The 56790-nt window shown below is 60.2% G+C and carries 56 protein-coding genes and 1 tRNA gene (1 of these 57 only partly in view); 8 read left to right on the forward strand and 49 right to left on the reverse strand.

The features are described from left to right. Nucleotides 1-59: 59 nt before the first annotated feature. The gene (locus AB5Z14_RS06395; protein ID WP_368130779.1) at nt 60-572 is read right to left on the reverse strand and encodes a PTS sugar transporter subunit IIB; all 513 of its coding nucleotides are present in this window, start codon (nt 570-572) and stop codon (nt 60-62) included. A 157-nt stretch (nt 573-729) separates the two neighbouring features. On the opposite strand from AB5Z14_RS06395, the gene AB5Z14_RS06400 reads away from it, so the two are divergent. Both AB5Z14_RS06400 and AB5Z14_RS06405 read left to right on the forward strand, forming a co-directional pair. After that, a tRNA-Thr gene (locus AB5Z14_RS06400) sits at nt 730-805 on the forward strand. 428 nt (nt 806-1233) lie between these two features. Continuing rightward, entirely contained in the window at nt 1234-1599 is a 366-nt protein-coding gene (locus AB5Z14_RS06405; protein ID WP_138374234.1) for a hypothetical protein, read from the forward strand. A gap of 132 nt (nt 1600-1731) precedes the next feature. On the opposite strand, the gene AB5Z14_RS06410 is transcribed toward AB5Z14_RS06405, so the two are convergent. The 3 genes from AB5Z14_RS06410 to AB5Z14_RS06420 form a co-directional block, all read right to left on the reverse strand. Continuing rightward, the gene (locus AB5Z14_RS06410) at nt 1732-2205 is read right to left on the reverse strand and encodes a NanQ anomerase/TabA/YiaL family protein (RefSeq protein ID WP_117778978.1); all 474 of its coding nucleotides are present in this window, start codon (nt 2203-2205) and stop codon (nt 1732-1734) included. A 197-nt stretch (nt 2206-2402) separates the two neighbouring features. Next, nucleotides 2403-3338: a hexose kinase gene (locus AB5Z14_RS06415; protein WP_117756831.1), complete on the reverse strand. Its 936-nt coding sequence runs from the start codon at nt 3336-3338 to the stop codon at nt 2403-2405. A gap of 59 nt (nt 3339-3397) precedes the next feature. Further along, nucleotides 3398-4279 (reverse strand): aldose 1-epimerase family protein, encoded by an 882-nt coding sequence (locus AB5Z14_RS06420; protein ID WP_368130780.1) that lies wholly within the window; start codon nt 4277-4279, stop codon nt 3398-3400. Nucleotides 4280-4435: 156 nt separating this feature from the next. Between AB5Z14_RS06420 and AB5Z14_RS06425 the strand changes: the two genes are divergently transcribed. Then, a complete protein-coding gene (locus AB5Z14_RS06425) occupies nt 4436-5020 on the forward strand; it encodes a flavodoxin domain-containing protein (RefSeq protein WP_229089801.1) in 585 nt (194 codons plus the stop codon). 75 nt (nt 5021-5095) lie between these two features. Here the strand turns inward: AB5Z14_RS06425 and nagA are convergent, their stop codons facing one another. The 23 genes from nagA to tmk form a co-directional block, all read right to left on the reverse strand. Continuing rightward, nucleotides 5096-6265 (reverse strand): N-acetylglucosamine-6-phosphate deacetylase, encoded by a 1170-nt coding sequence (gene nagA, locus AB5Z14_RS06430; RefSeq protein WP_368130781.1) that lies wholly within the window; start codon nt 6263-6265, stop codon nt 5096-5098. A gap of 118 nt (nt 6266-6383) precedes the next feature. Continuing rightward, nucleotides 6384-7550, reverse strand: a complete 1167-nt coding sequence (locus AB5Z14_RS06435; protein ID WP_368130783.1) for an AgaS family sugar isomerase — start codon at nt 7548-7550, stop codon at nt 6384-6386. 114 nt (nt 7551-7664) lie between these two features. After that, on the reverse strand, nt 7665-8396 hold the full coding sequence (locus tag AB5Z14_RS06440; RefSeq protein ID WP_117806791.1) for a GntR family transcriptional regulator: 732 nt from the start codon (nt 8394-8396) through the stop codon (nt 7665-7667). A gap of 185 nt (nt 8397-8581) precedes the next feature. Continuing rightward, nucleotides 8582-9664: a PTS system mannose/fructose/sorbose family transporter subunit IID gene (locus AB5Z14_RS06445; protein WP_118388351.1), complete on the reverse strand. Its 1083-nt coding sequence runs from the start codon at nt 9662-9664 to the stop codon at nt 8582-8584. Then, nucleotides 9654-10454 (reverse strand): PTS mannose/fructose/sorbose/N-acetylgalactosamine transporter subunit IIC, encoded by an 801-nt coding sequence (locus AB5Z14_RS06450; RefSeq protein WP_022094610.1) that lies wholly within the window; start codon nt 10452-10454, stop codon nt 9654-9656. Before AB5Z14_RS06450 ends, AB5Z14_RS06445 begins: the two co-directional genes overlap by 11 nt. Nucleotides 10455-10544: 90 nt before the next feature. Beyond that, the gene (gene agaV / locus AB5Z14_RS06455) at nt 10545-11027 is read right to left on the reverse strand and encodes a PTS N-acetylgalactosamine transporter subunit IIB (RefSeq protein WP_022094611.1); all 483 of its coding nucleotides are present in this window, start codon (nt 11025-11027) and stop codon (nt 10545-10547) included. 36 nt (nt 11028-11063) lie between these two features. Beyond that, nucleotides 11064-11345 (reverse strand): preprotein translocase subunit YajC, encoded by a 282-nt coding sequence (gene yajC, locus AB5Z14_RS06460; RefSeq protein WP_022094612.1) that lies wholly within the window; start codon nt 11343-11345, stop codon nt 11064-11066. Beyond that, complete coding sequence (locus tag AB5Z14_RS06465) at nt 11345-11788, reverse strand: PTS sugar transporter subunit IIA domain-containing protein (RefSeq protein WP_117743271.1); 444 nt, start codon at nt 11786-11788, stop codon at nt 11345-11347. Before AB5Z14_RS06465 ends, yajC begins: the two co-directional genes overlap by 1 nt. Before the next feature lie 652 nt (nt 11789-12440). Continuing rightward, a complete protein-coding gene (locus tag AB5Z14_RS06470) occupies nt 12441-12806 on the reverse strand; it encodes a hypothetical protein (protein ID WP_368130784.1) in 366 nt (121 codons plus the stop codon). A gap of 14 nt (nt 12807-12820) precedes the next feature. Continuing rightward, nucleotides 12821-13330, reverse strand: a complete 510-nt coding sequence (locus AB5Z14_RS06475; protein WP_368130786.1) for a hypothetical protein — start codon at nt 13328-13330, stop codon at nt 12821-12823. 411 nt (nt 13331-13741) lie between these two features. After that, nucleotides 13742-14833, reverse strand: a complete 1092-nt coding sequence (locus AB5Z14_RS06480; protein ID WP_368130787.1) for a hypothetical protein — start codon at nt 14831-14833, stop codon at nt 13742-13744. Nucleotides 14834-14959: 126 nt separating this feature from the next. Then, the gene (locus AB5Z14_RS06485; protein ID WP_368130789.1) at nt 14960-16045 is read right to left on the reverse strand and encodes an isocitrate/isopropylmalate dehydrogenase family protein; all 1086 of its coding nucleotides are present in this window, start codon (nt 16043-16045) and stop codon (nt 14960-14962) included. A 6-nt stretch (nt 16046-16051) separates the two neighbouring features. Then, nucleotides 16052-16750 (reverse strand): HEAT repeat domain-containing protein, encoded by a 699-nt coding sequence (locus tag AB5Z14_RS06490; RefSeq protein WP_368130790.1) that lies wholly within the window; start codon nt 16748-16750, stop codon nt 16052-16054. Nucleotides 16751-16765: 15 nt separating this feature from the next. Then, nucleotides 16766-17194, reverse strand: a complete 429-nt coding sequence (locus tag AB5Z14_RS06495; RefSeq protein WP_368130791.1) for a hypothetical protein — start codon at nt 17192-17194, stop codon at nt 16766-16768. 5 nt (nt 17195-17199) lie between these two features. Then, the gene (locus AB5Z14_RS06500) at nt 17200-18279 is read right to left on the reverse strand and encodes an NAD(P)-dependent oxidoreductase (protein WP_368130792.1); all 1080 of its coding nucleotides are present in this window, start codon (nt 18277-18279) and stop codon (nt 17200-17202) included. A gap of 92 nt (nt 18280-18371) precedes the next feature. Beyond that, on the reverse strand, nt 18372-19325 hold the full coding sequence (locus tag AB5Z14_RS06505) for a DegV family protein (protein ID WP_368130793.1): 954 nt from the start codon (nt 19323-19325) through the stop codon (nt 18372-18374). Between the two features lie 79 nt (nt 19326-19404). Then, nucleotides 19405-19989, reverse strand: coding sequence for a ribosome hibernation-promoting factor, HPF/YfiA family (hpf, locus tag AB5Z14_RS06510; protein ID WP_035137685.1), 585 nt, complete (start codon nt 19987-19989; stop codon nt 19405-19407). 317 nt (nt 19990-20306) lie between these two features. Then, entirely contained in the window at nt 20307-21332 is a 1026-nt protein-coding gene (locus AB5Z14_RS06515) for a substrate-binding periplasmic protein (protein ID WP_368130832.1), read from the reverse strand. A 732-nt stretch (nt 21333-22064) separates the two neighbouring features. Continuing rightward, entirely contained in the window at nt 22065-23087 is a 1023-nt protein-coding gene (locus AB5Z14_RS06520; protein WP_368130795.1) for a hypothetical protein, read from the reverse strand. 98 nt (nt 23088-23185) lie between these two features. Further along, nucleotides 23186-23992 (reverse strand): ComF family protein, encoded by an 807-nt coding sequence (locus AB5Z14_RS06525; protein WP_368130797.1) that lies wholly within the window; start codon nt 23990-23992, stop codon nt 23186-23188. A gap of 102 nt (nt 23993-24094) precedes the next feature. Beyond that, nucleotides 24095-25795, reverse strand: coding sequence for a PSP1 domain-containing protein (locus AB5Z14_RS06530; RefSeq protein ID WP_368130798.1), 1701 nt, complete (start codon nt 25793-25795; stop codon nt 24095-24097). Beyond that, nucleotides 25786-26913: a DNA polymerase III subunit gene (locus tag AB5Z14_RS06535; protein WP_368130800.1), complete on the reverse strand. Its 1128-nt coding sequence runs from the start codon at nt 26911-26913 to the stop codon at nt 25786-25788. The genes AB5Z14_RS06530 and AB5Z14_RS06535 overlap by 10 nt, the downstream gene beginning before the upstream one ends. 1 nt (nt 26914) lies before the next feature. Continuing rightward, nucleotides 26915-27598 carry a dTMP kinase gene (gene tmk / locus AB5Z14_RS06540; RefSeq protein ID WP_368130801.1) on the reverse strand — a complete coding sequence of 228 codons (684 nt, stop codon included), beginning with the start codon at nt 27596-27598 and terminating at the stop codon, nt 26915-26917. 239 nt (nt 27599-27837) lie between these two features. Between tmk and AB5Z14_RS06545 the strand changes: the two genes are divergently transcribed. Continuing rightward, nucleotides 27838-28821, forward strand: coding sequence for a zinc-ribbon domain-containing protein (locus AB5Z14_RS06545; protein ID WP_368130803.1), 984 nt, complete (start codon nt 27838-27840; stop codon nt 28819-28821). Nucleotides 28822-28962: 141 nt separating this feature from the next. Here AB5Z14_RS06545 and AB5Z14_RS06550 read toward each other — a convergent pair whose 3' ends face one another. The 7 genes from AB5Z14_RS06550 to AB5Z14_RS06580 form a co-directional block, all read right to left on the reverse strand. After that, on the reverse strand, nt 28963-31557 hold the full coding sequence (locus AB5Z14_RS06550; RefSeq protein WP_368130805.1) for a DNA topoisomerase I: 2595 nt from the start codon (nt 31555-31557) through the stop codon (nt 28963-28965). Between the two features lie 54 nt (nt 31558-31611). Next, on the reverse strand, nt 31612-32295 hold the full coding sequence (hypB, locus tag AB5Z14_RS06555) for a hydrogenase nickel incorporation protein HypB (RefSeq protein WP_006235936.1): 684 nt from the start codon (nt 32293-32295) through the stop codon (nt 31612-31614). Between the two features lie 54 nt (nt 32296-32349). Then, a complete protein-coding gene (gene hypA / locus AB5Z14_RS06560) occupies nt 32350-32706 on the reverse strand; it encodes a hydrogenase maturation nickel metallochaperone HypA (protein ID WP_117769919.1) in 357 nt (118 codons plus the stop codon). A gap of 6 nt (nt 32707-32712) precedes the next feature. Further along, nucleotides 32713-33504 (reverse strand): twin-arginine translocase subunit TatC, encoded by a 792-nt coding sequence (gene tatC / locus AB5Z14_RS06565; RefSeq protein ID WP_368130806.1) that lies wholly within the window; start codon nt 33502-33504, stop codon nt 32713-32715. Beyond that, nucleotides 33504-34097, reverse strand: a complete 594-nt coding sequence (locus AB5Z14_RS06570) for a twin-arginine translocase TatA/TatE family subunit (RefSeq protein WP_368130808.1) — start codon at nt 34095-34097, stop codon at nt 33504-33506. The genes tatC and AB5Z14_RS06570 overlap by 1 nt, the downstream gene beginning before the upstream one ends. A gap of 153 nt (nt 34098-34250) precedes the next feature. Then, on the reverse strand, nt 34251-34565 hold the full coding sequence (locus AB5Z14_RS06575) for an STAS domain-containing protein (RefSeq protein WP_035137695.1): 315 nt from the start codon (nt 34563-34565) through the stop codon (nt 34251-34253). A gap of 51 nt (nt 34566-34616) precedes the next feature. After that, complete coding sequence (locus tag AB5Z14_RS06580; protein WP_022093863.1) at nt 34617-35921, reverse strand: aspartate aminotransferase type Ic; 1305 nt, start codon at nt 35919-35921, stop codon at nt 34617-34619. 150 nt (nt 35922-36071) lie between these two features. Between AB5Z14_RS06580 and AB5Z14_RS06585 the strand changes: the two genes are divergently transcribed. Continuing rightward, a complete protein-coding gene (locus AB5Z14_RS06585; protein WP_022093864.1) occupies nt 36072-36326 on the forward strand; it encodes a hypothetical protein in 255 nt (84 codons plus the stop codon). 86 nt (nt 36327-36412) lie between these two features. Here the strand turns inward: AB5Z14_RS06585 and nhaA are convergent, their stop codons facing one another. From nhaA to AB5Z14_RS06620, 7 genes are all read right to left on the reverse strand, one after another. Next, a complete protein-coding gene (gene nhaA, locus AB5Z14_RS06590) occupies nt 36413-37771 on the reverse strand; it encodes a Na+/H+ antiporter NhaA (RefSeq protein ID WP_368130810.1) in 1359 nt (452 codons plus the stop codon). Nucleotides 37772-38038: 267 nt separating this feature from the next. After that, a complete protein-coding gene (locus AB5Z14_RS06595; protein WP_118226883.1) occupies nt 38039-38962 on the reverse strand; it encodes a manganese-dependent inorganic pyrophosphatase in 924 nt (307 codons plus the stop codon). A gap of 166 nt (nt 38963-39128) precedes the next feature. Next, on the reverse strand, nt 39129-40082 hold the full coding sequence (locus AB5Z14_RS06600) for an ROK family protein (RefSeq protein WP_368130811.1): 954 nt from the start codon (nt 40080-40082) through the stop codon (nt 39129-39131). 241 nt (nt 40083-40323) lie between these two features. Further along, nucleotides 40324-40656: a PTS sugar transporter subunit IIA gene (locus tag AB5Z14_RS06605; RefSeq protein ID WP_197736861.1), complete on the reverse strand. Its 333-nt coding sequence runs from the start codon at nt 40654-40656 to the stop codon at nt 40324-40326. 9 nt (nt 40657-40665) lie between these two features. Then, nucleotides 40666-40968 (reverse strand): PTS sugar transporter subunit IIB, encoded by a 303-nt coding sequence (locus AB5Z14_RS06610; protein ID WP_035137700.1) that lies wholly within the window; start codon nt 40966-40968, stop codon nt 40666-40668. A gap of 161 nt (nt 40969-41129) precedes the next feature. Then, a complete protein-coding gene (locus tag AB5Z14_RS06615) occupies nt 41130-42473 on the reverse strand; it encodes a PTS sugar transporter subunit IIC (protein ID WP_270224979.1) in 1344 nt (447 codons plus the stop codon). 120 nt (nt 42474-42593) lie between these two features. Further along, entirely contained in the window at nt 42594-43994 is a 1401-nt protein-coding gene (locus AB5Z14_RS06620; protein ID WP_368130813.1) for a glycoside hydrolase family 1 protein, read from the reverse strand. A gap of 303 nt (nt 43995-44297) precedes the next feature. Here AB5Z14_RS06620 and AB5Z14_RS06625 point away from each other — a divergent pair, with 303 nt between their 5' ends. Continuing rightward, on the forward strand, nt 44298-45017 hold the full coding sequence (locus tag AB5Z14_RS06625; protein WP_368130814.1) for a GntR family transcriptional regulator: 720 nt from the start codon (nt 44298-44300) through the stop codon (nt 45015-45017). Between the two features lie 68 nt (nt 45018-45085). Beyond that, nucleotides 45086-46024, forward strand: coding sequence for a mannose-6-phosphate isomerase, class I (manA, locus tag AB5Z14_RS06630; RefSeq protein ID WP_368130815.1), 939 nt, complete (start codon nt 45086-45088; stop codon nt 46022-46024). Nucleotides 46025-46302: 278 nt separating this feature from the next. Here manA and AB5Z14_RS06635 read toward each other — a convergent pair whose 3' ends face one another. After that, nucleotides 46303-49203: an ATP-dependent helicase gene (locus AB5Z14_RS06635; RefSeq protein ID WP_368130816.1), complete on the reverse strand. Its 2901-nt coding sequence runs from the start codon at nt 49201-49203 to the stop codon at nt 46303-46305. A 294-nt stretch (nt 49204-49497) separates the two neighbouring features. Further along, nucleotides 49498-50478 carry an undecaprenyl-diphosphate phosphatase gene (locus AB5Z14_RS06640; protein ID WP_368130817.1) on the reverse strand — a complete coding sequence of 327 codons (981 nt, stop codon included), beginning with the start codon at nt 50476-50478 and terminating at the stop codon, nt 49498-49500. Between the two features lie 249 nt (nt 50479-50727). On the opposite strand from AB5Z14_RS06640, the gene AB5Z14_RS06645 reads away from it, so the two are divergent. Further along, complete coding sequence (locus AB5Z14_RS06645) at nt 50728-51165, forward strand: universal stress protein (protein ID WP_055285548.1); 438 nt, start codon at nt 50728-50730, stop codon at nt 51163-51165. Between the two features lie 179 nt (nt 51166-51344). Here AB5Z14_RS06645 and AB5Z14_RS06650 read toward each other — a convergent pair whose 3' ends face one another. The 6 genes from AB5Z14_RS06650 to purH all read right to left on the reverse strand — a co-directional run. Then, complete coding sequence (locus AB5Z14_RS06650; protein WP_368130818.1) at nt 51345-52634, reverse strand: HipA domain-containing protein; 1290 nt, start codon at nt 52632-52634, stop codon at nt 51345-51347. Nucleotides 52635-52637: 3 nt separating this feature from the next. Continuing rightward, nucleotides 52638-52874, reverse strand: a complete 237-nt coding sequence (locus AB5Z14_RS06655; protein WP_368130819.1) for a helix-turn-helix domain-containing protein — start codon at nt 52872-52874, stop codon at nt 52638-52640. Nucleotides 52875-53012: 138 nt separating this feature from the next. Continuing rightward, nucleotides 53013-54056, reverse strand: coding sequence for a sensor histidine kinase (locus tag AB5Z14_RS06660; RefSeq protein WP_368130820.1), 1044 nt, complete (start codon nt 54054-54056; stop codon nt 53013-53015). A gap of 9 nt (nt 54057-54065) precedes the next feature. Continuing rightward, on the reverse strand, nt 54066-54737 hold the full coding sequence (locus AB5Z14_RS06665) for a response regulator transcription factor (protein WP_368130821.1): 672 nt from the start codon (nt 54735-54737) through the stop codon (nt 54066-54068). A 179-nt stretch (nt 54738-54916) separates the two neighbouring features. After that, nucleotides 54917-55624, reverse strand: coding sequence for a hypothetical protein (locus AB5Z14_RS06670; RefSeq protein ID WP_368130822.1), 708 nt, complete (start codon nt 55622-55624; stop codon nt 54917-54919). Between the two features lie 105 nt (nt 55625-55729). Further along, a protein-coding gene (gene purH, locus AB5Z14_RS06675) for a bifunctional phosphoribosylaminoimidazolecarboxamide formyltransferase/IMP cyclohydrolase (RefSeq protein ID WP_368130823.1) crosses the window boundary here: on the reverse strand, nt 55730-56790 show its 3' portion. 547 nt of this gene lie beyond the right edge of the window; 1061 of the gene's 1608 nt are visible here — the last part of the coding sequence; its start codon lies beyond the right edge, outside the window — the gene reads right to left on this strand; it ends in the stop codon at nt 55730-55732.

Here is a 56790-nt window from a genome sequence, read left to right on the forward strand (position 1 = left end):
CTGACCCCATATCGTTGGGGCCAGGCCCGATTTTGCCTCTTGACAATGTCCTGCTCATATTAAAAGGAACGTCCCCAAGTGCCAAGGGTGTCCCCAACGACTAGTTGAATGGGGTCGGGATTGGAGCTGGGGAGGGAGCGGATTTCTAGCTCTATGCCGAGTTCTTGCAGCTCTTTGAAGGCGGCGACGTCTGTGTCGTCTACGGCAACTGTGGGCGTCGCGGGACGCTTGCCCTCCCCTGCTTGCATGTGACCGATACTGATCTTGGTAATGGGCACACCGCCCTTGACCAGCGCGAGCGCATCCGCGGGCGACGCCACCATGATGAGAATCCATTGGCGCGGCGTTGCGGTATGAATGATGTCGATGGTCCTTTGCACCGAGAAAAACCGCGTCCACACGCCCTCGGGCGCCGCGACCCTCATAGGCGCCCACTTGCGCGAATCCGCCGCAATCTCGTCGTTGACGATTAGGACGAGGTTGGAACCCATAGCCTCGTTCCACAGCTCGACGTCTTGCCCGTAAATAAACCGGTCATCGATACGCGTGAGAAGGATCTTGGGTTGAGCCATGGCAGTCCCATTCTGTTTGAGACTCGTAAGAGCGAGACATCACGTCTCCAATATTAGTGCATTTAAAGTGAGAAAAGCCGTCAGAACACTTGCACGGATGTGCGATGTCCCGTATCATAGACAGCCGTTGACGTCTCAGTTGCGTCACCACATGGCCGCCAGCGTAGCTCAGTTGGTAGAGCACCGCTCTCGTAAAGCGGGGGTCACCGGTTCGAGCCCGGTCGCTGGCTCCATTGCACAAGATAGCCGCCTTCGGGCGGCTTTTTTGTTGCCGATTCGCCCACTCGGTGGACTTCGGATTTAATGCTTAGGGGGCGGGGATTTACCAAAGTGAAATTTTAATGAAAAGAAACCCAGCTGCAACAATTGCCATGGTGAGGGCTCGAATTGGCCATATAGATTTAAAATAGCCACGATACCTTCTCTTTTGCTGAAACGATATATCTATACAAGGTTGTGAGCGGAAAACAAAATACGTCGATTGCTATCCGACAAACGGGTCTGGAATTGCATTCACCGGCATTTCGGGGCAGATTGATACACATGTACGAAAGGGAACCTATGTGGTGCGTTGGGTTGGAGCTGCTGCAGGCCCGATATGGATTGCGGTCTTGCGCCCCGATGTCCAAATAGGTTTCTCTCTCTAGACGGGAAGTTGCTCATGGACGCCATATATGACGGAGATGACTGGGTCGATCATTATACTTGGCGCCTGGTCGGCTCGGATGACAATGGGGATGTGGTGTTTGATGGACTATGTCCAAAGCATCTCCATCCTTTTGTCTCGTCGTTAATTGAGAGTTCCGCTCGTGTTGCCCCCTACAGCTCGGCATCGCTTCATGATACGGACGTTTTGAAGACCATAAGGGAATCAATTGACGAGGGCACGATGAGCGGCCCGCTGTTCTCTCGGCTTGTGGGGCTAGATGAGATTGGCTCGAAACGACTGCTTGCGGGCGAAAAGGTGGAACTCACTTATCGGTCGATGATTTCAATCCTGCGGCTAGCCGATGTTCTTCGCAAATAAACAGCTTCCCTATTCAAAAACAGAAAACCCCGCCAAACGTGATCCCCTAGGGAAAACGCATTTGGCGGGGTTCTAGCGTGATTTCTATAGGGGAATCACGCCATCAGACGAACAGCTCAGCCGAGCAGTTCGCTACTCCTCCCAGTAAGCATCTGCAAGCAGCTTAAAGCAAATCTTCTTGACCGGCTGCGCGCCATCGCCCGGGAACTCGAGCGTGGGCATATGAGGCTCGCCGGCAACGAACAGTGCAAACTTGTCATCGGCAAGATCGCCGGCGATCGAAGCGTCGGAATCGACCAGATCGTAGTCATCCTTCTCGTCAAACTCCTGGACCAGCGTCAGGCTGCCCGTAGCGACCTTAAAGGCCTCGCGACCCTCAACATCAATCTGCAGGTCGTGATAGCGCTGATGCGTCTCATAGTGAGCCTCGGCCTCGGGACGCGTCGTGGGAGCCATGACGTTCGCAAAGACCTTGTCGCCCAGAATCGGATGGCTGCCGACCTCGAGCTCCGCCGGATCGTTCTCCTCGAGCCAATCAATCAGCACGTCGAGGCCCTTGAGCATTCCGCGGTATTCCTCGATATCGCCCAATGCACCGTAAATCATCTAAATCCCCTCTCGGATCGTTTCTTTGGCGGCTACTCGGCAAACGCATTGCCGACGCTGTTGCCGCCCACACACGTCTCGACCAGGGTAAGGTCGGGACTGAACACGACAAAGCCGGCGTCGCGCCCCGGCATAATGCTACTGCACTTATCGTCGACATGAGCTAGCAAGCGATGCCGGGGCCGCAACCCAAACTCCTACAGCTCGGTCACGACAACGCCGTTGTAGACCTCGTCCCAACGATCCATGACCAGATGGCCGGTCATGGGATCCATGGCGTTGAGCTTGCCGCAGGTGTTGGCGGTACGCAGCACCGTCTCATCGTCGGCGCCGGCAGCAATCGCATGTGCGAAGCCGGCAATGGTCGAATCGCCAGAGCCCGTGGCGTTAACGGCAGGGATATCGGGCGTCTTTGCGCGGAACGCGCGGCCATTGTGGAAGCCAACGGAGCCGGCAGCGCCCATGGACACGACGACCCAGGGAATATCGGAGAAGCGAGCATCAGAGGCGAGCGCGGCGCGGAGCTCATCCACATCGTCAGTGGTAAAGCTCGTGCCCAGAAGGCCGTTGATCTCGGTCAAATTAGGCTTGACCAGCTCGGGCTTAATTTCGGACTTGAGCGCCGCCTCGAGCGAAGCACCCGAGGTATCGAGCAGCACCTTGGCGCCGGCGTTCTCGGCAATGCCCGTGATCTTGGCATAGTAGTCCGCCTCGACGCCGCGGGGCAGCGAACCCGAGATGGTGACGACGTCGGCCTTGCCCGCAAGCTCGGTAAACTTGGCGGTAAAGGCATCGAGCTCCTCGGGGGCAATTGTCGGGCCGCTCTCGAGCAGCTCGGTCTGGTTGCCGGCGTGGAGGATGTTCAGGCAAATGCGAGTCTCGCCCTTGATGGGCACAAAGTCGTTGTTAATACCGTTGGCGTCCATGAGCTCAGCCATGTAGGCGCCCATGTGACCGCCGAGCAGACCGGTTGCCACAACGTCGTCGCCCAGCTGACCCAGCACACGGGCCACGTTGAGGCCCTTGCCGCCGGCGGTCTTTTCGGGCGTCACACGGTTGACGTCGTCGATAACGAGCTCATCGAGCTGATAGCGCGTATCGACAGACGGGTTCATCGTAACGGTGAGGATCATTTTTAGCTCCTTATCTCGCAGGCTCCTTGTGCCTCGCGATACGAGTCGACAAAACGGAATTACAGAATCTCGATCGTGAACGAGCGCACGATGGTTTCTTTGGGCTTGGCGATAAGACAGCCGCGCTTGTGCTCAAGCACGTCGTCCTCATCGGAGCAGGTCGAAAGGCCGCCCCAGGGTTCAACTGCCACAAAATCGCCCTCGGGCTTGCTCCACACAATGAGATATGGGAAGCCCTCAAAGCTCAGGCGGACGCCCTTGTCCTCGCCCTTCTTGGAAAGCGTGACCTGACGGCTCTCGAGCACGTCAAAGATGGTCTCCGCAAAATCGAAGAGCTCATGCGACAGAGGCAGCGTCTTTCCCACCATGGGGTTCTTGGAGCGCCTGTCCACATCAATCAAGCCAGTCGAAGGGACAGCGGTGCAAAGCTCCGCAGCCTCGTCCTTCTCAAAGCGCAGCTCGTAGTCCGTATAGGCCTCGCCCTCATCGAGCGGGCACCTAAAGCCGGGATGACCGCCAATAAAGAACGGCATGTCCTCGGTGCCCTCGTTGGTCACCTCATAGGTGACACGCACGGCGGCGTCCTCGAGCGTATAGCGGGCGACAAGCTTAAACGGATACGGATAATCGCTCAGCAGCGCGGCGTTATCCTCCGATGCCAGGCACATAGCCAGCTCGTTTGCGCTTTGGCTCAACAGCTTCCACTCCTGCTTGCGCGCAAAGCCGTGGCGGGCGAGCTTCACACGATGCCCGGCAAACGTCATGGCGCTACCATCGCGCAGGCCTCCGCAAATCGGAAAGCAGACCGGCGCCTGGCCGGACCACACCGCGGGATCACCCTGCCACAAATACTCGCGTCCGTCAGCCTCAATCGAGGTAAACGAGCCGCCAGCCGTAGAAACCTTGATAGAAATCGAATCGTTGGAAAGAGCGTATTCCATTATCCATCCTTTCGGACAACTGCTTTTTTCATGCAAGCGCCCGTCTCAATCCTAGTCAGAGGACAAACCCGCGCGCTCGTCGATGTGTCCGGTATCCCAGCCATACAACGGGGTACCATACAGACATTGATGCAATTACAGCTGAAAGGCCTTCTTATGCGAACCATCATCCTTTATGCCTCACGCCACCACGGCAATACGAAAAAGCTCGTGGACGCCATTGTCGAGGCGCACCCCGAAATCGATACCCTCGACGTGAAGTCACTCGGTAAAAACGAGTACCCCAACCTGCACGAATATCATCTGATCGGCGTCGCCACGGGCATCTATTACTCCGAGATCGACAAGGACATGGCACGTGTGCTCACCAATGTGCTGCAGCCGCAGGACAAGGTGTTTGGCCTTATGACCTACGGTGGCAAAAACAAGTGGTACGGCAAGGATATCGATGGCATCTGCCGCATGAGGCAGGCCATCTTTATGGGTGTTTACGGCTGCCCCGGCTTTGATACGTGGGGGCCGTTCAAACTCACTGGCGGTGTCCAAAAGGGACACCCGACCGCTGAAGAAATTAAGGGCGCCGTCGACTTCTTCGACAAGATCGAAGACGAGTACGGCGACATCATCGTCGAAGAGTATGCCAAGCGCGAGAAGCGTCTAGCCTACGAGAAGGAGCATCCTGCAGGAGGCCTGGTGGCCGGCGTCAAGCGCACGGCAAAGAAGATCGCTAACAAGCTGTAACTGTAAAGGTGCTTTTGAGCGTTTAACCCATACGGCGGGTCCGAGCAGATTCGGGCCCGCCGTCTTTTTCTATCGTTACTCGGTAAAGGCGTTGCCGACGCTCTGGCCGCCAACATACGTCTCGACGAGGGTGAGCTCATGGTCGAACACGACAAAGTCGGCGTCGCGACCTGGCATGATGCTGCCGCACTTATCCTCGATGTGCGCAGAGCGAGCCGGCACCTCGGTTGCCATGCGAATGGCGATATCGGCGCTGGCGATGCCCCAATCGACAACGTTCTTGACGCCCTGGGCAAGCGTGAGCACCGAGCCGGCAATGCTCTTGCCGTCGGCGAGCCAGCACAGGTTGTCCTTCATGATGACGTCCATGCCGCCGCTGGTGTAGCTGCCCTCGGGCATGCCGCCGCAGCCAAGGCAGTCGGTGATGAGCACCGTGTGCTGCCAGCCCTTTGCCTGCAGCAGCGCCTTGATGGCGGCAGGGTTCACGTGCTTGCCGTCACAGATGATCTCGGCGTAGGTCTCGGGCGTGGACATGGCGGCACCCACGACACCGGGCTCACGGTGATGCAGCCCGCGCTGGCCGTTATAGGTATGCGTAAAACAGCTGGCACCGGCGTTGATGGCGGCGATGCACTCATCGTAGGTGGCGTCGGAGTGACCGATGCTGGTCACCACACCCTTGGCGTTCAGAGCAGCCGCATAAGCAGCGGCACCGTCGCGCTCGGCCGCCATGGCGCTCTTAACGATGCGACCACCCGCAGCCTCCTGCCACTGATCGAAGACCTCTTCGGAGGGATCGATCAGGTAAGCGGGGTTCTGCGCGCCCACGTGCTTCATGGTAAAGAAGGGGCCCTCCAGGTAGATGCCCTGAATGCGAGCACCGCAGAAGTCGGGGCCGCGACCCTCGTCCGCCTGAGCGATGGCGGCGCAGGCATCCTTGATCTGCTCGACGCCATCGGTGAACGTCGTGGGCAGCCAGCTGGTGGTGCCGCGACGGGCGAGCTCGGTCGAGCTGATATCGATGCCCTCGGGATCGTTATCGGTAGTTGAGTGGTTGTAGAAGCCATGGATGTGAGTATCGACCATACCCGGTGCGATCCACGATCCCGTGTAGTCCTTAATCTCGCAAGAGGGCTCGTCGGCCTGCCAGGCGCCAAAGACGCCATCCTCGACCATAAGATAGCCGCCCAGTTGCGGGCCTGCCGGCAAGAAGAACTTGTCAGCCTTAATTGCGTACGTGCTCATATGCACTCCTTGCTTCTAAAGCAGTTGACTGTGGTAATGCTTATACCCGGTCCATGTAAAAACAAAAAGCGCCCGCCCGCCGTTATGAGCGGACGGGCGCCCTTACAGGGGGACGCGATTAAGCGGTGAAGGGGTGAATCGTCACGCCCTTAACCACGCGGTTGACCGTGCCGGTGGGGCTCGGCGTATCGGGCGTGTTGCCCACGCGCACGGAGTTGAGCAGGCTGATAGCCTGGGCAAACATCACGAACGGCAGGGCAAGGTAGCCCTCGGGAAGCGCCTCGTAGCCCTTAAAGGTGAAGGACTCGCCCTCGTAGACGGTAGCACCTTCCTGCTGAACGGCAATGGTGTGCTGAGCGATCTTGTCGCCACCGATCTCGTTGAGAATGTCGATGTCGTACTGACGGGTGTAGGCGTCGTTGTTGACGAACACGAAGACGAGCGTCTTATCGTCGACGAAGGACTTAGGTCCGTGACGATAGCCCATGGAGGTGTCGTAGGAAGTAGCGACCAGACCGTGAGCGAGCTCGAGGATCTTGAGCTGGCTCTCCTGGGCAAGGCCACCGAAGGAGCCAGAACCCAAGTAGGTCACGCGGTTGAAGTCGCCAGCGAGGTAATCGGCGACCTCGGACTCGCGAGCGATAACCTCCTCGCCCATCTTGGCGATGGTCTCGACCCACTCGGCCTTCTGCTCGTCGGAGGCAGTGTCGAAAATTAGGGTGGAGAGCAGGGTCATGCAGGAATAAGAACCGGTCATGGCGAAGCCCTTGTCGTTGGCGCGCGGAATGAGCAGCGTCAGCGCGTTGGGATCATCGGCAGACTCGACGGCAAGCTTGCCCTCGGGAGCGCAGGTGATGTTGAGGAACTTGACGTTGTGGACGAGCTCCTTGGCAACGGCAACGGCGGCAAGGCTCTCGGGGCTGTTGCCAGAGCGGGCAAAGGAAACCACGAGGGTGGGATCCTCGGCGCGCAGGAAGTCACGCGGAGCGCTCACGATGTCGGTCGTGGCGATGGGCTTAAAGTCGTAGAGATCAGTGTTGCCAGCGTGACGCAGGTACGGGGCGCAGGTATCGCCAACGTAGTCGGACGTACCGGCACCGGTGAAGACAACGGACAGACGGCCCTCGCCCATAGCGCGAGCCTCGGCCAGAAAGGCCTCGATGGCCTCCTTGTTCTCGCGGTAGATGTTGAGCGTATCACGCCAAAGCTCGGGCTGCTGAGCAATCTCGGCCGTGGTGATCTGGGCGCCGAGCTCGGTGAGCTCCTCGACACTCTTCTCGAACATTTCTAATACCTCTCTCTAGAAGTAATCCTCTGACGTGCAATTATACACTTCGGTTGGTTATCTGGTAGTAACCAGTTAAATGCAAAGAATCATCATATGGAAACGATGCGAACACTAGTTGCTACGCTGGTGGTAGACCTTGTATTTAAACTGATCGGCACGAGCAACCGAGAGCGTATACTCCACAACCTCGTTTGACTCGTTATACGTAGTCCTGACCAAATCGAGCACAGGCGAGCCCTCGACAATTCCCAAAAGGTGAGCATCGGTGGGACGGGCTATGCTCGCATAGAACTCCTCTTCGGCCACGCGAATCTTTTGCTGAAAGTCCTGCTCAATCACATCGTAAAGCGGCTTACGCTCCAGCAGCGGTCGCTTTAGGGACAGAAATTGACGAACCGGTAGATAGCTGCGTTCGACCATCATGGGCATGTTGTCGGCAGAACGAAGGCGCTTGAGCTTAAAAATGCGATCACCGATACGCAATCCCATATGCTCGGCCAGATTCTTATCGGCCTCCATCTCGCAAAACTCGAGAATCGTGGTCTCGGGGTCGCGACCCATCGCGCGCATCTGCTCGGTAAAGCTGTAGGACTGCATAAGATTGGTTGCCTTTGCCGAACGGTCGGTCACAAAGGTACCGCGACCGTGCTGCCGAACCACCAGTCCTAAACGCTCCAGTTCCTGCAGAGCCAGGCGTACCGTAGTGCGCGAGAGACCATAGCGCTCCGAAAGTTCGCGCTCGGAAGGAATCATGTCACCGGCGCGATATTCATGGTCAATCTTTTCAGTCAGAATATCGACCAGCTGATCGTACAGCGGTTGCTTACGCGCTCCGATCGCCATCCTATCCTCCCTTTTGCTCGAATTCGGCTAACTACCTAGGGTGTTAAGCATTATCTGTCTGCCACACCCGAATCATCAAGAAAACAAAAGCCGCGCGCTCTTTAGAGCACGCGGCTTTTAACATACACATGGCTTAAGGGGTCGGGGTGTGAGCCGCGTAGGGACACACCCCTCAAGCTAGAGCCTTACCAGATGCTCGGCCAGAGACCAAGCGGGCCAGCGCCCAGGATGCCCAGGACGAAGAGCAGCAGAATGCCCTTGGTCGGGGTCCAGCTGTGCTTAGCGAACATGTAGTAAAGCAGCAGCGTAAGCATAAGCGGGACGAGCTTCGGGACGATGGTGTTGAGGGTGTCGGCAACAGAGAAGTTGACCGGATCCTCGGTGACGGTGCCGTAGGTAACGGACTCCATGCCGTTGCCCAGATCGGTGACGCCGCACGTGACAGCGTTGCCGTCGGCATCGGAAGCGGTGAGGGCGTTGCCGTCCTCATCGGTCATGGCGATGGTACCGGCCTCAGCGGTCTCGGTATCGATGCCCTCCATACCGGTGAAGTTCTCGGCCTCCTTCTCGGAGACGATCACGGTAGTAGCGGAGAGGCCACGGGTGGTGCCGTTGGGGATCTGGAGGTTGATCTGGGTGCCACCCATGGTGACGACCAGGCAACCGACGACGAAGACGCCCATGATGGAAGCGGCGCGCGTGAAGGCCTGCATGTTGGCGGTCAGAGCGTCAATAGCGCTGGTGCCAAGCTTGTAGGACCAGTTCATGAGCCAGAAGCGCAGAGCGAACTGGACGACGTTGAAGATCACCAGGAAGATGATCGGCGCAGCGGCGTTGCCGTTGATGGCCATGTTGGAGGTGATGCCGGCCGTGATAGGCACGAGCGTCAGCCAGAACAGGGCGTCACCGATACCACCGAGCGGGCCCATTGCGGCGACGCGGACGGCGCGGATCGTGGGGATGTCAACCTTGTTCTGCTCGAGCGAAAGCACGATGCCCATAACAAAGGTGACGAGGAACGGGTGAGTGTTGAAGAACTCCAGGTTGTGGCTCATGGAAGCCGCGAGGTCGTTCTTGTTGGTGTGGATCTTCTCCAGACCGGGGATGATGGAGTAGAGCCAGCCAGCGGCCTGCATGCGCTCGTAGTTGAACGATGCCTGCAGGAAGCAGGAGCGCCAAGCCATCTTGTTGAGGGTCTTCTGGTCGAGCTGCGGAGCAGGAGTGAGATCCTCGTAGTGCTCCGGGATCACATACTCATTAGATGCCATCTTCGAAGTCACCTCCGTCAGAAACAGCTGCACCCTTCAGCTCGGTCTGCTGCTGGAAGTCCCAGAAAGCGATGCCGAAGCCGATGAGAGCGAGGATGAGCAGAGCAGGGGTTGCCAGCGAATCGTTGGCAACGGTGATGAGCGCGAGGCCAAAGCCCATGAGGAAGAAGCCCCACATATCGCGGTTCATCATAACCTTGAGCAGGACGGCGAAGCCGACGAAGCGCATCATGCCGCCTGCAGCGGAGAGACCGGTCTGCAGCCAAGTCGGGATGGCAGAAGCGATGGTCTGACCGATGGTAGCGCCAGCGATGAAGAACAGGGTGACGACGACAGCGAAGATCAGGCCGAGCAGAGCCATGGCGAAGTAGTTCAGGCGCTCGATGCCCTTGGTGTCCGCGTTGTGAGCCATGTTATCGGCCGTGGACATAAGCGGGGACATAAGCGTGAAGACCAGGGTAACGCCAAGCTGGCCAAGCAGAGCGAACGGAATGGCGAGGCCGACTGCCGCGTTGGGCTCGAGGCCCGTGGCGATAGCGAGAATGGCTGCCATGATGCCGCCGATGACGGCGTTAGGCGGCTGAGCGCCTCCGATCGGCATGTTGCCGATCGTCATGAGCTGATAGGTACCACCCACGAGAAGACCGGTGTTGAGGTCGCCAAGGATAAGACCGATGACGGCGCCGGTGACGATGGGCTGATAGAGAGACTCGAGGAAGTCAAACTGGTCGATTGCCGCGATGAACGTGACGACGAAGACCAGAGCGATCTGGATGATCGAGTATTCCATCTTGCTCCTCCTTTCAAAATGTATGTACGCACTTTGGATTTCACGTACAGAACGTCAGGGTTTCACTCCTGACAACGTGGATCACGAGGATTACGAGAAGAGCTTGCTCGTGTCCTCAACAGGCGTGCTCGGAACGCGCCTGATCTCCAACTCCACCCCCAATTCCTGCAGCTCTTTAAACGCAGCGACATCCTCGTCGTTAACTGCGACGGAGGTGGCGACTTGGCGCTTTCCTTCCGACATGTGCATGTTGCCGATGTTTACCTTCTTTATAGGCACACCGCCCTTGACGAGCGTAAGCACGTCTTCCGGTGTTTCGGCCACGATGAAGATCTTCTGGCGCGGGCTCGCCTTGCCAATGACGTCGATGGTCTTCTGCAGAGAGAAGAAACGCGTAGCGACGCCGGCGGGAGCGGCCATCTTCATGAGGTTCTGGCGCATGGTGTTGGACGCCACGTCGTCGTTGGCGACGAGGATGAGGTTGGAGCCCAGGGTGGAGTTCCACTGGGTGGCAACCTGACCATGAACCAGTCGGTTATCGATGCGGGTAAGAAGAATGTTGGGTTCTGCCATGTTGATCAGCTTCCTTTCGTTATTTGCTGACGACAGTTACTTGATCTCCTGAATCGCGTAACGCGAAACATCTACGACGGCTCCGGATCGGACTTTGATCTGGACCTTCTCGCCTTCGATGCCTTTGACGGTTCCGTAGATACCGCCGGCGAAAAGAACCTCCTGACCCGGCTTGAGCTCGGTGTGCAGCTCCTTGAAGTACTTCTGCTTCTTCTTCATGTTGATTTGCGACCAGATGGTGTAAATCAAGCCCATGATGACAAGCAGGCCTAAAAGAGCGACCGAGGAGCTCAGGACGTTGGCTCCGAAATCGGCCATTAGATGCCGTCCTCGTCGCCGAAGATATCCTCTTCGTCGGAGCCGGCAACGGATGCGACCGTCTGGGCGGTGATGCCCGTCTGGCCAACGGTCACGGCCTGCTCGCCAAGCTCGGCGAGCGTGGCATTGCCGCGGAGGAACAGAAGCTCAATAACCATGGGAAGGTTGGTGCCAGTCAGAACCTCGACGTTGTCGACATCCTGGGCAATCATCATCGACTGGTTGAACGGGGTGCCGCCAAGCAGGTCGGTAAAGACGAGCACGCCATCGCACTCCTCGCGCATGGCGGTAATAGCGGCGCGGAGATCCTCACCGTAAGAAGCAGCCTGGTCGCCCTCAAAAGGAACGACGGTAAAAGCGGGCTGGTCGCCGGCAACCATAGCGATAGCGCTAGCTAGGCCGGGTGCGAACTGTCCATGACCGGTAAGAATAAAGCCAACCATTCAAATTTCCCTTCCGAAGGTGTGTACAATCTGAGTCCGATGATTTTCGGAAGCCAGCGGGCGCTCGCCCTTAAAGCTTCTTAGAAAGCGTTCTTTGAAGACCAGTGGTTTCTAAACTGGTAGTAACCACGTGACGTGTTGTTGTCACTATATCACCCCAGAAGAGGTCGCTTTCGTTGATTCATACGGTAAAACGTTTTTGCACCGCTCACGGTGATATTTCGACCGTTTACCGGTCGTTAACACTTCTACCTGCGGTTTTGAAACCGTTTCGAAATGCTTTGGCAAAAGATCGGAACTTTTCCTGTCCCTAAACAACGCAGGGCGGCTAAAAATAGCGTGTAGAAAAATTGCAGGTCATTATGAAGATTTGTGAATTGGTCTTTTTGACTTAATACCAGTTAGAACCAGTTTTGCAATTATCGGTGAACGGTAGTTTTTGACCGTTCACCGGTCATTTGCAATCGTTTTCAGCCGTTTTCCCACATGAATTGAGGAAAGTTACCAGGTCCTCGGCGTTCGTGCTGCCCCGTCCATCGCGGTCTACGGGGCTAACGATATGGCACCATGGGGGCACTCGTATGTCAATTCCGGTCTAACAGAGCCAATTAAAAACGGGACAAGTGATGTAGCTCACTTGTCCCGTTTTTATTTATTTTCGAAGAGCATCGGCCAGCCGCAGGATTGAAACCATCGAATGATAGGCGAGCTCCACCTTTTCACCCGCAAGCAGTCGTTTTGAGCTAGCCTCATCTAGCCCCACAAGCCGAGAAAACAGCAAGCTGCTCATCATGCCCTCGTCAATAGAGTCATTTATGATTTTAAGAACGTCCGCATCATTAAGCGATGCCGAGCTGTAAGGGGCAACACGAGCGGAACTCTCAATTAACGATGAGACAAAAGGATGGAGATGCTTTGGGCATAGCCCATCAAACACCACATCCCCATTGTCATTCGAGCCGACCAGGCGCCAAGTATAATGTTCGACCCAATCATCCCCGTCATATATGGTGTCCACAAGTGACCTCCCGACTAAAGGGAGAAACCTATTTGGACATCGGGGCGCAAGACGGCAATCCATATCGGGCCTGCGGCAGCTCCAACCCAACGCACCACATAGGTTCCTTTCCGTACATGCGTATCAATCTGCCCCGAAATGCCAGTGAAGGCAATTCCTGAACCGTTTGTCGGATAGCAATCGACGTATTTTTGTTTTCCGCTCACAACCTTGTATAGATATATCGTTCCAGCGAAAGAAAAGGGGTCGTTGGCAATTTTGTCCGGAAGAACTTGCCACCTCAAAATCCCGCTTCCGATATGGTCGAGCTTGACCGTTCCGCCGTCCCCCTCAAAAGTGGCAAGGGGATTTACCCCAGACTGAGAGTCGGCATCGCCCTCCTTAGCGGTTATCAGCAGGCTGCCCGTATAAGACTGCTGAGGCTCACCTTCAGGACAGGCAGCCTCGGCCCAAGAAGGGCTGCTCAGACAGAACAGTCCGAGCAGCATCATTACTAACAAAAGAAAACTCTTAGATCTTTTCATCTATATCCCCAACATCTCTCAATATTTGTATATTGTGACTATTTTAGATTTATATAACCAACTCGAGCCCTTAGCAAGTCAATTGCTGCAGCAGGTTATATTTCTTTTGGCTCTGTTAGACCAGAATTGACATACGAGTGTTCCCATGGTGCCATATCGTTAGCCCCGTAGACCGCGACGGACGGGGCAGCATGAACGCCGAGGACCTGGTAACCACCTTCAAACGGGACATGGCGAAGCTGAGCGGGGCCGAGCGCCGCCGCGCGATCGATAGCCTCTTTGGGCTTAAAGGGTAATTATCAATTAGCAAGCCACCGTTACCCTCAACGCAAAAAGCCCGCCAGAACGATGTCCGTTCTGGCGGGCTCAATCAGTTGTATCGGCTACGTGCTCGGCAGCTTAAGGCATCCCTTACGCAAACAGGCCATAGATGCTGATGTTGGCCTTGGCGTACAGGCCGTTGGCATATTCGGTCCACTTGGAGCTGGCGCTCGAAGCCTGCGAGGAATACTGCTGATAGGCGGTGTAATAGGCGGTCATGGCCTGCTTGTAGGTAGCGCTATCGGCCGTAAAGGCATCGTCAGCGAAGGCCTTAGCGTAGGTGCTATCGGCGTCCTTCCAGGTGCCCTTTTCGCTATCCCACTCGTCGCCGGCAAGTTTGATGATGTAGTCGGCGTAGTCCTTGCTCGCAGTCTCCTCGTTGCCGTCAGCAGGCTCGGTCGGGGCGGTCGGCATGCTTGCGGAGCTGTCGCCCACCTTCTTCTTGTAGAGCTTCTGCAGCGTCGCGGACTGACGGACGATCTGCTTGGCCTGGTCCTTGGACACGCCGTACTGCTTGGCCATGGTCTTGTAGTCGGAGGTGCCGATGGAATCCTCGGCGTACTGCTTCATCTCCTTAGAAGAAACGGTAATGCCCTCGTCCTCGGCAGCGTCCAGCAGAATCTTGTTGCGCACGTAGGACAGGATGACGTCGGCAGAGGGAGCGGTGTAGTTGCCATCGCTATCCTTGACGGTGTCGAGGCTGTACTGGCTCTCAATGGCCTCGCGCGCGGTGATGTCGCTCTTCTTGCCGTTGTAGCTGTAGCTCGCCACGGTCGAATCGAGCTGGTCCTCGGTCAGGGTCGCCGAGCCGACGCCCTTGCCGCCAAAACCACCGTTGCCGATAAAGAAGCCGACCACGGCAGCGATCACGACGGCGACCACGAAGGCAGCAATCATCGTCTTCTTATGCTTGGAGGCGTGGTCGTTCTCGTCGGTATCGGCGTCGTCGCCCTCGTCCTGTTCCTCGGGCATCAGATTCTCGTCGGCAGCATCCGCAGCGATCTGAGCCTCCAGACGGGCATCCTCTTCCTCGGCGGTCGTACCGGCGGCAATATGCTCGGCAGACGTACCGGCGACCAGATCGATCTTCTCTTCCTCGTCACCGTCGGGACCCTCGCCGCGCTCGATGATCTGGATGCCGTCGATCTCGTCCTTCTCGTCCTTCTTTTGAATCAGACCCATATCGGTTACTCCTTGTTAGGAAACATAGTCCCCAATAGAATACGCCCGGCAGAGCGCCGGGCGTATTGATTCTTAGGTTATACGCAAACACTTAAGTACTATTTAGGCGTTTGCAGCGTGCATACCTTAGGCCAGGTGCGCGATAACGGCATCGGCGAAGGCCTGCGTGCCCACAGCACCCTCGACGGAGCCAGTCTGGGCACGACGCACGTCACCGGTAACCTGCTCGCCCTCGTCGAGCGTGGCAGAGACGGCGGCGCGAATGCGATTGGCAGCGTCGTTCTCGCCCAGGTGATCGAGCATCATCGCAGCAGAGAGGATCTCGGCTGTGGGGTTGGCGATATCCTTGTCCGCGATATCGGGTGCGGAGCCATGCGTGGCCTCAAAGATGGCGCAGTCGGCACCGATGTTGGAGCCGGGGGCCATACCCAAGCCGCCCACCAGGCCGGCGCACAGGTCGCTCACGATGTCGCCGTACAGGTTGGGCAGCACCAGGACATCGAAGTCGTTGGGGTTCTGGACCAGGCCCATGCAGGTGGCGTCGACGATCTTGTCGTTGAACTCGATATCGGGATAGCTGGCGGCCACCTCGCGCGCCACGCGCAGGAACAGGCCGTCGGTCGCCTTCATGATGTTGGCCTTGTGCACGGCCGTCACCTTTTTGCGGCCGCAGCGGCGGGCATACTCAAAGGCATACTCCACAATGCGGCGGCTCTTGGCGATAGAGATCGGCTTGATCGAGATCGCGGAATCGGCGGCGAAGGTCTTTTGGCCCGAACGTTCGACGAGCTGCGAGAGCTCCTCGACCTCGGCAGCGCCCTCATCGAACTCGATGCCGGCGTAGAGGTCCTCGGTGTTCTCGCGCACGATAACCAGGTCGACGTCGCGGAAGCGCGAGCTGTCACCCGGCTGCGACAGGCAGGGGCGCACGCAGGCGTACAGGTCGAATTGCTTGCGCAGGGCCACGTTGACGCTGCGGAAACCCGTGCCGACCGGCGTGGTGATGGGGCCCTTGATGGCAACCTTGGTCTCGGCGACCGCATCGAGCACGTGCTGGGGCAGCGGCGTGCCAAACTCGTCCATGACGCCGGCACCGGCCTCCTGGACGTTCCAATTGATCTGGACACCGGCAGCCTCGACCACGCGGCGCATGGCCTGCGTAATCTCGGGACCGATACCGTCACCGGGAATCAGGACTACATCGTGCGCCATAATCTGTTACTCCTCGTCTTCGGCGTCGTCAGATTTTTTAACGCTAGCACGCTTCTTCTTTTTGGAGAGATCCAGGCCAAAACGTTTAACAAGCATTTCGCAAATCTCGCTCGAACGGGCCTTGAGATAGCTGCCCTTGCCGTTCTCGGCGTCGAACTTAAGGCGCAGCGCGAGCTTCTCGGCAACCTCGGCGTCGATCTCGCCCTGGCAAAACTCGTACAGGCAACCGAGCATGTCGCGATACTCAAGGTCGCCGTGGTAGCACTGGATGGCCTCGTCCAGGATGGGCCAAGCCTCGCGCGAACGCTCGACGCTCGTGGCACCCCACACGCACAGCAGGCGGAAGGCGGCATAGCGCAGCGTGGAGGAGATCTCGTCGAACAGCGCAGTCTCGGCGCCCTCAAAGGCATCGCCCAGCTGCTCGGGGCAGGTGGTAGCGAGCGCCGTCAGGGCATCGAGGGCCTCCCAGCGGGTCTGCGCCTCGGGGCGGTCGAGCGCCTCGATCAGCGCGGGCACGCAGGGCACGACGCGCTGCGAATCGCGCTCGGCAAGCAGGTGAAGCACGCGGGCGGCAAACTGGCGGATGCGGCGCGTGGGGCAGCCGAGCTCCTTGACCAGGCGGTCGACGGCGTTCTCGTTCTCCTCTGCCAGCTGAAGCTGTGCCAGTTCCTCGTCGGTGAGCTGTTCGTCTTTGTTTTCTGCCATAGTTACCTCTTCTTACTATTTCTTAGCGTGCTTGCCAGCACCCTTGCTGTCATCGGTGACCGAGATGAGCTGTCGGTCGGCCGCGCCATTGCGACGCGCACGGCGGCGTTCCTCAGCGTCGCCCGCGTCGGCGGCGGCGCGATGAGCCTTGTTGACGTTAAAGACCTCGTCGTGCTTGCGCCACGGACCGACGGACTCGCCAAAGCTCATCTTAAGACCGGCGATAAAGCCGCCGAGCCAGCCGATCGGCGCAAACTGCACCAACGGAAACAGCGAAAACACCCAGGTCAGCAGGACGACTGCCGCCGCTCCTGCAAAATTGGCGATCCAGTAGTCGTGCTTGGTGATCACGCGCTTTTCGCACGCCCACTGGCCGCACAAAAAGCCAATGTAGATCGCAAAGAGAAAGAGCACCAGCGCTAGCACCACGAACGTCCAGCTCATGGGCGCTACTCCCCGTGATGGTGGCCGCAGCAGCACTCATGGCCGTCGTCATGGCCGTGGCCGCCGCAGCACTCGTGGTCCTCGCCGTGATGGTGACCGCAACCGCACTCATGGTCGTCGCCGTGCTCGCCGCAACCGCAGCCGTCCTCGTGAGCGCCATGCTCCTCGGGACGATACTGCGACCAGTCCAGACCGGCGGCGATAGCGTCGGCCTCCTCCTTGTAGAGGACCGTGATGGCCTGGGTGCCCAGCTTGGCGCCACCGATGGCGTCGAGCATGTCGTAGAGCGTAAAGGCGACGTCGGCGCCGGGCAGCGCGAGCTCGCGGTCATCGGCGTAGGCGAGCGCCAGGCGCAGGTCCTTGATGAAGTGCTCGACCATAAAGCCGGGCTTGTAGTCGCCGTCGAGCGCCTTGGGCGCCAGGCTCTCCATGGCGCCGGACTTACCGGTGCCGCCCAGGATCATCTGGCGGGTCTTCTCCAGGTCAAGGCCGCTCAGCTCGGCAAACGCCATGGCGTCTGCCATGCCGACCATGCAGGCGCCCAGCGACACCTGGTTGGCGAGCTTGGCAGCCTGGCCCTTGCCGGCGCCATCGAAGCAGCAGATGTTGGCCGCAAAGGTGGCAAGGATGTCGCGGACCGGCGCGATGTCGTTCTCGGTGGCGCCCACGATAGCCGTAAGCGTGCCGGCGATAGCACCCGACTCGCCGCCGGTGACGGGGCAGTCAAACGCCATGCGACCGGAAACCTGGGCGGCCTCGGCAATGTCGCGCGCCAGCTCGGGCGAGCTCGTGGTGAGGTCGATCAAGACCGCGCCCGGCTTGGTGCACGCGAGCAGGCCGTCGCCCGCCAGGTAGAGCTCCTCGACCTCGGAGGGATAGCCCACCATGGTAAAGACGACGTCGGCGTTCGCCGCGGCATCGGCCGGCGTATCGGCCCAGGCGGCACCGCGCTCGATAAGCGCGGCGGCCTTGGACTTGGTGCGGTTGTTGACCGTGACGGGATAGCCGGCATCCAGGATGTGGCCGGCGATAGGAGCACCCATGATTCCGGTGCCGATAAATGCGACGGAGAGCTTATTTGCCATGAAACCTTTCCTTTTGGGTTGGGTGTTGTTACCAGGGTGAATACTCAGTGCCAGCGCTTGGGCTGCGGGACGCCTGTGATCGTGGCGCCTACCTACTCACCGCGCACACGGCGCGCGATGCGGTCGGAAAACGAGGCTTTCTCGGCACGATTCTTGCCCCAAAACGCGCAGGCCACCATGCCGGGGCCCACGTGCGAGCCGATGGTAGGACCCACGGAGCCGCGGATGATGGTGACGTCGGCGCAGCCTTCCTCCTTGCGGATGGCGGCCTCGAGCCAATCACCGTCCTTCTCGGCATCGGCCGTCATGATGGCGATGGGCATGGTGCGATCGGGCACGTAGTTCTCGCGGAACGACTTGAGGATGGACTTGAGCGCCTTCTTGCGGCCGCGGTTGACGCCGATCAGCGACAGCGAGCCGGCCAGGTCGTAGGACAGCTCGGGTTTGACGTCGAGCTTTGCCGTGAGCTGTGCCGCCGCGGGCGGAATGCGGCCGCCGGCAGCCAGCGCGTCAAAGCTCTCGAGCGTAAAGTAGCCGTGGACATAGGTCTTTGCCTCGTTTGCCCAATCGACCAGCTGCTTGGCGGTCAGTCCCGCCGAACGCTGGCGCACGGCCTCGAGCGCCAAGAGCGCGCCGGTCGCGCAGGGCAGAGCATTGTCGACCACGTAGAGCTCAAAGTTAGGATACTCGGCGCGCACGGCATCTGCCGCCTGGCACGCGGAGTTGTAGCTCGACGACAGCGCCGAGGTAAAGCACAGGTAGACCGTGGGCGTGCCCTCTTTGGCGCACTCGGTAAAGAACTCGATATAGCGACCGAGCGACACGGCCGAGGTAGACACGCGAGCGCCGGCGCGCATGCGGTCGTAGAACTCCTTGGGTGTGATGCTCGACCAGATGTCATCCGTGCGCTCCTCGCCATCGATAATGAAGGGGAAGCCCAAGATATCGACATCGAGGTTCGCGGCGACCTCGGGGCTAAAGTCGCAGCAGGTATCGACGACGATGCGGCAACGGTCCGAATGGCCGGTAGATGCAGCCTTGTCCATCAAAGCGACTCCTTACGTAAAAAGGCGGCCATCCGCATGGGATGGCCGCCGGCCGTTAACTCATGCAAGTTAACGTATTTTACTCGTCAAGTGTTTCGATGCGGGGCTTGATGATGCCATATCCACCATTCTTACGGTGATACACCACATTGATAAGGCCAGTCGTCGCGTTCTCGAACACGTAGAAGTCGTGGCCCAGCAGATCGGTCTGCACCAGCGCCTGCTCCTCAGTCATCGGGGTGACATCGATGACCTTCTCGCGGACGAGCAGGTCGTCCTCCTCCTCGGGCAGCAGCAGGTCGGCCAGATCCTCGACGCGCTCGACCGGTGCGACATCCGCCGCGCTGGCACCGCCCTGGCGGTTGTCCACGACCTTGGTCTTGAACTTGCGCAGCTGGCGGGTGACCTTATCGGCGGAGAGGTCGATGGCGGCGTACATATCTGCACCGTGCTCGGCAACGCGAATCACCGAACCGCGGGCACGAACCGTAACCTCGACGATTGCCGGGTTGGGGTTCGAGGGGTTCTTCTCATAGCGAAGTACAACGTCGACCGTCATGGGCTCGATATCGAAAACCTTGAGCGCCTCGCCGATCTTCTCATCCACATGCGCACGCAGAGCATCGGTTACCGTCGTCTTGCGTCCAGAAACCTTGATATCCATACGTGGCTCCAATCTGCCTCGGGGACTTACTGTACTGGCTATGTACCCATTGCCGTGCATTTAATCACGCGAATTCCCAAAGACCCGAATAACGATTGCTTGATACCGCATACCGAAGTCTCGCACTTTTCCGTGGCAAAGTGCGCTATGGGAGGACGTCGGCGGCTTTGTATTTGGTCCCGAAAATTAGCTTTGACCTGCTGGTTTTATAGGGATGAAAAAGCCGGGCTCCCCTATTGGGGAAGCCCGGCAGTGCGTGTTGAAACCGTGAAGAGGTGTCCTTTCCAACGTATAGGAGACACCACCCCTAGCAATAACTAGCTATTGAGTTTGTTAATGTCGTCGTCGGTGATGGCGCCTTCCTGGCTGGACGATTTGTCCTCGGAGGATGCGGTCTCATTGTTGGAATCGGAGGACTCGCTGCCGGAGGACGTGGTCTCACCGGACTCAGAGTCGCCCGGCTGCACGTTAGCGCCCGAAACCGTCTTAGTGGTGAGGTCGTAGGGCATCCTGCCATACCAGACGCAGTGGACTGCCTCGAGTGTACCGTCGACCGTGATGTCGTCGAGGGCATCGCTCACAGCACGACACAGTTCGTCATTGGATGAGAGGCCCGCAACACCAAGCGTCGAGGGCGCCTCGAGCGAACCGACATAGGAGACCTCGCTCATCAGGCGTGCAAGGTAGCCGCCGGCCGTGGAGTCGCAGATCACATAGTCGACCTCGCCGGACTCAAGCGCCTCAAAGCACTCGTTGATGTTGGAGTAGGTCTTTTGGTTGGCGGTGATGCTCTGCTTAGCAAGCGCCTCCTGCGAGGCCGAGGACGCCTGAACGCCCAGGGTGGACGTGTTAAGGGTATCGGTGGAAACGCTTAGCGACCCACCATCGCTAGTTTTACCGAACACGGAAGTGGCATCGTACAGGCAGGTGCCGAGCGAGCTAATGTCCCCGTCCGTGGAGTTAATCTCGCCGATAAAGATATCGGCCTTTTTGTCGCCGAGCGCGGAACCTGCCGAGGACGCATCGACGAAGGCGACCTTAAGGCCCATGCGGCTTGCGAGGGCGCGGGCGGCGTCAACCGCATACCCCGTGAGCTCGCCGTCGGCGCCCTGCATGGCCTGCGGCGCATCGGAAGTATCGAGGGCGACCGTCAGGGTTCCGGGAGTGACCAGGGCATCGTCCGACACCGCCGGCGTGACGGTCTCGTACTCGATCTGGTCGATCGTGGGAGTCGTGAACGTAGACAGCGGGTTGAACGCGCATCCGCTCAGGCCCAAAACGGCGATGACCGCTGCGGTCCCAGCACCTAACCGAGCCGCGTGCATCAAGCTGCCCCTCACCATGTCCACTACCCTGCCTTCTGTGTCGTATACGATCCGTGCGTTGCGCGGAATATCAGGTTGTTCCCACCAGCTGACCTGGTATTTGACCCCACACTTGCGCACCGGGGTGTTTGCTCGGGAGGCCGCAGCCACCTTCACGACTGGCCCGCTCGCCCGCGAGGCGGTATTGCCCCAAAGAAAGTAGAACGGACGGTGCGGCTTACATCTAGGACGCGCCATGATCGCGCCGCGCGCACGCGGTCGCTTACGTGGATCCCTTTGACCGCGTCTGTCTTGGACTAGGATGGACATTTCGTCCGTCCGCAACCACAGCCTGGCAGGAACGTAGCGCATTATAGCTAAGTTCAAGCTAAAGTTTAAGGTTAGGGGCGTCATTCGCACCGTGAGCACAGATTTTGCAGGTCGGAGCGGACCATTCGTGCCCCCATGAAGCTCGGAGCTCCCCTACGGGGAGCTCCGGGGCACCCGTCTCAGGGTGCCGTGGCCAAAAAATAGCAAATATGAGTACTGTTACCAATTTAGTAGCAGGAGTTTTTGGATCTGCAAGCAGTTTTCGCGCTCTATAACATCAGATTGATGCCAGGATATTCCACATTTGTTTAATATCTTTCTAATTTACGCCATCTTCCAGTCCCAAAATCTCTGATTTTGCTGTTACTGAATTTGTAGCAGTACTCATATTTGCTATATTTTGGCCAGAGCATATATCCAACCCCCTGTTTCAGAGCATTGTTAGGCGGGTTTAAGCCCAAAACACGCCCGCAGCGTGTTAAGCAACGCCTCTTGCTTCTTTCTGCGGACATCGACACGATTCCGGTACCGCTTTCGCATACGCTGGTGGATGCGCCATGCGAGCGCTTCCATCGCTTCCATGTCACAGAGCATTTCGTTGTTGACCGTCGCGACCTCGATTCCCATAGTAATCAAGCCCGTGTTGCGTTTTTCATCATGGATACGTCCCTTCCGGGAGGAATGGCCCAGCTCACCGTTGTATTCCAGGTCAAACCGCGCTGCCTCCTGATACGCATCGCAAACTGCATGCGGCATCCCCGAGATTGCCTGCGCGCGGTCATCGAACTCGATCTTGTAGTCGGTCTTAAAGGGACCGCAGGCAAATCCGCCATAGGAAAACGGAAGCGAAAACATGGCAAGCATGATGCACTCCATGGGTGAGCGCAGGTTTTCCGACAGATAGGGACACAGGCGTAGCAGTTGTTTGGCCGCACTCCCCTTGCATGCCGCAAGGTAATCTGCCAGGCGATCGGGCGTCAGCACCGGCTCGACTTCAAAGTAGCCCACGTCTGCCGGTTGGTCCTTATCCTTTGCAAGTCTATTCGCAACAGGCGAGGTGTAGGGAGGTAGATACTTCCCGCGATCGCTCAGTGAAATCTTGGAACACAGTTCCTGGGCCAGAGCAAACGCCTGGATACAGCCGACCTCGCGGGCGACGGCAACACAAAGGGCCTCGGGAGATAGGCTGTACACCCCCGATTCCACCTCTAGAATCGAGCCGGCAGGCAACCCGGAACACACGGACCAGCCCACGCCAGGCATGCGGCGGCGCTGCGCCGCAGATCCCACCAGCAAGCACAGATCTTCTTGCACCTCTCCGCTTTTGGCTCCAATTCGAACCAGGTCGGAAAGACAGATATCCTCAGCCGAAGGCGATGACGTACACAGCACGCGGCGCTCCTCCTCGGGCTCAAGGTCCTTCCAGCCGATGTAGCCCATCTGCCGGCGCTCGGCTCGAATCATACGCAACGCCGAGGCGCCCGTCAGGATAACGGAAGCCGCTAGCTGCTCTTTTGTCGGTTTGTCACACTGCCTGATTGTTACCGCCACACGAATCACCCCTACCAAACGCGCGCGATAGCAAGGCCATCAACGGCCGCGGCACCGGCGCGCTTGAGTTCCGCCGAAGCCGCTGCCATCGTCGCACCCGTGGTGATAACGTCGTCGATAAGCAGCAGGCGGCGGCCCCGCACGTCCTCAACGGTCTCGTACATGCCTCGGGCGCGTTCACGGCGTTCTTCACGACCGAGTTCACGCTGGTCGCCATGGCCGTACTTAACGAGGGCGTCGAGCAGCGGAACACCCGACAGCTCGCAAAATGGGCGCGCGATGGCTTCCATATGATCGAAGCCGCGTCGCCGAAACGCCGCCGCCGTCGCGGGCACAAACACCACGGCATCGGCGCCGGACAACACACCGCCTAAGCGATCGGGCGCCGCGGCCTGGGCATGCAAGGCGGTGTCGTATAGCAGCTCTGCCAGATACGGCGCCAGGCGTCGCTCGCCCGCGTCTTTGTACGCCTTAATGATCCGCGGCAGCGGATGCGTGTAAACGGCACATGCCAGGCACCGGTCGAATGCTTCGGCCATCGCCGAGGACGAGCCCTCGACCGAGCACTCGGTGCACAGCAAGTCTCCAAACGGGGCGCCGCATCGAGTGCAGCTATGCCGCGGGTCGATGAGCGCGAGCGCCGCCAAGCAGTCTTGGCAAATAAGCGCACCGGCGCGCTCGCAGCCGGCGCATCGCGTGGGCGACAACGCCTCAAGCGCCTCGTGCGCCGCCCGCTCGGCAAACGGTAGCAATTCGTCCGCAAACGGTAGGATGCCGGCACCTTGCAGGCATCCCAACACATTCAAATGTCTCTTCACGACACAACCCTCCCTACGCTCGGTCGCAGGGAGGGTCGTTGATTCAGCGCTATGGTACCCCGACGCGTTTGGGGTCAGGCAGGTTAAATCCGTTTGCGGGCGCTATTCGCCGGTGGGCGGTTGCGGTGCGGACGAGTTTTGGGTCGAGCCCTCGCCACCGTCCTGGCGCGGCTTGCGGGAACGGCGACGGCGACGGCGCTTCTGGCCCTGGTCGGCCGAACCCTCGCCACCACGATCTTCGCGCGACTCGCGTTCGTCACGAGCAGCACCGCGCACGGCCTTGGCAGCTGCCCCTCCGCCATCTCCGGGGCGACGACGTGTGACCTTGACCTCGCCATCCGAGACCTGATCGGCCACGGAGGGCACCGAGGGCTTTTGCTGCGTGCCCGAGGAATGGCGACGACGCGGACGCGGGGTGCGCTCGTCATCGTTGCGCTGCTTGCCACCCTTGTCGGCAGGCGCATCGGAACCCGAACCACCCTTGGGGCCGGCACCGGCTTCGCGAGCGGCTGCGGCGCGGAAGGCGTCCTCGCGCTCCTCGCTCGACAAATGGCGGCGGCGACGGCGCGTGGGGTTCATGCCACCGCCGCGGTTTTGCTGCTGAGGCTGCTGGGCCTCGCGCTCGCGGGAGGAATTCTTGCCTGCGGGAGCAGCCTCGCCGGCATCGCCCGAACCCGAGCGCTTGCGGCGGCGACGTCCACCGGCAGCTTCCTCGGCCTCGGGTGCCTCGGCCTTGCCGCGACCCTTACCGCGGCCGCGACCCTCGCCCTGGCTCTGACCCGCACGGGTATCGGCGTCCGCATCGCGACGGCGGCGCTTGGGCATCGTCGTCCCCGCCAGACGGTCGGCGCTCGACAGGCCATCGCCCACGTCGACGCCATTCTCGCGGTCGAGCTCCATAAGCGCCAGGCGCATCTCGGGCGACTCGATACGCTCGAGCACATCGCGCGTCACGCAGTCGGGGCGGCAGTTGCAGCCCTGCTCGGCGGCCTTCTTTTTGCAGCCCTCCGAGCACGTCATATCGGCCAGGTTGACCTTAAAGACTTTGCCGTTCTCCAGGCGCAGCACCAGCTGCTCACGCGGCGTGTCATACTCCTGGATACGCGCCTTGCCAAGCGGCGTATCGATGAGCGTCTTCTTTTTGGGCGCACGGCTCTTAAAGTCCTTGTACGCCTCGAACTCATAACGCAGGCAGCACATCAGGCGGCCGCACACGCCGCTGATCTTGGACGAGTTGAGCGGCAGGTCCTGCTCTTTTGCCATGCGAATCGAGACGGGCTCAAACTGTCCGCCAAAGCGCGTGCAGCAGAGTTCCTGTCCGCACTGGGCATAGCCGCCCACCAGGCGGGTCTCGTCGCGCACGCCGATCTGGCGCATGTCGACGCGAATGTGCAGCGTCGAGGACAGATCCTTGACGAGCTGGCGAAAATCGACGCGCTCCTCGGCCGCAAAGTAGAACACGGCCTTCTCGCCGCCAAACAGGTACTCGACGCCCACCGGCTTCATCTCGAGGTCGAGCTCCTTGACCAGGCGGCGGAAGTCGACCATGGCCTCGTCGCCCTGGATGGCCAGGTCGTCGGCAAGCTGCAGGTCGATGTCGCTCGCCACGCGCAGCACGGGCTTGAGCGGCTGACCGATCTCGTCTTGCGGCACCTCGAAGGGATCGGCCGTGACCAGGCCGATCTCGGTTCCGCGCTCAGTGGAGCAAATGGCGTAATCTGCCTCGAGGATATCCAGATCCTGCGGGTCGAACCACAGGTCGCGCGAGGCGTAGGTAAACTTAACGGGTACAACTAACGGCATTTCAGTGCCTTCCTGATATCGAACAGCATGACCTCGATGGCCAGCTGGGGAGTAACGTTTCTGGCGATGTTGCACTCGGCGGTTGCGACCGCCTCGAGCGCCCGCGTGGCACCCGCAACATTCGTCGCGGCGGCAAGCCGCCCGATCGTGTCGCGCACGTCTTCGTTCACCACGTCGGCCGCCTCGTCCTGAAGCGTCAGCAGCACGTCGCGCATGAGCGTCCGCGCGCTCGCCAGCGCTTCCATGATACCCGAACGCTCGCGCGCGTTGAGTTCGCGCTTGTTGCGGTCCTCAAGCTGCTTCAATGCTCCACGCGACAGGTAGTCAGCGTTTTGCTCGAGCACCTTTTCCTGCGTGGACTTGACCTCGGCGAGCGGCGCCTTAACGGCGACGATGAGCGACTTGGCGCGACTAAGTACATCGGCCTCATCGGCGGCAATGAGCGAATCGATGGCGCGAACCATCTGACGGCGAGCGTCCTGGCGCTCGGCGCTCTTGAGGAACTCGATGCCACGCGCGGGGCTTCCCGCTACTGCGACGGCCATGCGGCAACGCGCAGGGTCCTGACCGGTGGCGCGGCTCACGGCCTGCGCGGCGACGGCGGGCGACACCAGCCGAAACGGCACGCACTGGCAGCGGCTCACGATGGTGGGCAGCATCACGTCTGCCGAGGTGCCCAGCAGGATGAACATAACGCCCTCGGGCGGCTCCTCGAGTGTTTTGAGCAGTGCGTTGGCGGTGTTAGCGCGCAGCTGCTCGGCACGGTCGATGATGTAGACCTTGGCCTTGGCACGGATGGGCGCCAGAGGCACATCGTCGAGCAGCTCGCGGGTCTGGGCAATGAGGTAGCCCGTGGCGCTCTCGGGCGTGTAATAGTGCACGTCGGGATGCGTGTGCCGCGCAACGCGCACGCAGCTGTCGCATGCGCCGCAGCCGTCCTGCTCGCACAGGAAGGCCTGGGCGAGCGCCCATGCGGCATCGAGCTTGCCGGCGCCGGGAGCGCCCAAAAACAGGTAGGCGTGCGATGCGCGGCCGCTGGCGACGGCGTTGGTCAAAAAGTCGCGCACGCGCTCTTGGGTGTCGAGCTTGGCCAGCAGGCTTGCCTGAGCGGGGGCCACGTTACTCGGCCTCCTTGGCAAGTGCGGCGGCGACGGCGTCTTGCGGAATGTCGAGACCGTACGCGCGAACCTGCTCGACCGTCTTCGCAAAGACTTCCTCGATGGACGCGGTCGCGTCGATGAGCTTTACGCGGTTTGGCTCCTCGGCGGCAATTGCGCAAAAACCCTGGTAGACACGCTCTTGGAAGGCCATGCCCTTAGCCTCCATGCGATCTGCCGCACCGCGGTCGGCCATGCGCAGCGCCGCCTGCTCGGGCGTGATGTGATAGACGAGTGTGAGCGCCGGGTGCGTACCCGCGACGGCCAGGTTGTTGGCGTCGCGCACTATCTGGCGATCGAGGCCATCGGCAAACGCCTGGTAGCAGGTCGTGGAATCGTAGAAGCGGTCGCACAGGACAACCTTGCCGGCAGCAAGGGCGGGCGCGATGACCTCGTGCACCAACTGAGCGCGTGCCGCCTCGTAGAGCAGCAACTCGCAGGTGTCGCCCATCGCCGTATTGGCAGGGTCGAGCAGCAGAGCACGGATCTTTTCGCTGATGGCGGTACCGCCCGGCTCGCGCAGGCTCACAACCTGGTAGCCAGCGAGTTCGAGCGCACGGGCAAGCAGGCGCGCCTGCGTAGATTTACCGGCGCCATCGACACCCTCGAGCGTAATGAAGCTATGTTGAGCGGGCTCAAAAGCCATGGGCGCAGCCCCTTCCTACAAGGCGCGTAAATGCAGATATATCAACCAAGCCATGATACCCCAGTGCTCGGTGCGTCCCCAATGGCTAAAGGTGCCTTTCCAAAGTTGCGGTGAAATAGGGACTGATTGAAGCTCTGAGACCGCCAAACAGTCCCTATTTCACCGCAACTTATGATGGGGAATTTTGGACGCTGGGTATAATCGTCGTATTGCATTGAAATGTGGCGAAAGGAGTGGCAATGTCTCGGTATTGCGCCTCGTGCGGCAAGCTTCTTGCAGATAATGCCAAGTTCTGCACCTCGTGCGGTGCACCCGTTGAGCAAACAACCGCGAGCGATAGCCAGCCCGCTTTTGAGCAGACCGGCTCCCTTGATACGCCGCAAGCCAAGGCGGACGACCCCCTCGCCTATCGCCCCGACCCCGCCGCAGGCCCCGCGGCCGTCGAGACCACGCAGCGCATACCCGTCGCGAGCGGCTCGCCCCAACAGCAGCCGGCTCCCGCATACGCGCCCGCTTCGCCACAGACCCCCACTCCCAAAAAGAGCGGCACCGGGCCGCTTATCGCCGTTATCGTTGTGCTGGCGGCGATCATCATCGCCCTGGTCGTTTTCTTTGTGATCAAGCCTTTCGACAACGCCGCCACGCAGACGACTGCCGAGGTAGCTAAGCTGCACCATGACGTCGACGACGATGACCTAAAGCCTCTCGGCGATCCCAACAGCCTGTACGACGATGATGACGATGACGACGAGGATGGCAGCGAAGCAACGCTCTCCGAGCAGAACCTCTACCGCCGACTGAGCGAATACTACGACTTGCTCGAAGACCTCGACAACTACGTCCGTGGCTGCGCGCAGAACTTCAACGGCAGCTATCTGGAAGAGGATCGAACCACCCGTCAAAATCTCGCTGACGTCGCCGAGCGCACGGAGGACACCATCGAGCAGTATTACGACATCGTCGAGGACCTAGACGTCCCGACGAGCTCCAAGAACTACAGCTCCTGGAAGGACATCATCGCCCTGTACGATGACCTGGATCACCGCATTGACGCAATCTGTGATGCCTGGGAGATCAGCCTGAAATACGCCAAGCCTGCGGACCACAAGAATGAGATCGTGGCGCCGCTGTCGCGCGACAACGTGGCGGGCACCAATGACAATAAGTACCGCCTAGACTTTGAGGAGCGCTATCCCGGCGCCAAGCCTGTCGAGGTGAACTAGCGCTCTGTCGTTCCCGAGCCGGCAGTTAGGGACGTTCCTAAACTGCCGGCAGAAAAGAAACGTCCCTAACTGCCGGTCAAAAAAACGAGCGAGGATCGCGGGGTCCTCGCTCGTTTTTTGGGTAATGTTTCGACTGCGCCGTTACTTGTCGGCGGCTGCTTTCTTGGCAGTCGACTTCTTCGCGGTCGTCTTCTTGGCGACAGTGGCCTTCTTAGCCGTCGTCTTCTTTGTCGCCGTCGTCTTCTTTGCCGTGCTCGCCTTGGTCGTGGTCTTGCGGCCGCGGGCGGGCTTCTTCTCCTTGGTCGGGCAGTCCATGTTCACGCAGATGTGCCACGGGCCGCGCGCCGTGTTGACCACCACGATGGGGGCGCCGCACTCGGGGCAGGTCTCACCCGTCGCCTCGAGCTTGCCGCGCGCCGGCAGCGGATAGCTCACGCCGCAGTCATCGTAGTTGGTGCAGCGGATAAAGCGCTTGCCGCTCTTTTCGCTCTTGTGCGCGATCAGGTCGCCATGGCGTCCTGCCTCGGCGCACACCTTGCACTCGCCCACCTTAAGGTCGGGCTCGTAGTTGGTGGGGCACGTCGGGTTCACGCAGATCTCGAAAGCCTTCTGACGGAACGGCTGACACTTAATGCGCGGCGCGCCGCACTCGGGGCACACGGCTGCCTCGCCCTCGAGCGGGCTCACCTTGACGCCGCTCGGCACCGGATAGGTCACGTCGCAGTCGGGCCAGCCCATGCAGCCGATAAAGCTGCCGCGGGTCTTGGCGCTCGTCTTCATAACCAGGTCCTTGCCGCACTTGGGGCAGGCGCCCACGCGCGCATCGGCCGTGACGGCATCGCTAATGGCGTCACCCAGCTCCTGCGTATGCTTGAGCAGCTCGTCGAGCACACCGGCCAGCAGCGCGCGCGAGTGCGTCACGACATGCTCTTCGGTGTCCTCGCCGCGCTCCACGCGGGTCATGTCGCCGTCGAGTTCGCTGGTCATATCGGGACTCGTGATGCGCGGGGCAAACTGCGACAGTGCATCGATGATGGCGATACCCAGCTGACTCGGCTCCACGGGATCGTTTTTGAGGTAGCGCACGGCGTACAGGCGCTCGATGATGCTCGCACGCGTGGACTTGGTGCCCAGGCCGCGCTTTTCCATCTCCTGCACGAGCTTGCCCTGGCTGTAGCGCGCGGGCGGCTCGGTCTGTTTGGCCTCGAGCTTAATGTCGAATACGTCGACCGTATCGCCCTGCTCAAGCGGCGGCATCTGCTCGTCGCGCTTAAGGCCGTACGGGTATGCCTCGCGGAAACCCGGGGTCACGAGCACATCGCCCGAAGCCACGAACGGCTCACCGTTCACATCGAGCTCGAGCTTGGTGTTCTCGATGGTCGCGGGACCCATGAGCGTTGCCAGGAAGCGACGGGCGATGAGGTCGTAGAGTTTGCGCTGCCCGCCATCGAGCGTGGACGGATCGCCCTCGCCCGTAGGATAGATCGGCGGGTGGTCGGTGGTCTCGACCTTGCCGCGCGTGGGCTTCATGGGACCGGCGAGCACCTTTTTGCACACCGGCGCCAGCGCCGGGTTGATCTTTGCCAGATCGCTCACCACGGCGCCCAGATCGAGTGTCGCAGGGTACACGGTATTGTCGACACGCGGGTAGCTAATGAGGCCCGCCATGTAGAGGGACTCGGCGATGCGCATGGTGCGTGCGGGCGAGATGCCCTCGGCCGCGGCGGCAGCCTGCAGCGAGGTGGTCGCAAACGGTGTGGGCGGCTGCTGCTTGCGCGAGCGCTTGGTCACCGCGGCGACGGTTGCCGTCGCGACGCCGTCAACATGGCCGTACGCCGTCTCGGCAGCGTCCTTGTCGGTAAAGCGTGCCGTCTTGTGCGCGATCTTAAAGCGATCGTCCTCGGCAGCACCCTGCGCGGCACCCATACCGCGGATCTGCCAATAGTCCTCGGGCACAAACGCCATGCGCTCGCGCTCGCGCTCGACCACCAGGGCAAGCGTCGGCGTCTGCACGCGGCCGGCAGAGCGTACGTTACCAAAGCCGCCAAACTTGGCAAGCGTCAGGTAGCGCGTGAGCACCGCACCCCAGATGAGGTCGATGTGTTGACGGCTCTCGCCGGCGTCGGCCAGGTTCTGGTCGAGCGAGACGAGGTTATCGAAGGCCTGCGTGATCTCGGCCTTGGTAAACGAAGAATACTGGGCGCGGGCGACCGGCAGGTCGGGCGCAACCTCGCGCACCTTGTTGAGGGCGTCCGAACCGATCAGCTCGCCCTCGCGATCGAAGTCCGTAGCGATGATGACGCTGTCGGACTTCTTGGCAAGGTTCTTGAGCGAGCGAATGAGTTCTTTCTCGGCCGGCAACTTAATGACTGGCGCCCAGGTGAGATAGGGCAGGCTCTCGAGCTTCCAGCCCTTGATGGAGATGCCGTCGGCAAGAAACGGCTTGCGCTTGGTGTCGTAGGGCGGACGTGCCAGGCCATCGGGTATGTCGGCCGGCAGCATCTCGCCGTCCTCGGTGACCGAATACCAGCCCAGCTTTTTATTGAACAGCACGCTGTCACAAAAATCGGGCGCGAGGATGTGACCGGCAAGGCCGATCGTCACGCACTCCTCGCCCTTCCACTCAAAACGGTAGATGGCGGTGTTGTACACCTTGTCCTTTTTGGGCTTACCCGTGGACAGACGCTCGGCAATCTGACGCGCGGCGTCGTTTTTCTCGGCGATGATGAGCTTCAAAAGAGGCTCCTATCTCGTATCTCTTCGGCTACGCCCGCCCGTATGGCGGCCGACTTACGCCCTTGCTTGCTCAATCTGCCCGATGAGCCAATCGCACCAGGCATCCATGCCCTCGCCCTTGCGCGCGCTCACGGCGAACCGCGGCGCCTGCGGATTGAGGTCATCGAGTGTCTTAGTATACCTATCCATGTCAAAATCGAAAGCCGGGGCCACGTCGACCTTGTTGAGCAGCTGTGCGCCGGCGTGCTGGAAGATGCCCGGGTACTTGATGGGCTTGTCGTCGCCCTCGGGCACCGAGAGAATCATGATGGACAGGTTCTCGCCCAGGTCAAAGTCGACCGGGCAGACTAGGTTGCCCACATTTTCGATAAAGATGACGTCGATGTTCTCCAGACCGACGGCCTGGTCGAACGCGTCAACGGCCTCCATGATCATGTTGCCCTCGAGGTGGCACAGGCCGCCCGTGTTGATCTGGATGGCGGGCATGCCGGCTTCCTTCATGGTGATGGCATCGACATCCGAGGCGATATCGCCCTCGATGACGGCACAGCGCAGGCCAGCCTTGTCGCGCAGGCGCTCGTTAGTGCCCAGGATCGTGGTGGTCTTGCCCGAACCGGGGCTCGACAAGACGTTGATCACATAGGTGTTTGTCTCATTAAATCGCTGACGCAGCTGATCTGCCAGGCGCTCGTTGCGCGACAGAATCGGCGATGCGATATCAATCGTTTTCTCGGCCATACTCGGCGCTCCTTACTTCTACCATTTATACCCCGTCCCCAGGTTGCTGGCGGGCTAATCGTCGGGGGTCTCGATCTCGATACTTGCGATGTCGAGTTCGCGGCCGTGCAGCAGACGCACGTTGGAGCCGCCACACTGGGGACAGCGACAATGGAAACGGTCGTGATCAAAGACCTCGCCGCAGTCCAGGCACTCGCTTTGTGGATGGACCTCCTCCACGGCAAGCTCGCAGCCGCGCGTGAGCGGGTCCTCGTCGCGAAACGTCTCCCAGGCAAAGTCGAGCGCCTCGCGCACGACCTCGGTCATATCCCCGATACGCAGCGTTACCAAAACGGCGCGCGAGGCCCCCGCCCCACGCGCCGCGCGAATCACTGTATCGAGTATGCCGTTGACAATGCCAACCTCGTGCATACCGATTTACTCCTCGTCGTCCTCATCGTCCGAGAACAGGTCCAGACGGCTCACAAACAGGCCCTCCTTGCCCTCGCGCGCGGTAATGACCACACGGGCAATGGCAAGCGAAATCTCGTAGAGCGAGAGCAGGGCGCCGTACATAAGGCCCAGGGTGACGGGCGAGCCGTCGGGCGTGATCACAGCCGAACCCACGAGCAGGCCTACGTACACGTAGCGCCAGGCGCTGCGGAAGGCCGCGTAGGACACGATGTGGAAAACGGACAGGTAGAAGATGATGAGCGGCAGCTCAAACGCCACACCAAAGCCGATCATAAAGAGCAGCTCCATGTTGATGTAGTCCTCCAGATTGGGCAACGCCGTAGCGACAGCCGAGGTCTCGCCGATGAGCCACTCAAAGCCTGCCGGAATGATGATGAAGTAGCAGAAGATAGCGCCCAGGAAGAACAGCACCGTCGAGGCGAGCACCGTGGGCACGACCCATTTGCGCTCGTTGGGACGCAGTGCCGGCAGGAAAAATGCCAGAATCTGCCAGATGATCATGGGCGTGCACATGACCACGGCCATCTTGATGGCCAGCGAGAAGCGCAGGCCAAAGCCGCCGAGCGTGGTGGTGATGTAAAACTTACCGTCCGGCACAAAGGAGCGGATGGGGTCTTTCAAGATGTCGAGCACCACGGGCGTGGCGAAATACAGCACGATGGCTGCGGCAAACACCGACACAACCACGATGGTCAGGCGGCGACGAAGCTCTCCCAGGTGGTCGAAGAGCGGCATACGCGCAGGTCCGATAGGCATTACTCATCGCCTCCCTTCGGGGCGTCGGCGGCAGCGGCTTCGTCCTCGGCCTCGAGCTCGCGAGCGAGCTGGTCGACGACGGCCTTACGTTTGCGGGGACGACGGGCGTAGAGGTCAGCCGTCGTGGGCTCTGCCGGCTCGGGCTCCGGCTCCGGCTCTGCGGCGGGGGCGGGCTCGGCGGCGGCGTCAGCCTCGGGCTCGGCGGCGGGCTCGGCGCCCTCGGCTTCAGGCTCCTCGGCAGCAGGCTCGCCCTCGGCGGCACCCTCGCTTGCGGCCTTCTCGGCAGCAAGGCGGGCGCGACGCTCGGCAAAGGTCTCCTTCTTGGCGGGCGCTGCCGTCTCGGCGGCATCCTCGTCCGCATCGGAATCGTCGTCGACGGCAGCCTTCTTGGGCTTGACCGGAGCCGACGCGGCCTCGCTCACCGGATCGATAATCTCGGACTGAACAACGGCCGTCATCTTTTCCTGCGTCTCGCGGAACTGACGGATGGCACGGCCGATCGTGCGGCCCATCTGCGGGAGCTTATCCGGGCCAAACAGCAAAAAGCCGAAGACCACGATGATCGCGAGCTCACCCTCTCCAATACCAAACACACATACCTCCAAGGCTCGATGTGAGTCGAGCCCGCACCGCGCCATTCGGCCGGAACTCGTCTATTCATTCGGTCAAGTATAGCGCCCGGACGCCAAAACGTCCGAGCGCATCACAAACATATGCCAAACGGCACGCCCTTTTGGGAGCAAAGACTATGCCGCGGTGATCGAAATCTCCTGGTCGACACCCAACAGCTGAACCACGCGCATCACCGGGGGCTGCACATTGGTGCAGCTAAAGCGCTTGCCGTGGTCGACCGCGTGGTGTGCGGCGCCCACGAGCACGCCAATGCCCGTCGAATCAATGTAGCTCACCTGGGCAAAATCGAGCTCAACGGCCTCGGTGGGCTGCTCGAGCGCCAGGTCGATAGCATTACGCAGGCTATCGGCGTTAGAGATATCGATCTCGCCGGTTACCTTAATGGTGTAGAGCTCTGGCGTGGGGTTGGTGGAAATACCCAAATCCATGTATATGCTCCTTTACGTATCGAAAGTGCGGATAGTACGGGAAGCCGCGCGTTAGGCGCGCTCGGCACGCGCAAGCTCGGCAGCGACGAGCTTAACGGCCAGCACCAGCACATCGAGCGCGGCCTCCAGGTCCTCGACCGTGGGATAGCTCGGCGCGATGCGGATGTTGGTGTCGCGCGGGTCCTTGCCATAGGGCCAGGTGGCACCGGCCGGCGTGAGCTTGACGCCCAGGTCGGCACAAAGCGCGGCGACCTTCTGGGCCGAGCCCTCGGGACCATCGAAGCTTACAAAGTAGCCGCCGCGGGGGTGCGTCCAGGTAGCACAGCCCGTGTCGCCCAAGCCCTCGGTGAGCTTGCGCTCGACGGCCTCAAAGCGCGGACGCAGGAACTCGGCATGCTTTTTCATGTGCTCCTTGACCGCCTCGATGGTGGGAAGGAAGCGCACGTGACGCAGCTGGTTGAGCTTGTCGGCGCTGATGAGGCCGGCCTTCAGGCGCTTGGAGAACTCGGCGATGACCGCGGGGCTCGCACCGATAAAGCCGATGCCGGCGCCCGGGAAGGTGATCTTGGACGTCGAGGCAAAGGCCACCACGCGGTCCTCGGTGCCCGCCGCGCGAGCGAGGTCAAAGATGTTTGCGAGCTCGTCGGTCTCGTCGTACAGGTCGTGCACGCAGTAGGCGTTGTCCCAGAAGATGCGGAAATCGGGCGCGGCCGTGGGCATCTCGACCAGACGGCGCACAGTGTCCTCGCTAAAGGTGATGCCCGTGGGGTTGGAATACTTGGGCACGCACCAGATACCCTTGATGGAATCGTCGGCGGCAACGAGGCGCTCGACCTCGTCCATGTCGGGGCCGTTGTCGGTCATCGCGACGGGGACGTTCTCGATGCCCAAGTCGGCGGTGATGCCAAAGTGGCGATCGTAGCCGGGAACGGGACACAGGAACTTGACCTTCTTGCCGTCGTGCGCGGCCTCGTAAGCCTCCCAAGGCTCGCTGCCGCACGAGCCGCAACGCCAGAACATGCCGGCGATGTCGTGCTCAATCAGCAGGCTCGACGAACCCAGTACGAGCGTCTGCTCGGCGGGACAGCCCAGGAACTCCCCTGCCAACTTGCGTGCCGAGGGAATGCCCTCAAAACAGCCGTAGTTGGAACAATCGACGTTGCCGTCGTGCAGATCGGCGTCGGCATTGAGGATATCGAGCATGGGGCGCGAGATGTCCACCTGGGAGGGCGACGGCTTGCCGCGCGCCATGTCGAGCGCCAGGCCCTTGGCCTTGACCTCGGCGACCTCGGCTTTGAGCGCCTCGATGGCGGCATCGAGTTCGGTGGTTTCCATCTTCTGGTAGATCGTCTGCATGGGGTGCGACCTTTCGCGAAGCGGTACGTTGCAGTTCGTCTAAGTATAGACCGCCACCGCCGCAACGTTATGAAGCCGTGATAGATTAAGTACATCGCAATAAATTACGAATCGCCGCGCATGCCGGCGTGGGGCGCCCAAGGAGGCACTATGGAGTACGGATCGTTCCAGGCCGAAGAATTCGGCGACCTGCAGCGCCTGGTCGACGGACTATTTTACGACCGCCACGCCATCGACCGCCTGGATCTGATCGTGCAGGCCGAGATCTTGGACCTCGCGCCCGACCTCATGGAAATCGTCAACCTTTTGCCGCCCGGCTACTACGACCGCCAATCGCTTTGCGACCAGCTCAACTCCGCCTTGGCCGCCCACGGCTGGGGCGCCGTCTACGGCACCGTGGAATAGCCCTAGTCATTTAAGAACGTCCCCAATGACTAAAACGCCGCTTGCGATGGTGTTCACAGGCGGCGTTTTCAAACTTGTATGTGCTTTTACTCGCCCTTGGGCGCGGGATGCTTGCGGACCACGCTCATGTAGATCATGCCGAGCACGGCCGCGGTGACCGAACCGGCAAGAATAGCGGCCTTGGCAGCCAGAACCTCAAACTGAGCCGTCGGGAAGGCAAGGCCACTGATGAGGATCGACATGGTAAAGCCGATACCGCCCAGAATGCCCACACCGGCAATCATGTGCCAGTTGACATTGTGCGGCAGCTCACAGACCCTAAACTTAACCAGGGCAAACGTCATGCCAAAGATGCCGATCGGCTTGCCCAGCAGCATGCCAAAGTACACGCCGAGCGTCACCGGGTCGGTGAGCAACGTGCTCATATCCACGCCCACTAGGCGAACCTGCGCGTTCACGAACGCAAAGATCGGCAGGATCACAAAGTTGACCGGCGTGGAGATCAGACGCTCCATGCGGATGAGCGGCGGGGTCACGCGGTGCATGACGCGCTCGACCTTGGTGGTCGAGACGGTAAAGTCATGCTGGCCCAGGATGTGTGCCTCGTCGTCGTAGCGGTCATCGAGCAGCGGCAGGCACTCGCCCAACCAATCGGTGAGGCTATCGAGCTTAACGCCGCACTTGGCCGGAATGGTGAAGGCCAGGATGACGCCGGCGAGCGTAGCGTGCACGCCGCTCTTGAACATGCAGAACCACAGCAGCAGGCCCAGTACCGAATACGGGGCAAGGCGGTAATGCTGCGTCTTGTTGAGCCACACGAGCGCGCAGGTCACAAGCGCGGCGGCGCCCAACCAAAACGGATTGGGGCTCTGACCGTAGAAAATGGCGATGGCGGCGATGGAGATGAGGTCGTCGGCGATGGCAAGCGTCGAGAAGAACACGCGCACGCCGTTGGGCACGCGATTGCCCAAAAGCGACAGCACGCCCAGCGCAAAGGCAATATCGGTTGCCATGGGGATGGCCCAACCGTTGCGGGCGCCGGCATGGTTAAAGATCAGGTAGATGCAGGCGGGAACGACGACGCCGCCCACGGCCGCCAGCATGGGAAGCATGGCCTGGCGCGGGTTCTTGAGCTCGCCAACTGTCATCTCGTACTTAAGCTCAATGCCCACGAGTAAAAAGAAGATCGCCATGAGGAAGTCGTTGACGAAAAGCTCGACGGTGAGACCGGCCGTCAGGTTGCCCAGACCCACATACAGCGGGGTCTCCAAAAAGTGATGGATAGCCTCGTAGGCATCGGTGTTGGCGCAAATGACGGCGGCGATGGCGGCGAAGACCATGACGGCGGCGGAAATCGTGCCGTTCTCGGCGATGCGCTCCCAAATGTCGTGGCGCTCAAAACGCTTGCGCTCACGAACGTTGAACAGCTGCTCGGGTGCTGCCATGGGCGGCTCCTTTCACGGGAAGGTTCCCGTCTTAAAAAAGCACGGCCCGCCCAAGTGGCGGCGCCGCGCTCTAACGTATTACGCTTGCATCTAGCCTACCCTGCACGACAAGCACGCAGGCGTGGCCGAAAAGCGGAACCACAGGTTGAACATTATTTGCTCAACGGCGCGGGCACGCCTGTCCAAGAGACGACGCGGAGCCGTGCACAAAAAACGACCGGAGCGCGGGGCGTCCGCGATCCGGTCGTGGCGTTTGGTCAACTAAACCTAGCAGGCGGCCATGATGGGGGCAGCGACCTGCTTCTTACGGGAGAGGACGCCCGGCATCCAGACGCCGTCGTGCTCGTCGGCAATGCCCAGGCCCTTCTGAGCGGCCTCGGTCTCGCCCTCGAGCAGGACCTGCGAGCCCTCCTCCATGATGTCGGTGATGCACAGGACAATGCCGTCGGCACCCTTCTCGGCGGCGTAGGCGCGCATGGCCTCGCGAATCTCGTCGATCATGCCGAGCGCACGGGTCTTGTCGACGGTCTCGTACTGGCCGATGAGCAGCTTCTTGCCGGCGGGCTCAAACATCTTGATGTCGTTGCCGACCATCTCGGCTGCGGTGAAGGAGCCGGACGGACGGGTGAGGAAGACCTCCATGCCAAACTTGACCGGGTCGACGCCCACCTGCTCGCCGAGCTTGGCGGCGACGGCACGGTCGACATCGGTGGTGGTGGGGCTCTTGAGCATGAGCGTGTCGGTCATCATGGCCGAGAGCAGCAGCTTAGCCTGGACGTCGGAAAGCTCAACGCCGAGCACGCCGGCGAGCTTGGTGACGATGGTGCAGCTGGAGCCCCAGGGCAGGCAGATGTAGTGCAGCGGGCCGGCGGTCTCGAAGTCGCCGATGCGGTGATGATCGACAACGCCAAAGACCGTGGCGTCCTTAAGGCCGGCGACGGACTGGGCAGACTCGTTGTGGTCGGTGAGGACGACGAGCTGACCGGCCTCGACGGACTCGATCACGCGGGGCTCGGCGATGCCGGCGTCGGCGAGCAGCTTGGCGGACTCGGCCGGAAGCTGACCAAGGGCGCAGGCCTCGTAGGTGTTGCCGGCATACTCAACCTGGTTGAGCAGCTGGGACAGGACGACGGCGCTCATGATGGCGTCGTTATCGGGGTTCTGGTGACCAAAGACAAGAACGTTTGCCATGGATATCCTCCACTTGATATGTGTACTTGGACGTAGCTATGGTAGCACGCCGATGCCGAGCCTTCGCAGACGGAAGGGTCACGGCATATTTTGGGGCAGGCATGGGGGCCAAGACTGTCCCTTTTGCACCGTGTTGGTGCAAAGTAACCTGACCCCCTTGCACCAGCTATTTACCGGCGGCGCGCAGGGCTACGTAGGCGGCGCCGATGATGCCGGCGTCGTTGCCGAGCGAAGCGACCTTGATGGGCGTCTCGCGCGAGGCGGAAAGCGCGTAGCGCTGGAAGTGCTCGCGGACCTTGTCGAGGTAGACATCGGCCGAAGCGGACGCGCCGCCACCGATCAGGAACATCTCGGGGTCAACCACGTTAGCAATAAGCGCCAGGGCACGGCCGAGATAGTCGGCCATGGTATCGGCAGCTGCCAGCGCGAGCTTGTCACCCTCGCGGCAGGCCTGGAACACGTCCTTGGAATCAGAAGGCCCGGTGAGCTCGATGGGCTCGACGCCCGCCTTCTTGCACTCAGCAAGGTAGTCGCTCACCACGCCAGTGGCGCTGGAATACTGCTCCAGATGGCCATGGCCGCCACAGCCGCAGGTGCGCTCCTCAGCCGGGTTCAGGCACATGTGGCCAATCTCACCGCCAGCACCCACAACGCCCGATACCACGTCGCCGTTAACGATAACGCCGCCGCCCACACCGGTACCGATGGTGACCATCACCACGTTCTGTACGCCCTTGGCAGAGCCGAGCCAGGCCTCGCCCATGGCAGCGGCGTTGGCATCGTTCTCATACTTAACGACCGCATCGGGGCAGTGCTTTTGAATGGCGATCCTCAGCTCGGGCAGGTTAATGGCAATGTTGGCCTTGACTTTGGCATCGCCCGACGCCGGGATGGGGCACGGAACGGCCAGGCCAATGCCTGCCACAAAGGCGCGCGGAATCTGCGCCTTGGCGACCACCTGGTCGATAGCCTCGGTCACCGCGGCAAAGCCTGCGGCGTCAACGATGGGAGGCGTGGGCACACTGGCCTTGGCCAGCAGGTTACCGTCCTCGTCGAACAGACCCTCCTTAACCGAAGTGCCGCCGACGTCAATGCCGATGTAGTACTGCTTAGGTTCCATGAGAGCCCACCTTTCTCGTTTAAACATTGCCTGTATGGTACCGCTCCCAAGGCAAAAACCTACCAAAAAGAGACAGGTTTGTTTTGGCAGGTTTTATCTGGGGTAACGCAATTGGCTGCCCAACAGGCCGCGCAAGACCATCCCCAAAAATAAAGGCGCCGGGAGGCGGAGGCTCCCGGCGCCCGTCAAAGGGACTATGTTGTCTGTTGGACCGCACGGTCCGTCGCGGCGATAACGCCGACTAGGCCTGAAGTGCCTGCAGCTGCTTGTGAACCTCGATGAGCTCCGTCGCCATGACGCGCATGGTCTCGGTGCCGGCCATCTGGTCCTCGGCATGCAGCAAAATCAACGGGGCCTCGCCGTTACGCTCGCCGTTGGCCTCCTTCTTCAGAAGCCCCATGTGAACATCGTGGCCACCGTTATAGGCCTCGTCGCCCTGCTTGATAAGCTCCTCGGCGGCGTCAAAATCGCCCTCCTTGGCCTTTTGCACGGCATTGATGTACATGCTCTTGGCGGTACCGACGTAGCTGATGATCTCAAAGCAGGTCATCTGCAGTTCGTTCATATCCTCCATGCAGAGCACCTAGCCCATCACGCTGACGCAGTGGTCGATGATGCCGGCAGCGTTCATGCGGCCGTAGTCGACCATGTTGATAACCTCGACCGGGAAGCGGCCGGCGGCCTCCTTCTCAAAATCGCCCTTGGTGTAGCCGATCTGCGGACCAAGCAGCAACATGTCGCACTCGTCCAGGTGATCGTGGGCCTCGTTCATGGGACGAGCCTCGACCTCAATATCCAGACCACGGTTTGCAACCTCGGCCTGCATCTTCTGGACCAGCAGGCTCGTGGACATACCGGCATTGCAGCAGAGCATGATCTTCTTCATGGTTTCCTCCTTATAACTGCGCGGCGCGCAGACGACAACTGGTTTTATTCCTTGCGGCTATTGTGCCCACCCCCCTGCATCTTTACACAAGGGAGAGAGCTGCGGGCACCGGCACCGCGTACCGGCGCCCGCAAAGGTGAAAGGGACGAACGTTAGGCGTTCTACTCGGCGAAAGCCTCCTGCTTGGCGATTGCCTTCTCGGAAATCTTCATAAAGGGCAGGTAGACGGCCATGCCAATGACAATCTCGATAGCCTGCCACACGCCGGCGCGCCAGTCAAAGCCCGTAGCGAGCAGGGCATTGATGACGGGAGGCATGGTCCAGGGCACCTGGGCGATGCAGGGGCTGATGATGCCTGCGCAGGTAAGGCCATAGGTGATGCCGATGAACAGATCGGGAAGAAGAACGAACGGGATCATGAGCGGCAGGTTGTACACGATGGGGTAACCGTAGATAACCGGCTCGTTGATGTTGAACAGACCAGGCAGGATAGCCATCTTGGAAACGGTCTCGGAAGCCTTGTTCTTGGAGAACAGGAGCGTGTCGAGCAGGAGCATGAGGGTGCAGCCCGAGCCGCCGATGAGGGCGAAGCTGTTAACGATCTGCATGTTCATGTAGTGATCGGGCTGGATGGTGCCACCGGCGGCAAAGGTAGCCATGTTGTCGACGATGAGCATGGTCAGGATCGGCTCGACGGTAGCGCCAGAGATGGTGGACTGGTGAATACCGACGCAGAACAGCAGGTTAGCAAGGGTGTAGATGAGGATAACAGCCCACGGACCGGCGTTCATGATGCTCTTGAGCGGGTTGGAGATGCACGTGGAGATGATGGTGCACAGATCGGTGCCGGCGCACACGGCGAGCAGGGCTGCGGCAAGAGCGAAGACCGCGAGGTTAAGCAGCATCGGAATCATGACGTTGAAGGAGTTGGAGACCGCGGGAGGCACGCCCTCGCCCAGCTTAACCTTGAGCTTCTCGACGCCAGAAATCTTGATGAAGAGCGAGACGGAAAGCAGGGCGATGATAATAGCCGAGAACAGACCGTTGGTGCCGGTGTTGGCAGTCGAAAGGGCGCCCGTGACCTCGGTGGAGGTGATCTTGTCGGTGAGCAGTGGGCTCGTGGCGGCAAGCGAGGCGGTGATCTGCTGCGGCATCATGATGACGAAGGCAGAGATGGCGACGACCACGCAAGCGAGCGGGTTATCGAAACGCTTGTTCTTGGCGAGGCTGTAGCCAATCAATCCGGCCAAGATAATGGCAGAGACGTTGAGGGTGCCCAGCGTAATTGCCGAGCCCCACGTCTGAAGGTTGGCAAGGCCCGCCGCATCGAGCGGGAACAGAGGGAACACGACGTTGTTAATAAGAACCGCGATACCCGCAAGGATATAGAGCGGCGTGATGGTCGCGAAGGCGTCACGCAGGGAACGCAGGTGAACCTGGTTTCCCACCTTCGCAGAGACCTCGGCAAACTTGTCGAGGAAGCTCTTTCCGTTGTCACTGGCCATGATTGCTCCTAACTTTCAAATCCGGCCTTTTCCTATGCGCACGGTGGTCTGTCGCCCTCTGCCACCAGATGTGCCATGTGTTGCGCGCGGCGGCGCGCGGTCTGGGCGTTCGCCCGGTCGCTAATCAACCACGTGGGTCGTGGCGACCTGTTTGAGCCAGGCCGCCGACTTCTTAAGACGGCGCTTATAGCCGTCCATGAGATCGACCTCGACAAAGCCGTAACGATTCTTAAAGGCATTGGCCCAAGACCAGTTATCGATGACGGCCCAGTAGTGATAGCCCCGGCACTTGGCGCCCTCGTCGATGGCCTTGGCCACCCACTCCAGGTGCTGACGTACAAAGTCGACGCGGTAGTCATCCTGGATGGTTCCTTCGGCGTCACGGTTCTTGTATTCGTCCATGATGCCGATGCCGTTCTCGGAAACGAACCACTCAAGATCGGGGTAGTTCTTAGCGCAGTCCATGCCAAAGTCGTAGAGGCCCTGCGGGTAGATCTCCCAGCCGCGGCTCTCGTTCATAACGGCGTCGGGCCATACGTACTCGTCGGCAAAGTGCGGCAGGCCGTACTGGTCGACCTTGCTCGCCGGCGCCTGAACACGCGTGGGGTGGTAGTAGTTGCAGCCGAGCCAGTCGACAACACCCTGCTTGAGGATCTCTTGGTCGCCGGCGCGGAACGGGAGCTTAACGCCGCCCTCGGCCAGGCTGTCGAGCACGTCGGCAGGAAGCTCGCCCTTGGTGATGAGGTCGAGCCACCAGCGGTTGTTGATGCCGCTGGTCATGCGCACGGCCTCGAGGTCCGCCTCGCTGGGGTTCTCCTTGGTGTAGACCGGGGTAAAGCAGTTGATCATGCCGATCTTGGCATCGGCGCGAATAGCGCCCTCGTCATAGGCGCGACGATAGTTGGCCACGGCCAGCGCGTGCGCCAGCGAGATGTGATACTGCACGGTGCGGGCGCGGTTGAAGTCGTGGAGCTGCGGGAACCACACGCCCTCCTGATAGCGCTGCTCGGGCTCGACGATGGGCTCGTTAAAGGTGAACCAGTACTTAATCTCCTGGCCAAACTCGTGGAAGGCGACGTCGGCGTAATGTGCGTAAGCCTCGACAACCTCACGGCTCTCCCAGCCGCCACGGTTAAAAAGGTAGGTGGGCATGTCAAAGTGGTACAAGTTGACAAACGGCTCCAGGCCGGCTTCGCGAGAGGCGCGGAACAACTCGTGATACCACGCGGCGCCTTCCTCGTTGAGGTTGCCGTCGGCATCGAGCAGACGGCTCCACTGGATGGAAGTGCGATAGGTATCCAGGCCCAAGTCCTTCAAAATGCGAAGGTCTTCCTGGTACTTGGCCATAAAGTCATTGCCGGCGTAAGAGCCAACGCAGTTGTAGAACGAGCCCAGATCCTGGATGGACCAGGTGTCCCACAGGTTCTCGAGCTTGCCGCCCTGGTTCCACTGACCCTCAGTCTGCGGGCCGGACATAGCAGCACCAAAGAAGAAGTCGTTGGGCAGCTGATACTGTGCCATCAAAGTCCTCGCTTTCGTGTTCTAGAGCTTCCGGTTGGAGACGGGTTTGCTTTGGCAGGTTATCCGGCGCGGGCGCGCACCGGTCATACCGATATCCAACCCGCCAAAACAAAACCGTCCCCAAACGGTCGATCCTGTTCTGCGGAAAGATTCCGTTCGTTGCTTAAACTATAGCGCTCTAATTCTAAAAGTAAAGCGTCTTTTTCTTTTTTCTTTCTCGAGCTTCTTAGATAAAGGTTATATGGGTGCCTTGTTAAGGGTTATACTTACTTGCGTATTGATATATGTCGGAAAGGAGGTTCCTTGATTCCCAAATACGAGGCGATAGCTGCAGATATTCGTCGAAGTATTGGGGATGGCGCTCTTAAACCGGGCGACAAGCTTCCCACCGTCGTTGAGTTCTGCGAGCTCTATAGCGTTTCAAAAATCACCGTCAAACGAGCTATTGAACAAATCACCGAGGAAGGTCTTATTACCAGCCGACGCGGATCGGGTACCTACGTTAAGGACACGGCGGGACTTCCCGGCCAGGCGTTTTTCCAGGGCAAAAACGACCGTGCCCAGGGTTTTTCGTATGAGCATCGCGGGGAGAAGGTGACCTCGGTGGTCTACGATTTCTCGATCGTTAATCCACCGGCGGACATCGCAGCCCAGCTGGGAATTGCCGAGGATGACTTTGCCTATCACGTCGTGCGCGTGCGTCAGGCCGATGAGAAGCCCATCGTTATCGAGTACACCTACATGCCCCTCGAGCTGATTCCAGGCCTTAAAAAGAAGGACCTGTACGGATCGGTCTACCGCTTCATCCGCGAGCAATGCGGGCTAAAGATTTCGAGCTTCCACCGTACCATTCGCGCCGTGGCAGCAACCGAGGAAGAAGCCGAGCGTCTGGACACCAAACTTGGCTCTCCCCTGCTCGAGCTCACCCAGATTGGTTTTTTGGACAGCGGCGCCGCCTTTGAGTATTCGGTCTCGCGCAACGTTGGCGACCGCTTTGAGCTGCACAACGTAACGTTGGCATAGGTTTTTGTAGTCACGCGGGCGCTCGTTTTGAGCTGTTTTGTGCAACGCCCGCGCAACATGATGGGGGTATGAATATGTCCGATTTGATTAAACTGACGCCGATCTTCCACGAGAAAATCTGGGGTGGCCGCCAGCTCGAAACCGTATTTGGTTACGACATTCCCGAAGGTCCCATCGGTGAGTGCTGGGCCATCTCGGCCCATCCCAACGGTGACTGCCAGATTGCGGAGGGCCCGTATGCAGGCCACACGCTTTCATGGCTGTGGGCCGAGCACCGCGAGCTCTTTGGCAATTGCGAGGGCAAGGAGTTCCCGCTGCTCATTAAGATTCTGGATGCCAAGGACGACCTTTCAATCCAGATTCATCCCAACGACGAGTACGCCGCCGAGCACGAGAACGGCAGCCTGGGCAAAACCGAGTGCTGGTATGTACTGGACTGCGAGCCCGGTGCCACGATCATCGTCGGCCAGCGCGCGCATGACCGCGCCGAGGCTGCACAGATGATCGAGGAGGGCCGTTGGGACGAGATGCTCAACGTGCTGCCGATTCACAAGGGAGACTTTTTCCAGATCGACTCCGGTACCGTGCATGCCATCAAGACCGGCACGCTCATTTTGGAGACGCAGCAGTCGAGCGACGTGACGTATCGCCTGTACGACTACGACCGTCCCGGCACCGACGGAAAGCTGCGCCCGCTGCACATTGAGCAGAGCCTCGACTGCATCGACTTTGATGCTCAGGCTCCGACCGACGGCACGGTGACCGCGCCCGAGGTGGACGGCGTGACCGAGCTCGAGTCCAACCCCTGCTACACCGTCGATCGCGTGCGCGTCAACGGCAGCAAGACCCTCGACCAGCGCTGGCCCTTCATGTGCCTGTCGGTCATCGACGGCGAAGGCACCGTCTGCGGCGACCCCGTCCACAAGGGAAGCCACCTGCTGGCCCCGAACACCGTCAGCTCCATCGACCTCGAAGGCAAGATGGAACTGATCATCAGCCACCTCTAGGTCGCAACAACAACCAAAACGCAACAAGGGGCTCCCCCGTCCACCAGCGGAGGGCCCCTTATCCATATATATCAGCCCACCCGGCTCTCCAGATCAAAAAAGCGGACGAGCAGAGCGACGTTCGCAAGCAACGTTACCCAAGGACCTGGGCGGGCGTATGGGGCAACATCGATCGCGAGTTCCGCACGCAAAGGAGAGCACTTAATGTGCTCTCCGTCTTGCGCAGGACTGCCCGAGCAGGCGATGTTGCCCCATACGCCCGCCCAGGTCCGCCGGGATCACGACAGCTTGACGATCGGTGCAAAACCTTTCATTAGCTTTTTGGTCTGGCCGGTCTTTTCAAATTGAACCTCGATCATGTCTCCGGCGACCGAGATCACGGTGCCCGTGCCAAAGGTCTTGTGGCTCACGGTATCGCCTGCGGCAAAGTCCTGCGACGCGCTAGCGCGATCGACCTTGCGCTCCACTGTCGGCGACACCTTAGATGACGGCTTTTTGGCTCGCGGCGCACCCGAGCCAAAGGTCGAGGCAACACGGCCGGCGTCGGGCGAGACTCCACGATGGCGCTCGGTCCCATAGCTGCTGCCACCAAAGAAGTCGTCAAAGCTCGATCCGCCGCGCGAACCGGAACCGCCGGTCGAGCGCGTATGCGAACCGAACACCTTGCCGCCGTACATATCCGAGCCCATACCCGAGCCAAAGGTGCCGTGACGGTCGCCGCGTTTCTCCCAGCCCGTGCCCTCAAAACCGGCAGAACCGATGCCGCTAAACTCGATATCCTCAAACGGAATCTCGTTGAGGAAGCGCGAGCGCGGGTTGGCAGAAGTCGAGCCGTAGGTGCGACGCGTGGCAGCATAGGTCAAGAACAGGCGTTTACGGGCGCGCGTGATGGCGACGTAGGCCAGGCGACGCTCCTCCTCGAGCTTGCCCGGATCATCGCTGCCGCCAAAGTCGTGCACGTGCGGGAAGATGCCCTCCTCCATGCCGGCCACGAACACCGCCGGGAACTCCAGGCCCTTGGCTGAGTGGATGGTCATCATGGTGATGGCATGCGTCTCGCCTGCCAAAGAATCCAAGTCGGAGCGCAGGGCAAGCCACTCCATGAGAGCCGGCAGTGCCTTGCAGGTAAGCGGACCGTAGGTGCGCTCGATCTCGTCGGCATGCACGGCACCCGCCGGCATCTCCGTCGGCGCGGCATAGGCGTTACCCGCGATGGCGGCGGCCAGGGCATCCTGCGGAGACAGCGCCGGAGCGGCTAGGCTATCGAGCGGGTTGGAACCAGCGGCGTCGCGAGCGCCGACCAGCGCCTCAAACGAGGATGCCGGGGCGGACGGTCCCGGCTCGGGCGCGGGCGCACTCACCACGACGGGCTCGGGCTCGGCGCTGACAGGCACATCGGCAACACCGGCAGCGCGCAGCTCTTCTAGGCTCTCGAGCGTACCCTCGATATCCTCGTGCGTCTCCTCAAATTCGGCGGCGACGCCCAGGAATTCCTGGATGTTCTCGGCGCGGCTCTCGGACTCCATGGTGCCCTCGGCGCGGAAGGCCTGCAGCAGGCCCGTCTTGTCGACAATCATCTCGACGACGTCCTTGAGCTCGCCGTCCATGCGACGACCCTCGCGCACCAGCGACACAAAGCTCGACAGGCCGTTACGCACCTTGGCGCTAAACATGCCTGTCTCGGCTGTTGCGATCTCGCAGGCCTGAAAGAACGAGCAGCGGTTGTCGCGTGCCAGCTGCTCAATCTTTTGAATCGAGGTGGAGCCGATGCCGCGGCGCGGCGTGTTGATGACGCGCTTGACGCTCATCTCGTCGGCCGGGTTCACGATCATCTTGAGGTAGGCCATGACATCGCGGATCTCGGCACGGTCGAAGAATCGCGTGCCACCCACGATTTTGTAGGGCACGCCCGCACGCAGGAACATATCTTCGAGAATACGCGACTGGGCGTTGGTGCGATAGAACACGGCGATGTCGTCGTAGCTCGTGCCTTTGGCATGCAGTTTCTCGATCTCGCCGGCAATCCAGCGGCCCTCGTCGCGCTCGTCGCTCGCCTGGAAGGCCTGGATCTTCTCGCCATCGCCCTCGGCCGTAAACAGGCGCTTATCCTTGCGCTGCGAGTTGTGGCGAACCACGGCGTTGGCGGCGCTCAGGATATGGCCCGTGGAGCGGTAGTTCTGCTCCAGCTTGACGGTCTTGCAGTTTTTAAAGTCCTTCTCAAAGTCCAGGATGTTGGTGATGTCGGCGCCGCGCCAGCTATAAATGGACTGATCATCGTCGCCTACGACCATGAGATTTTGGTACTTGGCGGCCAATAGATTGGCGATCTCGTACTGGACGTGGTTGGTGTCCTGATACTCGTCGACGCTAATGTAGCGGAAACGCTCTTGGTACTTATCGAGCACCTCAGGGCGGGTGCGCAGCAGCTCGAGCGTGCGCACGAGCAGGTCGTCGAAGTCCATCGCGTTGGCGGCGCGCAGGCGGCGTTCCAGCTCCAGGTAGACCTGCGCGGCCTTTTTGTCGTTGGGGCTATCGGCGGATTTGAGCATGTCCCCGGGGCCGATCATGGCGTTTTTGGCCGAGCTGATCTTGCTGCGGATCATGTTGATGGGGAACTGCTTTTGCTCGATACCGAGCGCCTGCATAATGTCACGCACCATGCGCTTTGAGTCATCGTCATCGTAGATGGTGAACTGACCGGTGTAGCCCAGCAGGTCGGCGTCCTCGCGCAGCATGCGAACGCACATGGCATGGAAGGTGCACACCCACATGCCGCGGGTACCGCTGGGGATGAGTGCCGCCAGACGCTCACGCATCTCGGCCGCGGCCTTGTTGGTAAACGTGATGGCAAGAATCTGCCAGGGCTTAACGCCCAGGTCGCCGAGCATATGGGCGATGCGGAAGGTCAAGACGCGGGTCTTGCCCGAGCCGGCGCCGGCGAGCACCAGCAGCGGGCCCTCGGTGGTCAGGACCGCCTCGCGCTGGGCGGGATTAAGGCTGTCGATGTCGACGAGCGGCTTGGCGGGTTTGGGTGCCGGCGCGGGAGCGTCATAGATGTCAAGCGGGACGAGCTCGGGCTCCGGCACTGCAGGGGCAACATATGCATCGAGCGGCACGGGTTCCGGCGCGGGCGGCACGGGCACCGCGGCGTTCTTTTCCCAGGGCAGGGGCTGGGTCATGGGCGACTCCTCATCTGACGGACGGCGCGCCTGCGGACAGCGCCATAGTTTGAGCCGTACCAGTATACCGAGCCGCGCGGACACCGACGCAAATCACACCACGACTCCGTGCGCCACTGCCGGGCCCGCCCCAGCGGGTTTGGTGCAAAGGTGTCAGGTTTGTCTGCACCAAGCTGGTGCAAAGTAACCTGACCCCAATGCACCAATCAAAAGGGGGCGGCATGGACCTTTTGGCCATGCCGCCCCCTTTGAATAACAAGTTGTCGCCCTGGCCGCCACGCAGCGTCAATCAAGTTACAGGCCGAGCATAGGCTCCAGAACGAAGAAGTATGCGAGCACTACGATGCCCAGGATGATGCGGTAAACACCGAAGCACTTAAAGTCGTGACGGCGAACGAAGCCCATGAGCCACTTGATGGCGATGAGCGAAACCACAAAGGCCACGACGCAGCCCACGCCCAAAATGGCGATCTCGTTGGTGCCAAACGTGCCGCCCTTGATAAAGTACTTGACCAGCTTAAGCGCGCTCGCACCAAACATAACGGGAATGGCCAGGAAGAACGTGAACTTGGACGCCACCGAACGCGTGCAGCCCAAAAGCAAGCCGCCGATGATAGTGGAACCGGAGCGAGACGTACCCGGCACCAGCGAAAGCACCTGGAAGCAACCGATACCCAGCGCAGTCTTCCAGCTCAGGTCCTCGAGCGTGGCGATGGAGCCAAAGTCCAGATTCTCGTCATCGCCCTCGTCCTCGGCAGCAGCCGCGGCAGGCGCCGCAAAGTGCGCACCGGCGGGACGTCCGCCCGCCACCACAGCACGCGAACCAAACGAACCGGCAACGGTCATCTCCTCGCGCTTGTTCGCGCGCCAATTCTCAATCACGATGAACAGCACGCCGTAGACGATAAGCGCCAGCGCCACGACGGGAGCGTTGTAGAAATGCTCCTCCATCCAGTCGTTAAGCGGCAGGCCGATCGCCGCGGCGGGAATACAGCCGAGCACAATCTTGCCCCACAGCACCCATGTGTCGCGACGGCCTTCCTTGCCCTTGCTCGGCGAGAACGGATTGAGTTCATGGAAAAACAGCACGCAGACGGCCAGAATGGCGCCGAGCTGAATCACGACCAGGAACATATTCCAGAACGTCTCGCTCACGTTCATCTTGACGAACTCGTCCACCAAGATCATGTGACCCGTCGACGACACGGGCAGCCATTCGGTGATGCCCTCGACCAGGCCCATGAAGGCAGATTTTAGAAGCTCGATAATATCCAAAGGGACCCCCTCGTTAGACACCCGCCGGTAGATGTTCTGCGGACGATGCGGGCGATGTCCCATTATCAACCGTTGGCGGCGCGACCGTGCCTACCCTTACCAAAAAACTCGCCCGTTCACAGAATTGCGAGCGGTCAAACCGAAATCCTTGGGTATAACTGCAACAAGGTAAAGTGTCCGGCGGTCAACGCACCCGCGCCCGCCCGACGCACGAGCCCCGCGCCCGTGCGATAGACCAAGGAGGAAACCATGAACGAGGGCTACACCAAGGTATTTGTTTCACTCGACGGTACTGAGCAGCAGGATTTTGTGCTCGCACGCGCCATCAAGGTCGCCGCGAACAACGGCGCCAAGCTGATCATCGGCCACGTCATTGACTCCACGGCGCTCGAGAGCGCCGGTTCCTATCCGGTCGACCTGGTCAACGGCCTGGAGGAGGCCTTTAACAACTCCATCGCCAAGCAGCTCGAGGAGGCCAAGGCCAATCCCGATATTCCCGAGGTCGAGGTCATGATTCGCACCGGTCGCATTCGCGAGACGCTCAAGGACGAGATGCTCGACGTGGTCAAGCCCGATCTGGTGCTCTGCGGCGCCCGCGGCCTGTCCTCGATTAAGTACGCGCTACTGGGCTCGATTTCGACGTTCCTGCTGCGCAATACGGACTGCGACATTTTGGTCGTGAAGTAGCGTTGCTCCCACCGGCCGCGGGGCCTGCGGGGTTTCCACGGGCACGTCCTCGCCGCGTTGCGGCTGCGGGATGTGCCCTTAGGAAACCCCTCCCGGCCCCGCGGCCTTCGCAGCCTTACTTCAGCGAGTTGGCTGATTAAAAGATGGCGTGCCGCCCCGTTTGGGGCGGCACGTTTTTGTTATGAAGCAAATTGTTCTAGAACTTTAATTCTGGGAGCTGCATCTCCGAAAATCTGAGTCGCAACTCGACCTAGATCACCAGATGCTTCAGACAATTCGCCGAGCTTCTGTTTTGTGCACTCTGCAACCTCACAGCAGATGGCTCGGTAACGCCTGAGCGGCAAACTTAAATCTTCGGCAACAAATTCAAAGTCCTTTGCATCCACCTCATCGATAACGCGATGGTCACCGATGTCGATACCGAGATTATGGTCATAGCCCAAAATCGTCGTGCACACAATGTCATACGCCGGCGACAGACGCTTTGACCGCCAGTTGGGTCCCAATAGAAGCGAATGGTTTTTGAGATGCGAATCGCAGTTTCCTAAAAGGTAGTCAATTGCCACTTGACGGCCAAAAATCTGAACATCCGCTATAGCGTTTGACGACTGTTCCCTGAGAAGTCGTCCGCACATCGCCATATAATTTGTATTTTGCTGGTTTTCGTATTTCATAAACGACGGCCAACCCAATGCTTGGCAAAAGTCTTCCTGATGGAGGCGCATGGGAGTCCGATTTCCCTCAACAATACTGCACCCATCAGCCCAGACACGGTCATAGCGCTCCGAGATAAATACATTGTTGAGCGCTTCAGACGCAAACGACCCCGCCACGCACAATCCCGAGGCCTGCGCCACATCCATGCAAACTTGTTCGTTCGTGGGCAAATCTGGATGCTTGCCCGAGGCGACCTTAATGATATGCGTCGAGGGAGCAGAACCGATTGGCAACATCCATTGTCCGGGACCAGCGGTCTTCGCATCCGCACTGCGAGGTAAATACCAACCAGTCTTCGATTGCGCCCCCGCCAGCGATAATCGCGAAATCTGCATCGCATTCGCGATCTCAACAATCTCGCTCTTATGCAACTCATCCGCATCCGCCTGCGTCAACGGCCTAAACCCAGCTCGCGATTCAACGGCGTCATCCGAACGAAACATGAGAGCCCCAACGCACTCCTCACCCAAACGCGCCAACATCGAAAGGTAGTCGGACTGAGGAATCTGGAATCGCGTGGACAACTCCGCACGAACCGGCCCCTCGGGAATCATCCCAGAAAAGAAGCCGCCATATTCATTCGAGTGAAAGGGTTCGCGCCGAAGCGGCAACGAGGCAGACAACGGTGCCGCCGACTTCTGAGACAAATAACGCTCACTGTAGGAAAAAATAATGTCGCCGGTATCAACCGCATCGAACGAGCCCACCGGCTCAAACTCTCCTTGGAACTCACGCATGACACAAAGAGACATTCCCTACCCCCTATTCCTAAGCATAATGTCAATACCGAGACTATTTGCTATCTCGAGTACTTGCTTTAGGTTTGCGCCGGCTTTCCCGCGCTCAAGATCACCCACAAATCTGGGGCTACACTGATTGAACTCAGCGACTTCACACTGCGTATAGCCAAGCTCTTTTCGTCTGGAGCGAATCTGCTTGCCCAAATCCTCTAAAGAGCGAACTATTTTCTCTTTTTCGTCAAAGCCAGCCATAAGCCACCTCATCAATCTTCCTGTTTGGGAAGATTATAGCTCAAGCCATCTAAATCTTCCCATTTGGTAAGATTCTAACGCGTTCATTTAGAATCTTCCCAAACGGGAAGATTCCGTCGATCGCGCCACGCGGCCTGACTACTCAAAGTATTGGAACTTGTTCGTTGAAAAAGCGAACGTGACGACGAAGCCTTCGCCCGGCTCGGACGATGCGGTGACGTCGATGCCCATCTTGGAGCACAGACGCGCCACCAGGTAGAGGCCGATGCCTGTTGCGCGCTTGGTGGCGCGGCCGTTGTCGCCGGTAAAGCCCTTCTCGAACACGCGCGGCAGGTCTGCCGCACACACGCCGCAGCCGTTGTCCGCGACGGTAAGCTCGATGCGCTCGCTTGCCAGGCCCTCGTCCAGCAACGCGCCCGAAAACACGATCTTTGCGCCGTCCTCACGCGCATATTTAATGCTGTTCTGAATGAGCTGGCCCAGAATAAACTCGAGCCACTTCTCGTCGGTAAACACCTCAAAGTCGAGGTTCTCGCACACCGGGGCCACGTGCGCCGCGATGAGCTCACGCGCGTTGGCCTTGATCGCGCCCGTCACCAGGGTCTTAAGATCCCAGCGGCGAATCAGGTAGTCACGCTCCACGACTTCCGAGCGCGCATAGTACAGCGCCTGGTCGATATAACGCTCCACGCGAGCCAACTCACGGCCCAGGTCATCCACGCGCGACAGGTCGTCTTCGCTGCCGTCCAGGTTTTCCAGAATCAGATGAGCTGCCGCCAAGGGCAGTTTGGCCTCGTGGACCCAGCTCTCGATATAGTCGCGATAGTCGTCGGTTTGACGGCGTCCTTCCGCCACCTCATCGCAAGCCGCCTTACCCACGCGGCGCAGGACTTCGTATTCGAGCTCGCCCTCGGCATAGGTTGGGCATTGCACCATCTCTTGCACCCACGCGGGGCTCTCCAGCTCCTCGGCCGCCCGCTCCAGCTGATGCAGAAAACGACGGCGGCGCGCGTACTCGATCACGATGCCGAGCATGCCAAAGACAAAGGACACGCCGACCGCCACAATCACGATGGAGACGGGCGCGCCGGCAACCGTCAGCACAAAGCAGCTCAACAGCACGCCGCACGTCCACACGGTGACGGGGAGCAGCGCGTCTTTAAAGAACTTGGCAAACGACATGGCCGGCCCCTAGACCGAATAGCCCTGGCCGCGGTGCGTGGTCAGGTACCCCTTGATGCCGATTTTTTCGAGCGTGGTGCGCAGGCGGTTGATGTTGACGGTGAGCGTGTTGTCGTCCACGAAGGCATCGGAGTCCCACAGGTCCTGCATGATGGCCGAGCGCGAGACGATTTTGCCCGCGCGGCTCAGGAGCAGCGAGAGGATCCGCAGCTCGTTTTTGGTGAGCTCGGTGCTGGCACCGGTTTGCGTGTTGGTGACCATGGAGCGCGCGAGGTCGAGCTCCAGCCCTTTGTGGACCAGGGTGCTGCGCTCGCCGGCCGCCGCGGTGCGGCGCAGCAGCGCGTTGATGCGCGCCACGAGCACGCGCGCGCTGTAGGGCTTGGGGACAAAATCGTCCGCGCCGAGCGTCATGGCCATGACCTCGTCGATTTCGGTCGTGCGCGAGGTAAGGACAATGATGGGGACCTCGGATTCTCGGCGGACTTCGTGGCAGATGTGCTGGCCATCTTTGACGGGGAGCGTGAGGTCGAGCAGTACAAGATCGGGCGCGGCGGCCAAGATGTCGCGTGAAACATGCTCAAACGATTCGCAGGCCTCGACCTCAAAGCCGGCACGCGCAAGGATGTCACCGAGTTCGCGACGAATGGGCTCGTCGTCCTCGACGATATAGATCAATGCCATGTGTATCCGCTCCCCTCTTAGTTTTGTTACGGCTATTATTGCCGCGAAGTCGCCGGCACGCGTCTCGCGCGGCAACAAGGTGACAGAACTGTTCGCGAGCGAAAGCGTTCGGCACGCCCTCGCTCGCAACGGGTGTGGGACTCAAAATGATTTTTTAATCCCCGTCCCAGAAAAATCATTTAGCAGCGGGCGCGGAGTTTTTCGTAACCGTCGGCGAAGAAGGTGACCATCGCGGCATCGGTCTCGTCGGCGTCAGTGTCGCTAGCGGGGACCACGCCGTGCTCGTCGCTCACCAGGAACAGCGCGCCCTTAAGCTGCGCGGGAATGTCTACACGCGTGACCGGGATATCCTTGGTTTGGGCCAGCTGCTCGATGAGCGTTGCCGTGCCGCACAGGCACTCATCCGCCGGCGCCACAAAGGCCAGCTCGCCGTTGTTGACGGCAGCAAGCAGCTCGGGTGCCACGCCGGTCTCGTCGGCCTCGGAGCGGGCCTCGGCAGAACGGGCGCGCAGTGCCTTGGCCGATGTGTCGGCCAGCGGCTCGTACTCCCCCACGGTCATGGCGGCGTTGCCGTTCACATCAATCACTAGCATGAGCACGCCGTCGTGGGCGGTGTAGTCGCCCTCGGCAAGCGACCACTCAACGTGCTGCTTGGCCCAGCTGAGCATGTTATGGGTAAGCGGCTCGCCCTGCACCAGACGCTCGGACAGCGCGCGGATGTGACGGTTGAGCATGGGCACCTTTTTGTTGGACATGCGCCAACGGCAGATGAGCGCGGGCTTGTCGAGCGTGAACTTCTCGACCGCCTCCTGATTGGCGCAAAAGTCCTCGTACGCACGCTGATCCTCGGCATTACCAAACAGTTCGGCATCATCAATCTGGGGCATGGTTGTACCTTTCGTGTTAGTCATTCCGTCCTCTTATACCAAAAAGACGGCCCTCCAAACGGAGCAGCCGTCTTTTGCAGAGATTATTTTGTCCCGAGGCGAAACTTAGTGGCGGAAATGCCTGGCACCGGTGAAGACCATCGCAATACCATGCTCGTTGCAGGCCTGGATGCTCTCGTCGTCGCGCTTGGAGCCGCCAGGCTGGATGATGCAGGTCACGCCGTGCGCGGCAAGCACGTCGACGTTGTCGCGGAACGGGAAGAATGCGTCGCTTGCGCAGGCAAAGCCGCCCTTCTCCACACCCTCGCGCTCGCAGAAGTCCTCGGCACGCTCGCAGGCCAACAGCGCAGAATCCACGCGGTTGGGCTGACCCGGGCCCATGCCAATGCCGGCCTTGCCCTTGGAGACCAGGATGGCGTTGGACTTGACGCCCTTGCAGACCTTCCAGGCAAACTCGAGCTCGGCCATCTCGGCGTCGGTGGGCTTGCGGTCGGTGGGGAACGTAAAGGTCGCGGGGTCCTCGGTCACATGGTCGACCTCCTGCACCAGCATACCGCCGTCGATGGAGCGCAGCTCCACCTGGGCGCCGTGGTCCACGCCGCCGGTGGCCAGCACGCGCAGGTTGGGGCGCTTAGCCATGCGCTCGAGCGCATCATCGGTGTAGCCCGGGGCGATGATGACCTCGACGAACTGCTTGTTCTGGTCGGCGAAGTGCTCGACCAGCTCAAAGGGAACCTCGCGGTTGCAGGCGATGATGCCGCCGAAGGCGCTCTTGGGATCGCAGGCGAAGGCGCGGTCGTAGGCAGCCGTAATGTCCTCGGCAACGGCGGAACCGCAAGGGTTCTGGTGCTTGAGGATCACGCAGGCCGGCTCATCGAACTCGCGGACCAGGTTCCAGGCGGCGTCGGCGTCCAGGTAGTTGTTGTAGCTGAGCGGCTTGCCCTGGATCTGCTCGGAGCCCACGAGCGGGAACTGGGAGCTCGCGGTGTTCTCGCAGCCCTCGGCAAAGCGGTAGACCGTGGCCTTCTGCTGCGGGTTCTCACCATAGCGCAGGTCATCGACCTTCTCCAGCGAGATCTCGAGCTTGGCAGAGGTGTCCGCCACGTCGCTTGCCTGGGCGGCGAGCCAACGGGAGATTGCCGTGTCGTAGGCGGCGGTGGTCTGGT

It is taken from the genome of Collinsella aerofaciens (assembly GCF_040910265.1).
GTDB classification, from domain to species: domain Bacteria; phylum Actinomycetota; class Coriobacteriia; order Coriobacteriales; family Coriobacteriaceae; genus Collinsella; species Collinsella aerofaciens_BK.

Coding starts and splice junctions, on each gene's coding strand:
- AB5Z14_RS06395 (WP_368130779.1), bottom strand. CDS start 572: ATGGCTCAACCCAAGATCCTTCTCACGCGTATCGATGACCGGTTTATT.
- AB5Z14_RS06405 (WP_138374234.1), top strand. CDS start 1,234: ATGGACGCCATATATGACGGAGATGACTGGGTCGATCATTATACTTGG.
- AB5Z14_RS06410 (WP_117778978.1), bottom strand. CDS start 2,205: ATGATTTACGGTGCATTGGGCGATATCGAGGAATACCGCGGAATGCTC.
- AB5Z14_RS06415 (WP_117756831.1), bottom strand. CDS start 3,338: ATGATCCTCACCGTTACGATGAACCCGTCTGTCGATACGCGCTATCAG.
- AB5Z14_RS06420 (WP_368130780.1), bottom strand. CDS start 4,279: ATGGAATACGCTCTTTCCAACGATTCGATTTCTATCAAGGTTTCTACG.
- AB5Z14_RS06425 (WP_229089801.1), top strand. CDS start 4,436: ATGCGAACCATCATCCTTTATGCCTCACGCCACCACGGCAATACGAAA.
- nagA (WP_368130781.1), bottom strand. CDS start 6,265: ATGAGCACGTACGCAATTAAGGCTGACAAGTTCTTCTTGCCGGCAGGC.
- AB5Z14_RS06435 (WP_368130783.1), bottom strand. CDS start 7,550: ATGTTCGAGAAGAGTGTCGAGGAGCTCACCGAGCTCGGCGCCCAGATC.
- AB5Z14_RS06440 (WP_117806791.1), bottom strand. CDS start 8,396: ATGGCGATCGGAGCGCGTAAGCAACCGCTGTACGATCAGCTGGTCGAT.
- AB5Z14_RS06445 (WP_118388351.1), bottom strand. CDS start 9,664: ATGGCATCTAATGAGTATGTGATCCCGGAGCACTACGAGGATCTCACT.
- AB5Z14_RS06450 (WP_022094610.1), bottom strand. CDS start 10,454: ATGGAATACTCGATCATCCAGATCGCTCTGGTCTTCGTCGTCACGTTC.
- agaV (WP_022094611.1), bottom strand. CDS start 11,027: ATGGCAGAACCCAACATTCTTCTTACCCGCATCGATAACCGACTGGTT.
- yajC (WP_022094612.1), bottom strand. CDS start 11,345: ATGGCCGATTTCGGAGCCAACGTCCTGAGCTCCTCGGTCGCTCTTTTA.
- AB5Z14_RS06465 (WP_117743271.1), bottom strand. CDS start 11,788: ATGGTTGGCTTTATTCTTACCGGTCATGGACAGTTCGCACCCGGCCTA.
- AB5Z14_RS06475 (WP_368130786.1), bottom strand. CDS start 13,330: ATGAAAAGATCTAAGAGTTTTCTTTTGTTAGTAATGATGCTGCTCGGA.
- AB5Z14_RS06480 (WP_368130787.1), bottom strand. CDS start 14,833: ATGGGTCTGATTCAAAAGAAGGACGAGAAGGACGAGATCGACGGCATC.
- AB5Z14_RS06485 (WP_368130789.1), bottom strand. CDS start 16,045: ATGGCGCACGATGTAGTCCTGATTCCCGGTGACGGTATCGGTCCCGAG.
- AB5Z14_RS06490 (WP_368130790.1), bottom strand. CDS start 16,750: ATGGCAGAAAACAAAGACGAACAGCTCACCGACGAGGAACTGGCACAG.
- AB5Z14_RS06495 (WP_368130791.1), bottom strand. CDS start 17,194: ATGAGCTGGACGTTCGTGGTGCTAGCGCTGGTGCTCTTTCTCTTTGCG.
- AB5Z14_RS06500 (WP_368130792.1), bottom strand. CDS start 18,279: ATGGCAAATAAGCTCTCCGTCGCATTTATCGGCACCGGAATCATGGGT.
- AB5Z14_RS06505 (WP_368130793.1), bottom strand. CDS start 19,325: ATGGACAAGGCTGCATCTACCGGCCATTCGGACCGTTGCCGCATCGTC.
- hpf (WP_035137685.1), bottom strand. CDS start 19,989: ATGGATATCAAGGTTTCTGGACGCAAGACGACGGTAACCGATGCTCTG.
- AB5Z14_RS06515 (WP_368130832.1), bottom strand. CDS start 21,332: ATGGTGAGGGGCAGCTTGATGCACGCGGCTCGGTTAGGTGCTGGGACC.
- AB5Z14_RS06520 (WP_368130795.1), bottom strand. CDS start 23,087: ATGATTCGAGCCGAGCGCCGGCAGATGGGCTACATCGGCTGGAAGGAC.
- AB5Z14_RS06530 (WP_368130798.1), bottom strand. CDS start 25,795: ATGCCGTTAGTTGTACCCGTTAAGTTTACCTACGCCTCGCGCGACCTG.
- tmk (WP_368130801.1), bottom strand. CDS start 27,598: ATGGCTTTTGAGCCCGCTCAACATAGCTTCATTACGCTCGAGGGTGTC.
- AB5Z14_RS06545 (WP_368130803.1), top strand. CDS start 27,838: ATGTCTCGGTATTGCGCCTCGTGCGGCAAGCTTCTTGCAGATAATGCC.
- hypB (WP_006235936.1), bottom strand. CDS start 32,295: ATGGCCGAGAAAACGATTGATATCGCATCGCCGATTCTGTCGCGCAAC.
- hypA (WP_117769919.1), bottom strand. CDS start 32,706: ATGCACGAGGTTGGCATTGTCAACGGCATACTCGATACAGTGATTCGC.
- tatC (WP_368130806.1), bottom strand. CDS start 33,504: ATGCCTATCGGACCTGCGCGTATGCCGCTCTTCGACCACCTGGGAGAG.
- AB5Z14_RS06575 (WP_035137695.1), bottom strand. CDS start 34,565: ATGGATTTGGGTATTTCCACCAACCCCACGCCAGAGCTCTACACCATT.
- AB5Z14_RS06580 (WP_022093863.1), bottom strand. CDS start 35,921: ATGCAGACGATCTACCAGAAGATGGAAACCACCGAACTCGATGCCGCC.
- AB5Z14_RS06585 (WP_022093864.1), top strand. CDS start 36,072: ATGGAGTACGGATCGTTCCAGGCCGAAGAATTCGGCGACCTGCAGCGC.
- nhaA (WP_368130810.1), bottom strand. CDS start 37,771: ATGGCAGCACCCGAGCAGCTGTTCAACGTTCGTGAGCGCAAGCGTTTT.
- AB5Z14_RS06595 (WP_118226883.1), bottom strand. CDS start 38,962: ATGGCAAACGTTCTTGTCTTTGGTCACCAGAACCCCGATAACGACGCC.
- AB5Z14_RS06600 (WP_368130811.1), bottom strand. CDS start 40,082: ATGGAACCTAAGCAGTACTACATCGGCATTGACGTCGGCGGCACTTCG.
- AB5Z14_RS06605 (WP_197736861.1), bottom strand. CDS start 40,656: ATGGAGGATATGAACGAACTGCAGATGACCTGCTTTGAGATCATCAGC.
- AB5Z14_RS06610 (WP_035137700.1), bottom strand. CDS start 40,968: ATGAAGAAGATCATGCTCTGCTGCAATGCCGGTATGTCCACGAGCCTG.
- AB5Z14_RS06615 (WP_270224979.1), bottom strand. CDS start 42,473: ATGGCCAGTGACAACGGAAAGAGCTTCCTCGACAAGTTTGCCGAGGTC.
- AB5Z14_RS06620 (WP_368130813.1), bottom strand. CDS start 43,994: ATGGCACAGTATCAGCTGCCCAACGACTTCTTCTTTGGTGCTGCTATG.
- manA (WP_368130815.1), top strand. CDS start 45,086: ATGAATATGTCCGATTTGATTAAACTGACGCCGATCTTCCACGAGAAA.
- AB5Z14_RS06635 (WP_368130816.1), bottom strand. CDS start 49,203: ATGACCCAGCCCCTGCCCTGGGAAAAGAACGCCGCGGTGCCCGTGCCG.
- AB5Z14_RS06645 (WP_055285548.1), top strand. CDS start 50,728: ATGAACGAGGGCTACACCAAGGTATTTGTTTCACTCGACGGTACTGAG.
- AB5Z14_RS06650 (WP_368130818.1), bottom strand. CDS start 52,634: ATGTCTCTTTGTGTCATGCGTGAGTTCCAAGGAGAGTTTGAGCCGGTG.
- AB5Z14_RS06655 (WP_368130819.1), bottom strand. CDS start 52,874: ATGGCTGGCTTTGACGAAAAAGAGAAAATAGTTCGCTCTTTAGAGGAT.
- AB5Z14_RS06660 (WP_368130820.1), bottom strand. CDS start 54,056: ATGTCGTTTGCCAAGTTCTTTAAAGACGCGCTGCTCCCCGTCACCGTG.
- AB5Z14_RS06665 (WP_368130821.1), bottom strand. CDS start 54,737: ATGGCATTGATCTATATCGTCGAGGACGACGAGCCCATTCGTCGCGAA.
- AB5Z14_RS06670 (WP_368130822.1), bottom strand. CDS start 55,624: ATGCCCCAGATTGATGATGCCGAACTGTTTGGTAATGCCGAGGATCAG.